56 protein-coding genes are annotated in these 55,107 nt (G+C 68.3%); 26 read left to right on the top strand and 30 right to left on the bottom strand.

Annotated elements, in window-relative coordinates; genetic code table 11:
- Positions 1-33 precede the first annotated feature (33 nt).
- Positions 34-486, top strand: a complete 453-nt coding sequence (locus ACXRVZ_RS17510) for a cupin domain-containing protein (RefSeq protein ID WP_457427010.1) — start codon at positions 34-36, stop codon at positions 484-486.
- Between the two features lie 39 nt (positions 487-525).
- Here the strand turns inward: ACXRVZ_RS17510 and ACXRVZ_RS17505 are convergent, their stop codons facing one another.
- Positions 526-1,182: a glutathione S-transferase family protein gene (locus ACXRVZ_RS17505; RefSeq protein ID WP_457427025.1), complete on the bottom strand. Its 657-nt coding sequence runs from the start codon at positions 1,180-1,182 to the stop codon at positions 526-528.
- Positions 1,183-1,370: 188 nt separating this feature from the next.
- On the opposite strand from ACXRVZ_RS17505, the gene ACXRVZ_RS17500 reads away from it, so the two are divergent.
- On the top strand, positions 1,371-2,588 hold the full coding sequence (locus tag ACXRVZ_RS17500; RefSeq protein WP_457427012.1) for a polyhydroxyalkanoate depolymerase: 1,218 nt from the start codon (positions 1,371-1,373) through the stop codon (positions 2,586-2,588).
- Between the two features lie 44 nt (positions 2,589-2,632).
- Here the strand turns inward: ACXRVZ_RS17500 and ACXRVZ_RS17495 are convergent, their stop codons facing one another.
- Together ACXRVZ_RS17495 and xseA are read right to left on the bottom strand one after the other, a co-directional pair.
- Positions 2,633-3,214 (bottom strand): superoxide dismutase, encoded by a 582-nt coding sequence (locus ACXRVZ_RS17495; RefSeq protein ID WP_458232633.1) that lies wholly within the window; start codon positions 3,212-3,214, stop codon positions 2,633-2,635.
- A gap of 59 nt (positions 3,215-3,273) precedes the next feature.
- Complete coding sequence (gene xseA / locus ACXRVZ_RS17490) at positions 3,274-4,575, bottom strand: exodeoxyribonuclease VII large subunit (RefSeq protein WP_458232632.1); 1,302 nt, start codon at positions 4,573-4,575, stop codon at positions 3,274-3,276.
- Positions 4,576-4,924: 349 nt separating this feature from the next.
- Between xseA and ACXRVZ_RS17485 the strand changes: the two genes are divergently transcribed.
- The 7 genes from ACXRVZ_RS17485 (at position 4,925) to ACXRVZ_RS17455 (ending at position 9,527) form a co-directional block, all read left to right on the top strand.
- Positions 4,925-5,542 carry a MotA/TolQ/ExbB proton channel family protein gene (locus ACXRVZ_RS17485; RefSeq protein WP_457428012.1) on the top strand — a complete coding sequence of 206 codons (618 nt, stop codon included), beginning with the start codon at positions 4,925-4,927 and terminating at the stop codon, positions 5,540-5,542.
- Between the two features lie 4 nt (positions 5,543-5,546).
- Positions 5,547-5,963, top strand: a complete 417-nt coding sequence (locus ACXRVZ_RS17480; protein WP_457428014.1) for an ExbD/TolR family protein — start codon at positions 5,547-5,549, stop codon at positions 5,961-5,963.
- Positions 5,929-6,972: a tetraacyldisaccharide 4'-kinase gene (lpxK, locus tag ACXRVZ_RS17475; protein WP_457428016.1), complete on the top strand. Its 1,044-nt coding sequence runs from the start codon at positions 5,929-5,931 to the stop codon at positions 6,970-6,972. The genes ACXRVZ_RS17480 and lpxK overlap by 35 nt, the downstream gene beginning before the upstream one ends.
- Positions 6,972-7,187 (top strand): Trm112 family protein, encoded by a 216-nt coding sequence (locus tag ACXRVZ_RS17470; RefSeq protein WP_394477193.1) that lies wholly within the window; start codon positions 6,972-6,974, stop codon positions 7,185-7,187. Before lpxK ends, ACXRVZ_RS17470 begins: the two co-directional genes overlap by 1 nt.
- Positions 7,184-7,921, top strand: coding sequence for a 3-deoxy-manno-octulosonate cytidylyltransferase (kdsB, locus tag ACXRVZ_RS17465; protein WP_457428019.1), 738 nt, complete (start codon positions 7,184-7,186; stop codon positions 7,919-7,921). Before ACXRVZ_RS17470 ends, kdsB begins: the two co-directional genes overlap by 4 nt.
- A gap of 99 nt (positions 7,922-8,020) precedes the next feature.
- Positions 8,021-8,674 (top strand): adenylate kinase, encoded by a 654-nt coding sequence (adk, locus tag ACXRVZ_RS17460; RefSeq protein WP_457428021.1) that lies wholly within the window; start codon positions 8,021-8,023, stop codon positions 8,672-8,674.
- A 94-nt stretch (positions 8,675-8,768) separates the two neighbouring features.
- Positions 8,769-9,527 carry a 3-hydroxyacyl-CoA dehydrogenase gene (locus ACXRVZ_RS17455; protein WP_457428023.1) on the top strand — a complete coding sequence of 253 codons (759 nt, stop codon included), beginning with the start codon at positions 8,769-8,771 and terminating at the stop codon, positions 9,525-9,527.
- 69 nt (positions 9,528-9,596) lie between these two features.
- Here the strand turns inward: ACXRVZ_RS17455 and ACXRVZ_RS17450 are convergent, their stop codons facing one another.
- From ACXRVZ_RS17450 to tadA, 13 genes are all read right to left on the bottom strand, one after another.
- The gene (locus ACXRVZ_RS17450) at positions 9,597-10,850 is read right to left on the bottom strand and encodes a hypothetical protein (protein ID WP_457428025.1); all 1,254 of its coding nucleotides are present in this window, start codon (positions 10,848-10,850) and stop codon (positions 9,597-9,599) included.
- An 83-nt stretch (positions 10,851-10,933) separates the two neighbouring features.
- Positions 10,934-11,371, bottom strand: a complete 438-nt coding sequence (locus ACXRVZ_RS17445) for an ExbD/TolR family protein (protein ID WP_458232631.1) — start codon at positions 11,369-11,371, stop codon at positions 10,934-10,936.
- Positions 11,372-11,386: 15 nt separating this feature from the next.
- Positions 11,387-11,812, bottom strand: coding sequence for an ExbD/TolR family protein (locus ACXRVZ_RS17440; RefSeq protein ID WP_457428029.1), 426 nt, complete (start codon positions 11,810-11,812; stop codon positions 11,387-11,389).
- 34 nt (positions 11,813-11,846) lie between these two features.
- Positions 11,847-12,671, bottom strand: coding sequence for a MotA/TolQ/ExbB proton channel family protein (locus ACXRVZ_RS17435; protein WP_458232630.1), 825 nt, complete (start codon positions 12,669-12,671; stop codon positions 11,847-11,849).
- An 87-nt stretch (positions 12,672-12,758) separates the two neighbouring features.
- Entirely contained in the window at positions 12,759-13,403 is a 645-nt protein-coding gene (locus ACXRVZ_RS17430; RefSeq protein WP_457428033.1) for a hypothetical protein, read from the bottom strand.
- A gap of 418 nt (positions 13,404-13,821) precedes the next feature.
- Entirely contained in the window at positions 13,822-14,523 is a 702-nt protein-coding gene (locus ACXRVZ_RS17425; RefSeq protein ID WP_457428035.1) for a 2OG-Fe(II) oxygenase, read from the bottom strand.
- Between the two features lie 67 nt (positions 14,524-14,590).
- The gene (locus ACXRVZ_RS17420) at positions 14,591-17,269 is read right to left on the bottom strand and encodes a TonB-dependent receptor (protein ID WP_458232629.1); all 2,679 of its coding nucleotides are present in this window, start codon (positions 17,267-17,269) and stop codon (positions 14,591-14,593) included.
- Between the two features lie 257 nt (positions 17,270-17,526).
- Complete coding sequence (locus tag ACXRVZ_RS17415; RefSeq protein ID WP_458232628.1) at positions 17,527-19,359, bottom strand: ABC transporter ATP-binding protein; 1,833 nt, start codon at positions 19,357-19,359, stop codon at positions 17,527-17,529.
- Entirely contained in the window at positions 19,352-20,788 is a 1,437-nt protein-coding gene (locus tag ACXRVZ_RS17410) for an ABC transporter permease (RefSeq protein WP_457426200.1), read from the bottom strand. Before ACXRVZ_RS17410 ends, ACXRVZ_RS17415 begins: the two co-directional genes overlap by 8 nt.
- The gene (locus ACXRVZ_RS17405) at positions 20,785-21,768 is read right to left on the bottom strand and encodes an ABC transporter permease (RefSeq protein WP_457426202.1); all 984 of its coding nucleotides are present in this window, start codon (positions 21,766-21,768) and stop codon (positions 20,785-20,787) included. Before ACXRVZ_RS17405 ends, ACXRVZ_RS17410 begins: the two co-directional genes overlap by 4 nt.
- On the bottom strand, positions 21,768-23,942 hold the full coding sequence (locus ACXRVZ_RS17400; protein ID WP_457426270.1) for an ABC transporter substrate-binding protein: 2,175 nt from the start codon (positions 23,940-23,942) through the stop codon (positions 21,768-21,770). The genes ACXRVZ_RS17405 and ACXRVZ_RS17400 overlap by 1 nt, the downstream gene beginning before the upstream one ends.
- Before the next feature lie 175 nt (positions 23,943-24,117).
- Positions 24,118-25,104 (bottom strand): LD-carboxypeptidase, encoded by a 987-nt coding sequence (locus tag ACXRVZ_RS17395; protein WP_457426204.1) that lies wholly within the window; start codon positions 25,102-25,104, stop codon positions 24,118-24,120.
- The gene (tadA, locus tag ACXRVZ_RS17390) at positions 25,104-25,646 is read right to left on the bottom strand and encodes a tRNA adenosine(34) deaminase TadA (RefSeq protein ID WP_457426206.1); all 543 of its coding nucleotides are present in this window, start codon (positions 25,644-25,646) and stop codon (positions 25,104-25,106) included. Before tadA ends, ACXRVZ_RS17395 begins: the two co-directional genes overlap by 1 nt.
- A 42-nt stretch (positions 25,647-25,688) precedes the next feature.
- Here tadA and pxpB point away from each other — a divergent pair, with 42 nt between their 5' ends.
- The 5 genes from pxpB (at position 25,689) to ACXRVZ_RS17365 (ending at position 29,559) form a co-directional block, all read left to right on the top strand.
- Positions 25,689-26,327, top strand: coding sequence for a 5-oxoprolinase subunit PxpB (gene pxpB, locus ACXRVZ_RS17385; RefSeq protein ID WP_457426208.1), 639 nt, complete (start codon positions 25,689-25,691; stop codon positions 26,325-26,327).
- Complete coding sequence (locus ACXRVZ_RS17380) at positions 26,324-27,256, top strand: 5-oxoprolinase subunit C family protein (RefSeq protein WP_457426210.1); 933 nt, start codon at positions 26,324-26,326, stop codon at positions 27,254-27,256. The genes pxpB and ACXRVZ_RS17380 overlap by 4 nt, the downstream gene beginning before the upstream one ends.
- Positions 27,241-27,975, top strand: a complete 735-nt coding sequence (gene pxpA, locus ACXRVZ_RS17375; RefSeq protein ID WP_457426212.1) for a 5-oxoprolinase subunit PxpA — start codon at positions 27,241-27,243, stop codon at positions 27,973-27,975. Before ACXRVZ_RS17380 ends, pxpA begins: the two co-directional genes overlap by 16 nt.
- Before the next feature lie 2 nt (positions 27,976-27,977).
- A complete protein-coding gene (locus ACXRVZ_RS17370; RefSeq protein WP_458232627.1) occupies positions 27,978-28,961 on the top strand; it encodes a DUF72 domain-containing protein in 984 nt (327 codons plus the stop codon).
- A gap of 376 nt (positions 28,962-29,337) precedes the next feature.
- The gene (locus ACXRVZ_RS17365) at positions 29,338-29,559 is read left to right on the top strand and encodes a CsbD family protein (RefSeq protein ID WP_457426216.1); all 222 of its coding nucleotides are present in this window, start codon (positions 29,338-29,340) and stop codon (positions 29,557-29,559) included.
- A 61-nt stretch (positions 29,560-29,620) separates the two neighbouring features.
- Here the strand turns inward: ACXRVZ_RS17365 and ACXRVZ_RS17360 are convergent, their stop codons facing one another.
- From ACXRVZ_RS17360 to ACXRVZ_RS17350, 3 genes are all read right to left on the bottom strand, one after another.
- On the bottom strand, positions 29,621-29,800 hold the full coding sequence (locus ACXRVZ_RS17360; RefSeq protein ID WP_457426218.1) for a hypothetical protein: 180 nt from the start codon (positions 29,798-29,800) through the stop codon (positions 29,621-29,623).
- Positions 29,801-29,885: 85 nt separating this feature from the next.
- On the bottom strand, positions 29,886-30,431 hold the full coding sequence (locus tag ACXRVZ_RS17355; protein ID WP_457426220.1) for a 2'-5' RNA ligase family protein: 546 nt from the start codon (positions 30,429-30,431) through the stop codon (positions 29,886-29,888).
- A gap of 1 nt (position 30,432) precedes the next feature.
- Positions 30,433-30,651 carry a hypothetical protein gene (locus ACXRVZ_RS17350; RefSeq protein ID WP_457426222.1) on the bottom strand — a complete coding sequence of 73 codons (219 nt, stop codon included), beginning with the start codon at positions 30,649-30,651 and terminating at the stop codon, positions 30,433-30,435.
- A gap of 149 nt (positions 30,652-30,800) precedes the next feature.
- On the opposite strand from ACXRVZ_RS17350, the gene nirK reads away from it, so the two are divergent.
- Genes nirK through ACXRVZ_RS17335 form a run of 3 tightly spaced genes read left to right on the top strand, consistent with a single transcriptional unit; the run spans position 30,801 to position 33,528 of the window.
- A complete protein-coding gene (nirK, locus tag ACXRVZ_RS17345) occupies positions 30,801-32,240 on the top strand; it encodes a copper-containing nitrite reductase (RefSeq protein WP_457426224.1) in 1,440 nt (479 codons plus the stop codon).
- The gene (locus ACXRVZ_RS17340) at positions 32,240-32,962 is read left to right on the top strand and encodes a formylglycine-generating enzyme family protein (protein ID WP_457426226.1); all 723 of its coding nucleotides are present in this window, start codon (positions 32,240-32,242) and stop codon (positions 32,960-32,962) included. Before nirK ends, ACXRVZ_RS17340 begins: the two co-directional genes overlap by 1 nt.
- The gene (locus ACXRVZ_RS17335; protein ID WP_457426228.1) at positions 32,959-33,528 is read left to right on the top strand and encodes an SCO family protein; all 570 of its coding nucleotides are present in this window, start codon (positions 32,959-32,961) and stop codon (positions 33,526-33,528) included. Before ACXRVZ_RS17340 ends, ACXRVZ_RS17335 begins: the two co-directional genes overlap by 4 nt.
- Here ACXRVZ_RS17335 and ACXRVZ_RS17330 read toward each other — a convergent pair.
- Positions 33,506-34,252: a LytR/AlgR family response regulator transcription factor gene (locus ACXRVZ_RS17330; protein WP_457426230.1), complete on the bottom strand. Its 747-nt coding sequence runs from the start codon at positions 34,250-34,252 to the stop codon at positions 33,506-33,508. The two genes, ACXRVZ_RS17335 and ACXRVZ_RS17330, sit on opposite strands and share 23 nt — an antisense overlap.
- Positions 34,249-35,292, bottom strand: coding sequence for a sensor histidine kinase (locus ACXRVZ_RS17325; protein ID WP_457426232.1), 1,044 nt, complete (start codon positions 35,290-35,292; stop codon positions 34,249-34,251). The genes ACXRVZ_RS17330 and ACXRVZ_RS17325 overlap by 4 nt, the downstream gene beginning before the upstream one ends.
- Positions 35,293-35,376: 84 nt before the next feature.
- Here ACXRVZ_RS17325 and ACXRVZ_RS17320 point away from each other — a divergent pair, with 84 nt between their 5' ends.
- The 5 genes from ACXRVZ_RS17320 to ACXRVZ_RS17300 all read left to right on the top strand — a co-directional run bounded on the left by ACXRVZ_RS17320 (position 35,377) and on the right by ACXRVZ_RS17300 (position 42,692).
- Positions 35,377-35,781 carry a DUF1761 domain-containing protein gene (locus ACXRVZ_RS17320; protein ID WP_457426234.1) on the top strand — a complete coding sequence of 135 codons (405 nt, stop codon included), beginning with the start codon at positions 35,377-35,379 and terminating at the stop codon, positions 35,779-35,781.
- A gap of 54 nt (positions 35,782-35,835) precedes the next feature.
- The gene (locus ACXRVZ_RS17315; RefSeq protein WP_457426236.1) at positions 35,836-36,048 is read left to right on the top strand and encodes a hypothetical protein; all 213 of its coding nucleotides are present in this window, start codon (positions 35,836-35,838) and stop codon (positions 36,046-36,048) included.
- Between the two features lie 17 nt (positions 36,049-36,065).
- Complete coding sequence (locus tag ACXRVZ_RS17310; protein WP_458232626.1) at positions 36,066-39,488, top strand: ATP-binding protein; 3,423 nt, start codon at positions 36,066-36,068, stop codon at positions 39,486-39,488.
- A gap of 71 nt (positions 39,489-39,559) precedes the next feature.
- A complete protein-coding gene (locus tag ACXRVZ_RS17305; protein ID WP_457426240.1) occupies positions 39,560-40,558 on the top strand; it encodes a hypothetical protein in 999 nt (332 codons plus the stop codon).
- A gap of 145 nt (positions 40,559-40,703) precedes the next feature.
- Entirely contained in the window at positions 40,704-42,692 is a 1,989-nt protein-coding gene (locus tag ACXRVZ_RS17300; RefSeq protein ID WP_458232625.1) for a trypsin-like peptidase domain-containing protein, read from the top strand.
- Between the two features lie 15 nt (positions 42,693-42,707).
- On the opposite strand, the gene guaA is transcribed toward ACXRVZ_RS17300, so the two are convergent.
- Genes guaA through guaB form a run of 3 tightly spaced genes read right to left on the bottom strand, consistent with a single transcriptional unit; the run spans position 42,708 to position 47,076 of the window.
- Positions 42,708-44,294 carry a glutamine-hydrolyzing GMP synthase gene (gene guaA, locus ACXRVZ_RS17295; protein ID WP_457426244.1) on the bottom strand — a complete coding sequence of 529 codons (1,587 nt, stop codon included), beginning with the start codon at positions 44,292-44,294 and terminating at the stop codon, positions 42,708-42,710.
- A 10-nt stretch (positions 44,295-44,304) separates the two neighbouring features.
- On the bottom strand, positions 44,305-45,543 hold the full coding sequence (locus tag ACXRVZ_RS17290) for a TCR/Tet family MFS transporter (RefSeq protein WP_458232624.1): 1,239 nt from the start codon (positions 45,541-45,543) through the stop codon (positions 44,305-44,307).
- A 60-nt stretch (positions 45,544-45,603) separates the two neighbouring features.
- Positions 45,604-47,076, bottom strand: coding sequence for an IMP dehydrogenase (gene guaB, locus ACXRVZ_RS17285; protein WP_457426248.1), 1,473 nt, complete (start codon positions 47,074-47,076; stop codon positions 45,604-45,606).
- A gap of 60 nt (positions 47,077-47,136) precedes the next feature.
- Here guaB and ACXRVZ_RS17280 point away from each other — a divergent pair, with 60 nt between their 5' ends.
- On the top strand, positions 47,137-47,646 hold the full coding sequence (locus ACXRVZ_RS17280; protein ID WP_457426250.1) for a DUF4124 domain-containing protein: 510 nt from the start codon (positions 47,137-47,139) through the stop codon (positions 47,644-47,646).
- A gap of 21 nt (positions 47,647-47,667) precedes the next feature.
- Here the strand turns inward: ACXRVZ_RS17280 and ACXRVZ_RS17275 are convergent, their stop codons facing one another.
- Positions 47,668-47,973 carry an RnfH family protein gene (locus tag ACXRVZ_RS17275; protein ID WP_457426252.1) on the bottom strand — a complete coding sequence of 102 codons (306 nt, stop codon included), beginning with the start codon at positions 47,971-47,973 and terminating at the stop codon, positions 47,668-47,670.
- On the bottom strand, positions 47,963-48,436 hold the full coding sequence (locus ACXRVZ_RS17270) for a type II toxin-antitoxin system RatA family toxin (RefSeq protein WP_458232623.1): 474 nt from the start codon (positions 48,434-48,436) through the stop codon (positions 47,963-47,965). Before ACXRVZ_RS17270 ends, ACXRVZ_RS17275 begins: the two co-directional genes overlap by 11 nt.
- A 47-nt stretch (positions 48,437-48,483) precedes the next feature.
- Here ACXRVZ_RS17270 and smpB point away from each other — a divergent pair, with 47 nt between their 5' ends.
- Positions 48,484-48,942, top strand: a complete 459-nt coding sequence (gene smpB, locus ACXRVZ_RS17265; RefSeq protein WP_458232622.1) for an SsrA-binding protein SmpB — start codon at positions 48,484-48,486, stop codon at positions 48,940-48,942.
- Between the two features lie 14 nt (positions 48,943-48,956).
- Here the strand turns inward: smpB and ACXRVZ_RS17260 are convergent, their stop codons facing one another.
- The 4 genes from ACXRVZ_RS17260 to phaR all read right to left on the bottom strand — a co-directional run bounded on the left by ACXRVZ_RS17260 (position 48,957) and on the right by phaR (position 52,913).
- A complete protein-coding gene (locus tag ACXRVZ_RS17260; protein WP_458232621.1) occupies positions 48,957-49,676 on the bottom strand; it encodes a substrate-binding periplasmic protein in 720 nt (239 codons plus the stop codon).
- A gap of 73 nt (positions 49,677-49,749) precedes the next feature.
- Positions 49,750-50,943, bottom strand: coding sequence for a PLP-dependent transferase (locus ACXRVZ_RS17255; RefSeq protein WP_457426260.1), 1,194 nt, complete (start codon positions 50,941-50,943; stop codon positions 49,750-49,752).
- Entirely contained in the window at positions 50,940-52,337 is a 1,398-nt protein-coding gene (rimO, locus tag ACXRVZ_RS17250) for a 30S ribosomal protein S12 methylthiotransferase RimO (protein ID WP_457426262.1), read from the bottom strand. The genes ACXRVZ_RS17255 and rimO overlap by 4 nt, the downstream gene beginning before the upstream one ends.
- 27 nt (positions 52,338-52,364) lie before the next feature.
- Positions 52,365-52,913 carry a polyhydroxyalkanoate synthesis repressor PhaR gene (gene phaR, locus ACXRVZ_RS17245; protein WP_457426264.1) on the bottom strand — a complete coding sequence of 183 codons (549 nt, stop codon included), beginning with the start codon at positions 52,911-52,913 and terminating at the stop codon, positions 52,365-52,367.
- A gap of 255 nt (positions 52,914-53,168) precedes the next feature.
- Here phaR and ACXRVZ_RS17240 point away from each other — a divergent pair, with 255 nt between their 5' ends.
- The gene (locus ACXRVZ_RS17240) at positions 53,169-54,617 is read left to right on the top strand and encodes an HlyD family efflux transporter periplasmic adaptor subunit (RefSeq protein ID WP_458232620.1); all 1,449 of its coding nucleotides are present in this window, start codon (positions 53,169-53,171) and stop codon (positions 54,615-54,617) included.
- A gap of 3 nt (positions 54,618-54,620) precedes the next feature.
- Positions 54,621-55,107 (top strand): PqqD family protein (locus ACXRVZ_RS17235; RefSeq protein WP_458232619.1); only part of this gene is annotated, 487 nt, incomplete at its 3' end.

The following is a 55,107-nucleotide window of genomic DNA, read 5'->3' as shown; positions in this document are numbered from 1 at the left end:
GCAGGGCCTCCCCAGCATTTCAGGAGGCCAGGCATGTCAGATCTCTCGGAACCCCTTAGCGCTTCGAGCACGAGCTCGGGCACGACGTTCTCTCACGTGAAGCCGGGCGACACGCCCTGGCGCAGTGACGGCCTGAGGGACTTTTTCCTCTACCGGGACCTCGGCATCTCCGCAGCCACCGGCGGCCGCGTTATCGCGCACCTTGTGAAGGCGAACATGGCCCCGGAAAAGGGCACGGGATGGCACCGTCATGAGGCGGATTTCCAGATCGTGCTGATGACCAAGGGCTGGGCCAAGTTCATGTACGGCGACCAGGAGACCCTCGTCGAGGCCGGCGACTGCGTGCACCAGCGCCCGGGCATCGTGCACTACCTGTTCGATTACTCGCCGGACATGGAGTACCTGGAGATCGTGTCACCGGCCGACTTCAAGTCCATCGACGCCCCGGCGCCTTGCGACGTCCCTATCCCTACGCCCTGGGCTTGATGCGTTGAACAGCGCCCACGCGCTGTTCAACGCCCCCGTTCAGAAGTCCATGTCGAGGAGGTCGATCTCCTCCGGCTCCAGCTTGGCCTCGGCAATCCAGGTCTTCATCTCCGTCATGTCCAGGATGGCGTCGCGGTAGGCCGCGCAGGCAGCCGGCAGCGCCACGCCATAGGTCTGGAAGCGCGTGGCCACGGGCGCGAAGATGGCGTCGGCGGCGCTGCGTTTTTTGCCGAACAGGAAAGGGCCGCCGTACTTGTCCAGGCAGTCGCTCCAGATCTCGACGATGCGCTCGATGTCCGGCTTGGCGCCGGCCCAGATCTTGTGCTTGGGAAAGCGCCCTTTGAGGTTCATCGGCAGCGCCGAGCGCAGGTTGGCGAAGCCCGAGTTCATCTCGCCGCAGACCGCCCGCGCGTGGGCCCGCGCCACGCGGTCCGCCGGCCACAGCCCGGCCTTGGGAAAGGTCTCGTTGAGGTACTCGGCAATAGCCAGCGTGTTCCAGACCGTTGCACCCTCATGGCGCAGGCAGGGCACCCGGATGGACGGCGCCAACAGCAGCAGTTCCTTCCTGGCGTCCGCGTCGTCGGACGGCAGCATGACCTCCTCGAAGGTCAGCCCCGCAAAGCGGGTCAGCAGCCAGCCGCGCAGCGACCAAGACGAGTAGTTCTTGCTGCTCAAGGTCAGCGTGGCAACCGGCAGGGCGGGCGGCGGAGGCGCGATGGCCTTGCTGGACTTGCCTGCCGTGGATCTGGCTGGTTTGGTCGGCGTGGCAACGGGCATGGGCATCTCCTTGATGTCGGGGGCTTCACCTGCCTCGACGCAAGCCCCATGCCACGCTGGCGCGCTCCTTGCGATACCTGAGGCACCACCAAAGCGCAGGAGACACCATGTACCCAGCCTATCAGGCCCATGTCGACCTGCTGTGGCCGCTGCGCGCAGCGACCCGCTGGTCCCTGCCCTTCCTGCAGGACCCGAACATTGCCGACAACAACTGGTTGCCCGCGCGCCAGATGGCGGCCGCCGGCCAGGTCTTCGAGCTGGCCCAGGTCACGCACAAGCGCCCGCCCTGGCGCATCGCCGACGTCGTCGGCAGCGGCGGCGAGCACTGGCCGGTGGCCGAGGAGGCCGTGCTGACCACGCCGTTCGCCACGCTGATGCGCTTTCGCCGCGAGGGCGCGGCGGCGGCGCCCAAGGTGCTGGTCGTGGCGCCCATGTCGGGCCACTTCGCCACGCTGCTGCGCGACACCGTGCGCACGCTGCTGCAGGACCACGACGTCTACATCACCGATTGGCACAACGTGCGCGACGTGCCGATGTCGGCCGGTCGCTTCGGCCTGGACGAATACACCCAGCACCTGATCGACTTCCTGGCGGCCATGGGCCCCGGCGCCAACGTCGTGGCGGTCTGCCAGCCCTGCGTCAGCGCGCTGGCCGCCGTTGCCGTGATGGCCGAGGACGACCACCCCGCCACGCCGGCCAGCCTGACGCTGATGGCCGGCCCCATCGACTGCCGCGTGAACCCGACGGCGGTGAACGAGCTGGCGACGAGCAAGCCCATAGATTGGTTCAAGAAGAACCTCATCAGCCATGTGCCTTGGCAGCACGGCGGCGCGGGGCGGCGGGTCTACCCGGGCTTCGTGCAGCTGTCGGCCTTCATGAGCATGAACAAGGACCGCCACGCCAACGCCTTCAAGGACTACTACAAGCACCTCGTCAACGACGAGTTCGACAAGGCCGAGATCACCCGCACCTTCTACGAGGAATACATGGCCGTGGCCGACCTCGCGGCGGACTTCTATCTGGAGACCGTGGAGCGCGTCTTCCAGACCTACGACCTGCCGCGCGGCGAGTTGATGTTCAAGGGCCGCCGCGTCAACCCGGCCGCCATCCGCCGCACCGCGCTGCTGACCGTGGAAGGCGAGCGCGACGACATCTGCTCGGTCGGCCAGACCCTGGCCGCGCAGGACCTGGCCAGCAGCCTGAAGCAATACCTGCGCACCCACTACATCCAGCCCAACGTGGGCCACTACGGCGTGTTCAGCGGCCGGCGCTGGCAACACCAGGTCTACCCGCTGGTGCGGCGCGTCATTCAGGTCTCGCAATGAAAAAGGCCGGCTGATGCCGGCCTTTGTTCAGGAGCGATTCGCGATCAGGCGAAATTCGCTTCGGCGAACGACCAGTTCACCAGGTTCGACAGGAAGGTCTCGACGAACTTCGGGCGCAGGTTGCGGTAGTCGATGTAGTAGGCGTGTTCCCACACGTCGACGGTCAGCAGCGCGGTGTCGGCGGTGGTCAGCGGCGTGCCGGCGGCGCCGGTGTTGACGATGTCGACCGTGCCGTCCGGCTTCTTGACCAGCCAAGTCCAGCCCGAGCCGAAGTTGCCGACGGCGCTCTTCACGAAGGCTTCCTTGAAGGCCGCATAGCTGCCCCACTTGGCGTTGATGGCCTCGGCCAGCGCGCCGCTGGGCTCGCCGCCGCCTTGCGGCTTCAGGCAGTTCCAGAAGAAGGTGTGGTTCCAGATCTGGGCCGAGTTGTTGTAGATGCCGCCGCTGGAGGTCTTGATGATCTCTTCCAGCGTCTTGCTCTCGAACTCGGTGCCCTTTTGCAGGTTGTTGAGGTTCACGACGTAAGCGTTGTGGTGCTTGCCGTGGTGGAACTCCAGCGTTTCCTTGCTGTAGTGCGGGGCCAGCGAATCAATCGGGAAAGGCAGCGGGGGCAGCGTGTGTTCCATCGTGGAATCCTCAAGGGTTTGGGGGGAAGGGAGACGCGGACGATTGTAGGGAGCGTGCATCACCCTTGCGGCGAAGGCTGTACCCCAAGAACGCGCAAGTCGACGCTGCCGTCGGCCAGCACGGCGCGCACCTCGTGGCCGGGCAGCAGCGCATGCACCGACGTGATCGCGCCACCCTGCCCGTCGTCCAGCCAGGCATAGCCGCGGGCCAGCACATGCTGCGGGTCCAGCGCCTGCAGCCGGGCCTGCAGCGCGTCCAGGCGCGCGCCCTGGCGGCGCAGCGTTTCGGCCAGCGCACGCGCCGGGCGCGGGGCCAGGTGAGCCAGGCGCTGGCGCTGCAGCTCGACGCGCCGGCCCGGTGCCGCAGCGGCGCGCTGAGCGAGCAGGTCCAGCAGGCGGCGCTGGCGGGCCAGCACGTCGCTGGGGCGGGACAGGCGCAGGGCGATGCGGTCCAGGCGCTGGGCCAAGCTCTGCAGGCGCTGCTCGGTGCGCAGGCTAATCGACCGCTCCAGGCTGGCCAACATCTGCAGCAGCGCGTCCCGCGACGGCGCGGCGAGCTCGGCGGCGGCCGTGGGCGTGGGCGCGCGCAGGTCGGCGGCCAGGTCGCACAGCGTCACGTCGGTCTCGTGGCCCACGCCGCAGACGACCGGCAGCGCCGACGCCGCCACCGCGCGCACGACGCGCTCGTCGTTGAAGGCCCACAGGTCTTCCAGCGAGCCGCCGCCACGCACCAGCAGCAGCAGGTCCACCTCGGCCCGGTCGTTGGCGATGCGCAGTGCGTTGACGAGGGCCGGCGGCGCCTCGACGCCCTGCACAGGGCTGGGGTAGACGACAACCTCGACCTGCGGCGCCCGCCGCGCAAGCGCCGTCAGCACGTCATGCAGCGCGGCACCGGCCGTGGACGTGACCACGCCGATGCGACGCGGCAGCATCGGCAGCGGACGCTTGGCGTCTTCGTCAAACAGGCCCTCGGCCGCCAGCCGTGCGCGCAGCTTCAGGAACTGCTCGTACAGCGTGCCGGCACCGGCCCGGCGCATGGCCTCGACGACGAATTGCAGCTCGCCGCGCGGCTCGTAGACGGCCACGCGCCCACGCAGCTCCACCAGCGAACCATCACCGGGCGTGAAGTCCAGCATCGCCGCCGCGCGGCGGAACATCGCGCAGCGCAGGCTGGCCGCCAGACCGTCGGCGTCCTTCAGCCCGAAGTAGCAGTGGCCACTGGCCGCCCGCGTGAAGCCCGAGATCTCGCCGCCGACCACGACCACCGAGAAGCGCTCGGCCAGGCTCTGGCTGACGGCCTCCAGCAGGCCGGCCACGCCCCAGACACGACGATTTGATGCGGCTTCGCGGCCGTCAATCACGCGCAAACCCAATGCCGGCGCGGGCCGGGAAGTCCACAGCCGCGCCAATACTGGGCTGGCGGGCGATTTCGGCTCATCGCGCCTGTCACGGCGCTGTCATGAGCACATAAGGCCTTGTTTTTCAATTCGAATTCCGCTGCTCAATCTTGAGGCAAGTTGTCCAAGGCCTTGATTTGACGGCCTCTGCCGGCTCGCGCACCGGTGTTGCCCACAAAGTTATCCACAGCAACGGTGGATTGTGGGAACGCTTTCTTGGTGCTGAAGCTCCGGCCGGAGGGGCCAAGCCTGGGTCCATAATCCCGCGCACTTCCTGGCCGTTTCGCGGCCGTTTTTTTGGACGGGGACGCCCTTGTTTTCGATCATACAAGCCGCCGGTTGGCCCATCTGGCCCTTGCTCCTGTGCTCCGTGGTGGCGCTGGCCCTGATCATCGAACGCTTCACCAGCCTGCGCAGCAGCCGCGTCCTGCCGCCGCGCCTGCTGGAAGACGTGCTCAACGTCAGCGCCCAGCAACTGCCCGCGCCCGACATGGTGGACCGCCTGGCCGAGAACTCGGTGCTGGGCGAGGTACTGGCCTCCGGCCTGCGGGCCGTCACCGCCGAGCCGCAGATGCCCGAAGGCAAGCTGCGCATGGTGTTCGAGTTCGCCGGCCGCCGCGCCGTGCATCAGCTCGAGCGCTACATGAACACGCTGGGCACCATCGCCACCGCCGCGCCGCTGCTGGGCCTGATGGGCACGGTGGTCGGCATGATCGAGATCTTCGGCAGCCAGACGCCCGGCGGCGGCAACCCCGCCCAGCTGGCGCACGGCATCTCCATCGCCCTCTACAACACCGCCTTCGGCCTGATGATCGCTATTCCCGCGCTGATGTTCTACCGCTACTTCCGCGGCCGCATCGAGGAGTACGTGCTCGAGCTCGAAGCCGCAGCCGACCGCATGCTCGGCCAGTTGCGCCGCTACACGGTCTGACGTCATGAGGTTCCGTTCACCCCACCGCGAGCCGCCGGAGATCAACCTGATCCCCTTCATCGACGTGCTGTTGGTGATCCTGATCTTCCTGATGCTGTCGACGACGTATTCCAAGTTCACCGAGCTGCAGATCACGCTGCCCTCGGCCGACGCGGACAAGCTCAAGGACCGGCCGCAGGAAGTCATCGTCGGCATCGCCGCCGATGGCCGCTTCGTCATCAACCGCCAGGCCGTCGAAGGCCGCTCGGTCGACATCCTCATCGCGGCGCTGCGCCAGGCCTCGGGCGGCAACACCGAGGCCTCGATCATCATCTCGGCTGACGCCGCCACGCCCCACCAGGCCGTCATCAACGTGATGGACGCGGCCCGCCGCGTCGGCCTGACCCGTGTCACCTTCGCCGCGCAGACCGACGCTCGCTGATCGCTTGCAGCAGGAGTGGCTGACGGGCGGTGCGCTGTCCGCCGCGCTGCTGCCGCTGAGCTGGGTCTACCGTGCGCTGCTGGCCTTGCGTTCGCTGGCCTACCGGCTCGGGCTGAAGCGCACCGAGACGCTGCCGGTGCCGGTCATCGTCGTCGGCAACTGGATCGTCGGCGGCGCCGGCAAGACGCCCATGACGCTGGCCCTGTTGGAGCTGCTGCGCGCACGCGGCCTGCGAGCCGGCGTCATCTCGCGCGGTTATGGGCGTGAAGGCGATGACGTCTCCCTCGTCACCCGCGATTCAACGGCGCGCGAGGCCGGCGACGAACCCCTGCTCATCCATCTGCGTGGCCGTGTGCCGGTCGCCGTCGGCCGCGACCGCGTGGCCGCCGCGCGGGCCTTGCTGGCGGCGCACCCCAACCTGGACCTGCTCGTCAGCGACGACGGCCTGCAGCATTGGCGGCTGCCGCGGCGCTTAAGCCTGCTGGTCTTCGACGAGCGTGGCCTGGGCAACGGCCGCCTGCTGCCCGCCGGCCCGCTGCGCCAGCCGCCCGAAGTGCCGGCGGCCGACCAGCTCGTCGTCTATAACGCCCCGCAGCCCAGCACCGCCCTGCCCGGCTTCGTGGCCGAGCGCCGGCTGACGGGTGCGGTCTCGCTGGCTGGCTGGTGGGCCGGCGAGCCGGCCTCGCTGGACGCACTGCTCGCGCTGCGCGACCGCCCGGGCCTGCTGGCCGTCGCCGGCATCGCGCGGCCCCAGCGCTTCTTCGACATGCTGGCCGCGCAGGGGCTGCGGGCCGACACGCTGGCCCTGCCCGACCACGCCGACTTCGCCACGCTGCCCTGGCCCCCCGGTGTGGCCGGCGTCGTGCTGACCGAGAAGGACGCCGTCAAGCTGCCGCCCGGGCGCGTCGGCACCCTGCCCGTCTGGGTCGTGGCGCTAGACTTCTCGCCCGGCGCCGGCTTCGAGGCCGCGCTGGACGCCCAACTGCAAAAACTCTTCGCTCCTGCCTAATGGATCAACGCCTCATCGAAATGCTGGTCTGCCCGCTGTGCAAGAGCCCGCTCACGCTGCTGCGCGAAGGCGCCGGCCTGGAGTTGCCAGCCCTGGCCTGCCGCGCCGACCGCCTGGCCTTCCCCATCCGCGACGGCATCCCGCTGATGCTGGAGAGCGAAGCCAAGGCCTGGGACCCGGACGCGCCGGCGCCGCCGGTCGTCCTCGCCCCGTGAGCTTTACCGTCATCATCCCGGCACGTCTGGCGTCGACCCGGCTGCCAAACAAGCCGCTGGCCGACATCGCCGGCCTGCCAATGATCGTGCGCGTGGCGCATCGCGCGGCTGAATCGGGTGCAAGCCAGGTCGTCGTCGCCACCGACGCACCCGAAGTCGCCACCGCCTGCGCCGCCCACGGCGTGCGCGCACTGATGACGCGCGCCGACCACCCCTCCGGCAGCGACCGCCTCGCCGAGGCCGTCGAGCAGCTCGGCCTGGCCGACGACGCCGTCGTCGTCAACGTGCAGGGCGACGAGCCGTTGATCGCGCCCGCCATGATCGACGCCTGCGCCGCGACGCTCGCCGCCCAGCCCGACTGCGTGATGGCCACCGTCGCCCACGCGCTGACCGACCCTTCCGAGTTTGCGAATCCTAACGTCGTCAAGCTCGTCACTGACAAGGTCGGGCGCGCCCTCTACTTCTCGCGCGCGCCCATCGCCTGGTGGCGCGATGGCGCCGGCCAGCCCAACCAGGCGCTGCGCCATGTTGGCCTCTACGCCTACCGTGCTGGCTTCCTGCGCCGCTTCCCAACGCTGGCGGTCAGTCCGCTGGAGCAGATCGAGTCGCTGGAGCAATTGCGCGTGCTTTGGCATGGCGAGCGCATCGCCGTACATGTCAGCGCCGAACGGCCCGGCCCGGGTGTCGACACGCCCGAGGATCTGGAGCGCGTCAGGCGTCTGCTGGCGGCTTGAACGGCCCGCCGGCGTCAGGCCGGCGAAAGGCCACATGCGATACTTGGTCGCTGACGAGGCGGGACGTTTCTTGACGATCCCGACACAACGAGGAGACCCATGCGATTGATTCTTCTGGGCGCCCCGGGCGCCGGCAAAGGCACCCAAGCGGCCTTCATCTGCAAGCAATTCGGCATTCCGCAGATCTCCACCGGCGACATGCTGCGTGCCGCCGTCAAGGCCGGCACGCCACTGGGCCTGAAGGCCGATGCCGTCATGAAGTCCGGCGCCCTGGTCAGCGACGACCTGATCATCGACCTGGTGAAGGAGCGCATCGCCCAGCCCGACTGCGCTGCCGGTTTCCTGTTCGACGGTTTCCCCCGCACCATTCCCCAGGCCGACGCGATGAAAGCCGCCGGCGTGAAGCTGGATTACGTGCTCGAGATCGACGTGCCCTTTGACGCCATCATCGAGCGCATGAGCGGCCGCCGCTCCCACCCGGCCTCGGGCCGCACCTATCACGTCAAGTTCAACCCGCCCAAGGTTGAAGGCAAGGACGACGCGACCGGTGAAGAGTTGGTGCAGCGCCCCGACGACGAGGAGGCCACCGTCAAGAAGCGCCTGGACGTCTACTCCGCGCAGACCCGCCCGCTGGTCGACTACTACTCGCAATGGGCCGCCACCGGCGACGCCAGCGCGCCCAAGTACCGCCGCATCGAGGGCCTGGGTTCGGTCGACGACATCACGCGCCGCGCGCTGGCCGCATTGGCCTGATCCCTGCTTCATCGAAGACAAGCCGCAGCGCGCGAGCCCTGCGGCTTTTTTGTTGGCGACAATTGACGTTTACGTCAACCAGGAGATCCTCACCATGGAAATTGCAGGCAAGGTGTTCATCGTCACCGGCGGCGCCTCGGGCCTCGGCGAAGGTACGGCCCGCATGCTGGCCAGTCACGGCGCCAAGGTCGTCATTGCGGACTTGCAGGCCGAACGGGGCCAAGCCGTGGCCGCTGAAATCGGCGGCGTCTACGTCAAGTGCGACGTCAGCCAGGAGGCCGACGGTCAGGCGGCCGTCGCCGCCGCCACGGGCCTCGGCAAGCTGGTCGGCCTGGTGAACTGCGCCGGCATCGCCCCGGCCATCAAGACGGTCGGCAAGGACGGAGCCCATCCGCTCGCCAGCTTCACGAAGACGATCACCGTCAACCTGATCGGCACGTTCAACATGATCCGCCTCGCCGCCGAAGCGATGGCCAGGAACGAACCCGAACCGACCGGCGAGCGCGGCGTGCTGATCTCGACGGCTTCCGTCGCCGCCTACGACGGCCAGATCGGCCAGGCGGCCTATTCCGCGTCCAAGGGCGGCGTCGTCGGCATGACGCTGCCCATCGCCCGCGACCTGGCCCGCAACGGCATCCGCAACATGACCATCGCGCCCGGCATCTTCGGCACGCCCATGCTGTTCGGCATGCCGCAGGAGGTGCAGGATGCGCTGGCCGCCAGCGTGCCCTTCCCGAGCCGCCTGGGTACGCCGCAGGACTACGCCAAGCTCGTGCACCAGATCGTCACCAACGAGATGCTGAACGGCGAGGTCATCCGCCTCGACGGCGCGATTCGCCTGGCGCCAAGGTAATCAGACCTCGGCCGGAATGAAAAACGGGCCTGGTTCGCACCAGGCCCGTTTCGTTTCCGTTGCCGAAGATCAGCGCTTGCGCGACTGAATGATCCACAAGCGAGCCAGGTCCGCAGCGCCTTCCGTGCCCTTGACCGACTTCCAGGCGGCCTGCGCCTTGGCATGATCGCCAGCGAGCTGGTACGCCAGACCGAGGTAGAGCTTGGCATCTTCAGGGCGCTTCAGGTTGCCCTTGGTGATGCCTTGTTCGATCTGGTCGATGCCCTTCTTGGCTTGACCGCCAAAGGCATTGGCCAGACCCAGGGTGATGAACGCATTGCCGTCCTTGGCGTCCTCGGCAGCCTTCTCGTTGGCCGCCGCACCGGCCTTGGCCTCGCCGATCTTCTTGACCATCAGATCAGCCAGACGCTTATGGCGGGCACCTTCGGCGCCTTGACCGAGCACGCCGGCAGCCAGACCCTTGTCGACGACCTGCTTGCCCTCTTCCGGGTAGCCGGCCTGAGCGGCCAGTTGGGCCATCTCCATGTAGTCCTCGGCGCCACGCGACATGTTGCCGGTGGCCAGGCGCAGGCGGTAGAGGTCCAGCGCATAGCGGCTGCTGTCGAACTTCGACTTCTGCGGCAGACCGCCCAGGATCTGTGCCCAGAGCTTGGGGTCCGGGTAGTAGTTCAACAGCTTCTCGGTCGCGATGCCTTCGGCGCTGTTGTCGCCCTTTTTCTGGGCCGCGTAGAGCAGCAGATTGAGCTTGTCCTTGGCCGGGGCGCGGCCGGCACGCTCGTCGGCGGCAATCTCTTCCAGCGTGTCCTTGATCGCGCCGGTCATGTCGCCCGTCGCGAACTGCGCGTTCTGCAGCACCTGCTTCATCGTCGGGCTGTTGCCGCCCTCCTTGAAGTAGCGCTGCGCCCAGTTCAGTGCCTTGCCACCGTCGCGGTTGCGCAGATAAGTGCCGGCGATGGCTTCCATGTACTGCAGCTGCTGAGCGCCGGACAGTTTGCCCGCGCCCTTCAACGCGTCGAAGGAGCGCACCATCGTGTCGGGCTCGTTGGCCACCATGGCGGCCGAGAAACGGATGCCTTCAATGGCGTTGTTCTCGGCAGCCGTGCGACCACCCACAGCTTCGGCGTCGCGCAGCTTGTTCAGCGCATCCTTGGCCTTGCCGGCCTTGAGCAGCTTGCTCGCTTCGGTCAGCGGCGTGCCGACTTCCTTGCGCACGCTTTCCTGGGCAGCCGCCTGGCTGAAGCCGAACTCGGCGCCGGGCGCACCGTTCAGGGACAGGGCCAAGGCGCCAACGGCGACAGCCACCACGGTTTTCAAAGTCTTCAACTTGCTCTCCTGCAAAGCAAAAACGCGCCGCCCTTTCGGGCAGCGCGCATCAAAGTATCGGCGTCAACTGGCCCGAGACCACGTCACTTGACGTATTGCTCGTTACCAACCATGCCCATCTTCTTGACGTTGTTGCGCTGGGCCGAAGCCATCACCGCCGCCACCACGCCATAGTCGACCAGCTTGTTCGGCTTGATGTGGATTTCCGGCTGGTCAGACAGCGGCAACGCACCCGTCTCCTGCATCTTGGCGTTCACAGCGTCCAGACCGGGCAGCGCAGCCTCGTCCCAGTACACGGTACCGTCGAAGTCGATCATGACGGTGTGGATGACTGGATCAGACACCGGCGGCGTCGAGCTCGGCGGCGGCATGTCGAGGTTGACCGTGTGCAGCTGGATAGGGATGGTGATGATCAACATCACCAGCAGCACCAGCATCACGTCMAYCAGCGGCGTCGTATTGACGTCCATCATGACTTCGGGTTCAGCGTCCGGCGAAGCACTTCCGACATTCATTCCCATGCTTGACTCCTGGGATCAGTTGCGAGCCGGCGGCTCGGTGACGAAGTTGATCTTCATGATGCCGGCACGCTGGCTGGCGAAGATCACACGACCGACCGACTCGTAGCGGGACTTGTCGTCGCCGCGGATGTGCACCTCGGGCTGCGGGTTCTTGACTGCTTCCTTGCCGAGGCGCTGCACCAGCGCCTCCATGTCGGGAACCAGCTTCGTGCCCCAATAGACGTCGCCGTCCTTGCTGACCGAGATTTCAATGTTTTCCGGCTTGGTGACGCGAATCTGGTTGGTCTCCTTGGGGAGATTCACCGCGATCGATTGCGTCACCACCGGAACGGTGATGAGGAAGATGATCAACAGCACCAACATCACGTCCACGAGGGGCGTGGTGTTGATGGACGAGACCACATCGTCATCACCAGAGGAGGTTCCGACGTTCATGCCCATGGCATTGGCTCCTTTACGGGCTTCAGCTCAGGGATTAGCGCTTGGAGACCGAGCGGTTGCCCATCAGCACGCCGTGCAGATCACCTGCAAACGAACGGACCTGGCTCATGACGCTCTTGTTGCGGTTGACCAGCCAGTTGTAGCCCAGCACGGCCGGCACGGCGACGAACAGACCGATGGCGGTCATGATCAGCGCGGCGCCCACGGGGCCGGCCACCTTGTCGATCGAAGCCTGGCCAGCCAGACCGATGGCGGTCAGCGCGTTCAGGATGCCCCACACCGTACCGAACAGGCCGATGAAGGGAGCGGTCGAACCGACGGTTGCCAGGAAGCCCAGACCGGCAGAGATCTTGGTGTTGACGTCGGCGACGGCGCGGTCGACGTTCATCGTCACCCAGCTGCTGTGGTCGATGTTCTCGGTCAGGGCGCCTTCATGGTGCTCCGACGCATCGATGGCGGCAGTGGCGATGTAGCGGAAGGCGCTTTCTTCCTTCAGGCTCTTGACGCCATCGGCCAGGCTGGCCTTCTTGAAGAAAGTGGCACGGACGTCCTTGGCTTCAGACGACAGCTTGCTGGTGTCCCACAGGCGGACGACCAGGATGTACCAGGAACCCATGGACATGATGCCCAGCAGAACCAGCACGGCCTGGTCGACGACGTTGCCGTGGGCCAGGATGTTGGTCAGGCTGTAGGGATTCTCTGCAGGCTTGGAAGCAGCGGCGGCCGGAGCGGCGGCTGCATCGACCACAGCGGCCGAGGCAGCGTCGGCCGGCTTCTGATCTTGCGCGTGGGCAGGCGAGGCGGCCAGGGTTGCGGCCATGGCGATAGCGGCAAGGAAGCCGGTGATGCGAGAAATCATGGAGTCAACTCCTAGGGAAAGATTCTGGTTTGATACGTTCTGGATGCGCCGACGATGCGCGGCGCCAGCGTTCGAGGCGGGTGTTTCTTATTCGATCTTGAACTGGAACTCCTGCTCGAACACATGATCGCCCGGGCATTCGTAGGTTTCCTGGAGCGTCCGCGTGATCTCTTGAGTCATGGCGCGCTGAGCCTTGCGGTCCACACCACCACGCAGCGCGGTGATTTCCACCGACGTGACGCGACCGGCCTTGACGGTGGCGACTGCCTTGAAGAGGGCTTCGCCGCTCCAGTTCATGGAGGGCGTCTCCGGCTTGGACATCTTGGTGCAAACCATGCCGGCCGTGACCTTGCCCACGGGCTTAGGAGTCGGTGCAGCGGCAGGCACGGGAGCCGGCTGCGGGCGAAATTCAGTCGCTGCGGGCGGTGCGACCTGCGTCGTGGAAATAGGCGGGGCCGGCGGTGCGGGCGCGGTCACCTGGAATTCAGGCGGCGGCACGAACGGCGGCGGCGGGGCCTTGAGGTCCGGCGGCGGCGGAACAACCTTTTCAGGCGGCGGCGGCGGCTTGACCTTCTCTTCGATCACCTTGACATCGATGGGGCCGGTGACTTTCTTGACCACGTCCTTCACCAAGCCGGTGGCCAGCGCGTAGATGGCCACAACGTGAATCAGGACAACGACGCCAAAGCCCGTGAACCGGGATGCGCCTTGCTTCTCCTGCGCAAAGTTCATGCGCGCTCCTTCTTGCAACTACAAATCACAGTCAATGACTCTCTGGAAAGTGGCCACTGTGCAATGGCGGAAGTTGCGCTCCTGCCGTCGACTAGCCCCCGAAGGGCACGCATTCTAGATCGCGGAGACAACGACTCCGCCCTCGTCGAAAACATGCAGCCTGCCCGGATGGTCAAATTCCATTCAAACCCGTTCTGGCCAAAAAAAACGCCCGGTGGCGACAAGCCGTCGGGCACGCGTTTTATCGCCACGAACAGGGTGTAGCGGAACCACACCACCGGCCAAACCTGGCCATGGAAGCATCTTAGCCCTGCGTTTCCGGCCGCTTTCTTGGGGCTAACCCGGGCAAGTGCAACAGCGTGATTACACCGGGTTGAGCGTCGAAATCATGCTTGGTCACGCATGGTGACCCGCACCATCAAGCCGCGATCAGCCAACCGGTGATCGCATTGCGCTCGCCCTGCGCAAAGGGCGGAACGTAGGAGACGAAGTGCGTTTGTGGTACCGCAAACAACGACAGGGAGTTGAAGTGCGGAAAGAAGCTGTCGGTAACGCTGCCGTCACGCTCGCTGAAATTCAGCAGGCCGCCCCAGTCGGGACGCCATTGCCGCGTCAGGTTGATGACGTAGGCGATGCGCCGGTCCTCGACATCCACATGGTCGTCGTGCGCAAGCAGGAAGCTGCCGGGCGCGTACATCGTGGCCTGGGCGTAGACGCGATTGACCTCCTGGACACCGGTGATGGTTCGCATCACCGACAGGAAAGCATCGTCTGCCATATACCGGATGAAGCGGGCGAGCAGCCCCGTTTCGCCACGAAGCATGGCGTCGGCCAGGGATTCGGTGAAGAAGGAGAACTGGAATTCGTGCCGGGCGACCTCGAGGATGCCCTCGCTGAGATGGCCCCGCTGGCTCTCGTCCAGGCTGCGCAACTGATCTCCCGTGAGGCGCCGGTCACCGCCCCGGTCCCGGTAGCCCAGGCTCCAGTCGATAGCCTCGACGGCGCGAGCGAGCGCATCGGCGACGTCGGGTGCGAAGAAGTCGCGGATGAGCAGACGGCGGTCGCGACCGAATTGGGCGCTCAACGCACCCAGGTCGAGGTTGGGATTGATGTAGTCCATGGTCCGAGCGTCAAACAAAAAAGCAGGCCCGAAGGCCTGCCGAATCATGCATCCCGATCAGTGAAGATCAGAACTTGTAATTGGCGCGCAAGTAGAAGCTGCGGCCCTTGACGTCGGCATAGGTCGGGTCGAAACCGACCTGGAAGTAGTCTTCCTGGACGGTCACCGGCGGCTTCTTGTTCAGCAGATTCAGGACACCGGCGGTCAGGATCAGGTTCTTGATGCCTTTGTACTGGCCTTGCAGGCTCCACAGGTCGTACTTGGGCACATGACGCACGTCGTCATAGTCCAGGTAGCCGCTCTGACGGAAGTAGCGCACACCGGCCGCCCAGGCATTGGTGTCCCAGTCGACGCTGAAGTTCTGCTTGACGCGAACGACCGGGCCACCGGTCTGGTACTTGCCCAGCGTGTCTTCGACCTCACCCGTCACGACATTGGTTTCGCTGCTGCTCGTGACGATCGTGGCTTCCCAGCTCGGCGTGAAGCTGCCGAAATCCGTGCGGACACGGTAGCGGGCCGACAGGTCGAAGCCCGCGACCTTGGCCTGGCCGACGTTCTCAAGCGACGCCTCGACGTGATCCAGATAGCCGAGGGAGTTCTTGATGAGGCGGTTCGAGTAGACCGAGCTGCTGGCCGTCGGACCGGTCTGATGTGAGAACCAGTCCTTCAAGATGTCGTCACCGGTGAGCGCCTTGATGCCGTCCGTGATCTTGATATTGAAATAGCCCAGTTCGAGCGACACGTCCTTGATCGGCTCGAAGACAAAGCCCAGGGTGGCCGTCTTGGACTTCTCAGGCTTGAGGTTGCGGTTGCTGTTGTTGACGGCCGTCAGCTGCGTGTCGCAGTAGTTGGGGTCAGGGAAGGTCGCGCAGCCCTTGAGCGTGTTGTAGTACGGGTCGGTGAAGTTGCCACCCGTGTTGGTGCCCGCAGCCGGCGCGTACAGGTTGTCCAGCGCGGGGGCACGGAAGCCTCGGCCCACCGAGGCGCGCACCAGCAGTTCTTTGCTCGGCGTCCAGCGGATGCTGAACTTGGGGCTGGTGGAGGACAGGTTGGGCGAAGAGAACGCGCCATCGCGAGACTCGCCCTTGGTGCCGGTGTAGCGGTCAGCACGCACGGCAGCATTCAGTTCAACGTTCTTGATGACGGGCAGGTTCAGCTCGGCATAGAAGCCCATCGTCTTGCGCTCGCCGCGCACCTTGCCGGCGTTGCCCGAGCCGCCGACGATGTCGCCAGAGCCGGCGATTTCGGAATAGCCATCCAGGTACTCTTCCTTGCGGATGTCGAGACCGGCGGCGACGGCGGCGTTGCCGCCAGCCAGCGCGAACAGCTCACGCGTCAGCGACAGGTCGAATGCATTCAGCGTCGTCTTCGAGGCGCGGTTGTTGCCGGACAGCTCGGCTTCCTTCAGCAGAGCCAGGCCCGCTGCGTCGTTCGGCCCGAAGGGGTTCACGTTGCCGGTCTTCAGCACGCGCACCAATTCGGTGTCGGAGAAGTTGCCGCTCAAAAAGTCTTCGCTGGCCTTGGATGTCGCCTTCATCAGGCCGACCTTGTAGTCCCAGCCGGCCATCGTGCCCTCTGCGCCGACGAGGGCCCGGGTCATGTCGTTGGTGACCTTGGTCAGGCGCTGGCCACCGTCGACCATGCGCCACGCGATCACCAAGTCGCCGCGGTAGCCGGCGCTGCTGGAAGCATCCACGGCAGCCGTGGGGTAGTACTTGCCGCCAGCGGGGTAGAGGTAGTCGTCACGTCCCGTGGTGGAGGACGGCGTCTGCGACGAGCCCAGGATGATCTCGTTCTTCGAGTACGACAGCTCGGCGAACAGCAGGTGATCGGAACTCAGCTCGGTCGTTGCACGAAGCAGGCCGCCGTAACGCTTGGACGCCGGCACGATGTCGATCTTGCTGGTGTAGTCGTAGCGGCAGTTCGCTGCGCCGGGGAAGCTGTCCGGCGGCACGCAGGTCGGGAACTTGGCCACACCGGGGATGTAGGCACCGGTCGTGGCGTTGTAGGCGTTGGCCGGGAATGTGTTGCCCGAAGACTTGACGACGCCGATGTCCGGGCGATTGCCGGTCTTGGCGAACTCGCGATCAGCGGCGCGGATGACGTCGTACTTCTGGTAGCTGAAGGTGCCCAGCAGGTTGAACTTGTCCTTGGCCAGGTCACCAAAGCCAACACCGCCTTGCACCGAAGTGACCTTGCCGCCCGTGTCCTGGGGCTGCTCGTAGCCGATGGTGAAGTCGCCGCCGCGGAAGTCCTTGCGGGTGATGAAGTTGATGACGCCGCCGATGGCGTCGGAGCCGTAGGTGGACGAGGCACCGTCGCGCAGGATTTCGATGCGCTCGATGGCGGCCAGGGGAATGGCATTCAGGTCGACGCCCGCGCCGGCGAAGGGGTAGATCGCCAGGCGACGGCCGTTCAGCAGCACCAGCGTGCGTTCGCGGCCCAGGCCGCGCAGCGAGGCGCCGGTCTGGCCGGTAGCGGCGGAGTCGCCAATTGACTCACCGAGAGAACGGCCACCACCGTTGTTGGAGCTGAGGCGGTCGACAAGTTCCTGGACGTTGGAGGCGCCCGACTTGTCGATGGATTCACGCGTGACGATGGTCAGCGGGACTGCGGTTTCAGCGTCGATGCGCTTGATGCTGGAGCCCGTGATCTCGATACGCTCGAGCCGCTGTGCGTCCTGAGCCAGCGCGCTTGTGGCGGCCAGCGCAAGGACAGCACTCGTGATGGTGGTCTTCTTGAACATTGAAACTCCTAATGAGAGAGTTGGATGGGTCCGCCGTGATACGTGGCGGTGCCGGCCGGGATAAGGCCGATCCTCGACCCGAGGGATGCCTCGGGCTGAAAGGGTGTGCGAAGTTTGTGCGGTCGCAACATGGCGCCCGCCCGGTAGATGCCCCTACGCCGCTGGGCGCCCAACGTAAACCATTGATTTAAAACGGTTTCCGTCCTTTTCCATCCCTAGAGTCAAAACCCTAGGCGTTGTCGGCGCACGACGCGCGATCAGGACTCTGTGACGACGAGACGCGGCACCGCCGCGAGCAAGTCCCTTGTATAGGCTTCACACGGTTGGCTGAGCACGTCTGCACAGCCGCCCTGCTCGACGATGCGCCCGCTGCGCATGACGGCAATCTCATCGGCGATGTACTCGACGACGCCTATGTTGTGGGTGATGAAGAGGTAGGCCAAGCCCTGCTCGCGTTGCAGGTCGCGCAGCAGGTTGAGGATCTGGGCCTGCACCGACACGTCCAGCGCGGACGTCGGCTCGTCGCAGACGATGAGACGGGGTTCGACGGCCAGCGCGCGGGCGATGGCGATGCGCTGGCGCTGGCCGCCGGAGAACTCGTGCGGCCAGCGCTGCAGCGCGTCGCGGCGCAAGCCGACCTGGTCGAGCAAGGTGTGCTGGCGCTCGCGGCGAGCGGCGGAATCCAGATCGGGGCGCAGTGCGATCAGGCCCTCCTCCAGCACGTCCGCCACGCGCATGCGCGGGTTCAGCGACGCGAACGGGTCCTGGAAGATGATCTGAATGCTGCGCCGCGCATTCACGAGGGCTGCACCGCTGAGCTGAAACAGGTCCTGGCCGTCGAACAGCGCCTGGCCGCTGATCTGCGCCTGGCGGCGCAACAGCTGGACGATGGCCTTGCCGGAGGTCGTCTTGCCGCAGCCGGATTCGCCCACCAGCGCCAGCGTGCGGCCGGCGTGCAGTTGGTAGCTGACTCCGTCGACGGCGTCGAAGTGGCGCGGGCCGCGATGGAAGAGCGGCACCTTCAGCGCGAAGCGCACGCGCAGGTCACGCACGTCGAGCAGCGGCGCGCCCTGCCCTGGCGGCACGGATGGCAGTGATTTGGGCACCGCGACCTCGCGCGGCAACGCCTCGCCGGGCTGGCTGTAGAGCAGGCAGCGCACGCGGTGCTGCGGGCCTTCCTCGGTCAGCTCGGGCGGCGTGGTGGCGCAATGGCTCATGGCCCGGTCGCAGCGGGGCGCGAAGCGGCAGCCGGCGAACTCCAGCCACAGCGGCGGCACGGTGCCGGCGATGGCCGCCAGCGGCTCGCCGCGCCGGGCGGCGTCGGGCAGGGCTTGCAGCAGCAGCCGCGCGTAGGGGTGCTTAGGGTGAGCGAAGAACTCAGCCGCCGGCGCGTCTTCGATGATCTGGCCGGCATACATCAGCGCCACGCGGTGCGCCATGCCGCTGACCACCGCCAGGTCGTGCGTGATCAGCAGCACACCGAGCTGGCGCTCGCGCTGCAGGTCGCGGATGAGGTCGAGGATCTGCGCCTGGATGGTTACGTCCAGCGCCGTCGTCGGCTCGTCGGCGATCAGGTAATCGGGCTCGGCGGCCAGCGCGATGGCGATCATGACGCGCTGCTTCTGGCCACCGGACAGGCGGAAGGGGTAGTCGTCGACGCGGCGCTGCGGCTCGGGGATGCCAACGCGGGCCAGCCAGTCGATGGCCTTGGCGCGTGCCGCCGCACCGCGCAGCGGCGTGTGGGCTTCGATGGCCTCGACGATCTGCTCGCCCACGCGCATGACCGGGTTCAGGCTGGTCGACGGCTCCTGGAAGATCATGGCCATCCGCCCGCCGCGAACGTCGCGCATGCGGCTCTCGGGCAGGGCCAGCAGGTCCTGCCCGTCGAGAAGCACGGCACCGCTGGCGACGYGGCCGTTCTCGGGCAGCAGGCGCATCAAGGCCAGCGCCGTCATGCTCTTGCCGCAGCCGCTCTCACCGACCAGCGCGAACGTCTCGCCGCGCGCCAGGCTCAGGCGCATGCCGGCGATGGCGCGCACCACGCCGGCGTCGGCGTCGAGCTGGACGTGGAGGTCAGCGATCTCAAGCATCGGCCGCTCCCCGGCGCACGAAGACGCGCGGCCGCGCCGAGCGGGCCTTGGGGTCGAAGGCGTCGCGCACGCCGTCGGCAAACAGGTTGGCGGCCAGCACCAGGCCCACCATGAAGCCGAAGGCGGCCGCAAAGCTCCACCAGACGATGGGGTCGCGCGACATCTCGGCGCGGGCCAGGTTGATCATGCTGCCGAAGCTGCTGGTGGTGGGGTCCACGCCGACGCCCACATAGGTCAGCACGGCTTCGTAGAGGATGAGCTCCGAGAAGCTCAGCACCACGGTGATGAGCACCAGGTGCATCACATTGGGCAGGATGTGGCGGGCCATGATCGCCAGGTCGCCCACACCGAAGGCCGTGGCGGCCTGCACATAGTCCAGCTCGCGCAGCTTCAAGGTCTCGGCGCGCACCAGGCGGCACAGGCCGGCCCAGCCGGTCAGGCCGAGGATGAAGCAGAGCATCAGCATCTTCAGGTCCGACCGCTCGGCGGCCGTCTCGAAGAGCTCGGGGTTCTTGTCGAAGAAGACCTGCACCATCAGCACGCAGGCAGCAATCAGCAGCACATTGGGTACGGCGCTCAGCGTCGTGTAGAGATACTGGATGACCTCGTCCACCCAGCCCTTGTAGTAGCCCGCCAGCACGCCCAGCAACAGCGCCAGCGGCAGCGTGGCCAGCGTGGACAGCGCACCGATGACGAAGGCCGTGCGCACGCTCTTCAGGGCCTGCACGAGGATGTCGTTGCCGGTGCGGTCCGTGCCGAAGACGTGGTACTGCGGCATCAGCGCGATGACGGGGCCGGCCAGCAGCAGGATGACCGTCAGCATGATGAGGACGGCGCGCAGCGGGTAGACGGTGCGGTCGGCAGCCAGGTCGGCCAGCGCGTGGCGCCAGCCATGGTGGTAGCGGGCCAGCGCGGCGGCGGTCAGCGCGACGAGCAGCGCGGCAATCGCGGCGCCAGCGGCCAGGCCGACGGCGCTGCGGCGAGCCACGTCGCCGACCCATTGCGTGGCCGGGTCGCTCAGGTGACTGCCGCCGAACTTCAGGCGCGGATAGTCACGCCCGGCCTGGCCCTGGGCGTCGACGAAGCTCTCCTTGTTGAAGCCATGCGTGCCCAGCGGCACCGAGTAGCTGACCTCGCGCATCGCGATCTGGCGCGCCAGCAGCAGGTCCAGCGTGGACAGCGTGCGGGTGTCGTAGACGGTATTGCCATCGGCCGTTGCGAGCGCAGGCCGCAGGTGGACGCTGTCGACCAGCGTGACCCCGAGGAACAGCGCCATGACGACACCGGCGCTCGCAGCGATCGGGTCGCGCAGCACACGGCGCCAGGTCGTGCGCAGGTTGGCCTGGGCCCTGACACGCAGCGCGTAGACGGCGACGGCGGCCACCATCAGCCACAGCGCCAGGTCGGTCCAGAGCAGCACGAACTTCATTGCAATCTGACGCGGGGATCGACCCACGTGTAGGCGATATCGATGAGCGCATTGCTGGCGATGTAAAGCAGCGCGCCGAGGAAGACCATGGTCCGCACGATGGCGAAGTCCTGGCCCGTGATGGCCTCGATGACGAAGGCGCCCAGGCCCGGGATGCCGAAGAAGCTCTCGAACACCAGGCTGCCGAGGAAAACATAAGGCAGGTAGCTGCCGGCGCTGGTGATGATGGGAATCAGCGCATTGCGCAGCACATGGCGGCTCAGCACGCGGCCTTCACTCAGGCCCTTGGCGCGTGCGGTGCGGACGTAGTCCTTGCCCATTTCCTCCAGGAACATCGCTCGGTACAGGCGCGCCTCGCCGCCCAGCCGTGACAGCAGCGACAACAGTATCGGCAGGGCCAGGAAGCGCACCGCATCCAGCCCTGGCGCGAAGCCATTCATGGGCACCAGCTTGAGCACACGGGCGAACAGGAACTGGCCGACGATGATGTAGAACAGGCTGCTGATGGACAGCATCAGCACGCACAGCACGACGCCCCAGAAGTCGATGCGCGTGTGCCTGAAGAACACCAGCAGCAGCGAGAAGGCGATGCTGACGATGACCTGCAGGATGAACAGCGGCAGCGCCAGCGCGAGGCTCACGCCCATGCGCACCTTGACCTCGTGGCCGATGTTGATGGCCTGGCGCGCATCGCTCTTGCCGAAGTCCAGCGCGAACAGGCTGACCGAACGCTCCCACAGGATGGTGTGCGTGAACTGCTCGCCGCCCTGCCGGCTGGCGTCGAAGTACAGCGGCTTGTCATAGCCGCGCTCGGTCTTCCAGGTCTCGATCTGCACCTGCGTGACGCGCTTGCCGCCGATGTTCAGCCGCGCCATGTCGTCGGGCGTGTTCACCGAGAAGAACAGGAAGAAGGTGAACAGGTTGACGCCCACCAGGATGGCCAGGCCATAGCCCAGGCGGCGCAGCATGAAGCGCAGCATCAGGCGGCCTCCACCTTGACGACGGCGGTGGCCATCTCACGCCTGCGCCAGGCGCGGCGCGTGGCGATGTAGATGGCCAGGCCACCCGCTGCCAGCACCAGCAGCGGCCACCAGACCGGCTGGTTCCAAGCGGCCACCTTGGCGGCGCGCTCGTTCACGTCCACGCGCAGATAACGCGCCCGGTCGCGCACGACGATGCCCGGCTTGCCGTTGTAGACCCAGTGCTGGAAGGCCAGGCCCGAATAGCTCCAGTAGCCCCAGGCCCAGGGCGCATCCCGGCGTGCCACGTCGTTCATCTGCGCCATCACCTGGGCCTTCTCGGGCCCATCCTCCAGCGCCTGCAGCTTGCGGAACAGGCGGTCGAACTCGGGGTTGGCGTAGTTGGCCGTGTTCTCGCCCTCGTGCAGGCTCTTGGCGTTCGGCCCATAAAGCAGGAACAGGAAATTCTCGGCATCGGGGTAATCGGCAAACCAGCCCCACCAGAAGATCTGGTGCTTGCCCTTGCGAATCTTTTCCTGGAACTGGTTGAAGTCGGTCGCGCGGATGTCGAGCTGGATTCCGAGCTTGGCGAACTGGCGCACCATCCAGTCGTTCTGCGCCTTCAGCTCGGGCGTGATGACGCGCTGGAAGTCGTAGTTCAGCACCAGCGGCCGGCCCGTCTTCACGTCGCGCCCGCCAGGGTAGCCGGCCTGCTCCATCAGCAGATGAGCCTCGGCCAGCGGCCGGCGCTCGATCTTGCCGTTCACCAGATGGTGGGTGACAGGGTTGAACTCGCCCGGCTGCGCCTCCTTCGACCCGAACACGCCCGGCGGGATGGGCCCGTGGGCCGCGTCGCCGCCCTGGTCGCGGAAGATGCGGCCATAGCCCTCCTCCCAGTCGATGGCGATGGAGATGGCCTGGCGCAGCGCGCGGTTGCGCTTCTGCTGCTCCGGCGTGTCGCCCTGGCCGACGACCGGGTCCAGCCAGTTGAAGCCCAGGTACCAGTTGGTGATGTCGACATTCATCGGCAGCCGGAAACCGCGATGCTCGAAGAAGGCCTTGACCTCATCGGAGTCGTCGCGGTCCACTGCGAGGTTCACGCCCCAGTCGGCACGATCCATCTCGGGCAGGTCCAGGTAGCCCTGCTTGAACAGCTCCTTGATGGGCACCTTCTCCTTCACGTTGATGGCCACCACCTTGTCGACAAAGGGGATGCGCTTGCCGCAGTCCGCCAGCAGGCCGGCCTCGGCATCGCCCTCGCTGCCTTCGCAGGGGAAGGTGTCGGGCCGGTAGTTGGGGTTGCGGCTCATGACGTGCCGGCGGTCCTGCACGTACTCCGTCATCATGAACGGGCCGCTGCCGACCGGCCATTGGTTCCAGCTCAGCGAGTTGGCCGCCATGCCGGGCTGGGCGTAGAAGGCGTCCACCTCCCAGGGAATGGCCGCCGTGAAGTTGGTGGCCATCCAGTACTGCCACTGCGGGTAGCGGCCCTTGAGGCGGATGCGCAGCAGGTGGTCGTTCACCGCCACGGCACCGGCCAGCGGCCAGCGGCGCAGGTCCAGGAAGGGCTTGTCGGCCACGTTCTGGGGCATGCCGGCGAGCTGACTGGCGTTCTCGCGCTTGAGCGTGGCCATGTAGTCCTTCAGCCCCAGGACGTGCTCCGAGAACACCGCAGCCACCGGCGCGTCCAGGCGCGGGCTGGCGTGGCGTTTGAGCGCGTAGACGAAGTCCTCGGCCACCACCTCGCGGGCGGCCAGCTGCTTGAAGTCGAAGGGACTGCGCTTGCCAGCCAGCTCGCCGGGCTTGAGGTGGTGATAGAGGTAGTTCCCTTGCGCGTCCCTGGCGAAGGCCGGGTGGGGCGACCACTTCAGCCCCGGGTGGATGGGCACGTCGTAGACGGCCTCGGCGATCTGCTCGTCGGGCGCGTCGTCGGGCAGGCGCCTGCCTTGCGCATCGAGGTAGTAGGGCTTGGCCAGCGCGTCGGCAGCGCGCGGGATCAGCGTGTAGGGCCGTTTGAGCGGGTGGTAACCGTAGGGCGGCTCGCTGATCTCGTAGACATAGGTACTCTCGGGCGCCGTATAGGACGAGGTCGGATCCAGGTAGCGCGGCGAGCGTTCGGCGAAGGCCATGTAGAGCGTGTTCTCGCGCTCGGCACCGAGCGGGTGCGGGCTGTTGTTGCAGCCGGCCAGCAACATGAACGCGAATGCGCCCACACCCCTTTTGACCCAGCTGCCCAATCCCACCACGACGACGCCCTCAAAAAACGACGCCCCGGCACGAGCCGAGGCGTTGGGCGGAATCATAGAGGGGCAACTCGTCTATACAAGCCCGACTCCCGTGAGAGCGCGGCGTGGAAAACCCGAGGTGCCTTCAGTGATGGTCGTGACCGCAGTCGTCACCACAATCGTCATCGTGGTGATGCGCGCCATGCGCCAGCCGCGGGTCGGACTGCCAGCCCAGGATGGCCTCGCGGCCCTGCACGTAGAGCTCGACCGTGCCGCCCACCGGCAGGCAGACCTTGGTACGCACATGGCCGAAGGGCAGACCGGTCAGCACCGGCGTCTTGGTACGGCTGCGCAGCGCGGCGACGGCGTCCTTGAGGCCATAGCCCCGGTCGTTCGGTGTCTTGGGCGCGCCGCTGAAGTCGCCCAGCAGCACGGCCGCCTGCGCGTCGATGACACCCGCCTGTTGCAGTTGCAGCAGCTGGCGCTCGACGCGGTAGGGATGCTCGTTGACGTCTTCCAGGAACAGGATGCCGCCCTTGATCCTGGGCCAGTGCGGCGTGCCGAGCAGCGAGCACAGCACCGTCAGGTTGCCGCCCCAGAGCCGGCCGCGCGCTTCCAGGCCGTCGAAGCCACCGGTCGGTTCACGGAAGCCCACGGCCTCCAGCGCGCCGCTCATGGCTTCGAGGAAGCAGTCGCGCGTGACCTCGTCGACACCGCCCTCCGCCTCACTGCGGCCGAAGTCATCGCAGGCAAGGGGCCCCGACCACATCGACAGCCCTTTGTGCCGGGCGATGAAACCGTTCTGCAGCGCCGTCAGGTCGCTGTAGCCCACCCAGCGCGTGCCCTGCTCGACGCTCTTCGCGATGCGGCTCCAGTCGATCTGGTCCAGCAGCCGCGTCAGGCCGTAGCCGCCGCGCGTGGCCAGCGCCACCGAGGGCGCTGCGTCGGCGATGCGATGCAGCGCCGCAAGGCGCGTGGCGTCGTCACCGGCAAAGCGCTGCTGGCGGGCCAGCGCGTCGGCGTCGATGGCGACCTCGAAGCCCAGCTGCGTCAGCCGTTTGGCGGCGCGCTTCAGCGCCTCGGCCTTGGAGACAGCGCCGGCCGGGGTGAACATCGTCAGTGAGGTCGTCATCAGGATTCGTCCAGGTGCGTGGCTTCGCCGGTAGGGATGAGGCATTGGCGCTCGGCGCGCCGTGCGCGGGCGGCCTCGCGGCGTTCGGCGAAGAACTCACGCAGCAGCTTGGCGGAGGCGTCGGCCATCAGCCCGCTCTCGATGCGCGTGTGGTGATTGAGCTGGGGCTGGGCGAACAGGTCGATGACCGAGCCCGCCACGCCCGTCTTGGGGTCGGGCGCCGCGAACACGACGCGCTTGAAGCGGGCATGCATCAGCGCCATGGCACACATCGCGCAGGGCTCCAGCGTCACGAAGAGCTCGCACTCCGGCAGGCGGTAGTTCTCGAGCAGCGATGCCGCGTGGCGCAAGGCCACGATCTCGGCGTGGGCGGTCGGGTCGTGCGTCGTGATGGGGCGGTTGTAGCCGGTCGCAACCACCTGGCCGCCGCGGGTGATGACGGCGCCGACCGGCACCTCGCCCACCAGCCAGGCGTTCTGCGCCTGGTCGAGTGCGAGCCGCATCGCGTACTCGTCGGCGGGCGTGAAGATCGGCTCTGTCATCTGGGGCGGCAGTTTAGGCGACGCCCATGGCATGCTGACAGCATGAGTGAGCTATCGGTCCACCCCCTCGGCGAAACGGCGCTGTGCTGCACGCTGCCGGCGCCGCTATCGCTGGAGCAGCAGCAGCGCGTCTGGCAGTTGGCAGCCGGCCTGGCCAACGTGGACGGCGTGCAGGAGCTGATGCCGGGCATGAACAACCTGACGCTGGTGTTCGACCCGCTGCGCACCGAACCCGCCGCGCTGGAAGCTGCGGCCCTGGCGCTGTGGGCGAAACCGCCGCGCCGCCAGCAGCTCGGCCGGCTGGTCGAGATCCCGGTGATCTACGACGGCCCCGACCTTGGCGACGTCGCCTCGCACTGCGGGCTCAGCATCGACGAGGTCGTGCACCGCCACACAGCGGGCGACTACGTCGTCTATTTCATCGGCTTCCAGCCCGGCTTCGCCTACCTCGGCGGGCTGGACGAGGCGCTGCACACGCCCCGCCGCGCCGAGCCGCGCGTAGCCGTGCCGGTGGGCAGCGTGGGCATAGGCGGCGCGCAGACGGGCATCTACCCGCTGGCCACGCCGGGTGGTTGGCAGCTCATCGGCCGCACGTCGCTGGCCTTGTTCGACCCGCAGGCCGAACCGCCAACGCTGCTGGCACCCGGCGACCGTGTGCGCTTCGTGGCAATCGCCGAATGATCGAGATCCTGCGCGTCGGGCCGCTCGCCACCGTGCAGGACCTCGGTCGCCCCGGCTGGCGCGACCGCGGCCTGAGCCTGTGCGGCGCGCTGGACGAGTTCGCGCTGCAGGCGGGCAACCTGCTCGTCGGCAACCCGCCCGGCGCGGCCGGCCTGGAATTCACGCTCGCTGCGGCCACGCTGCGCTTTCATGCGGACGCCTGCATCGCCATCACCGGCACCGATGCCGACGCCAGCCTGGACGGCCGCCCGCTGCGCGCCTGGTGGCGCCAGCGCGTGCGCGCCGGCCAGACGCTCAAGCTCGCCGCGCCGCGCGAGCGCATGCGCAGCTATATCGCCATTGCCGGCGGCCTGGCGTTGTCGCCCGCCCTGGGCTCGCTCAGCACCGACCTCAAGGGCGGCTTTGGCGGGCTGGACGGCCGGGCGCTGCGTGATGGCGACCACCTGCCGCTGAACCCTTCCCCCGCCCTGCCCGCGCGCACCGTCGGCATGCGCCCGCCCGAGTGGACGCCCGCCGTGCGCGTGCTGCCCGGCCCGGAGCACGAGGACTTCACGATGGCAGCGCGCGAGGCCTTCTGGGCCAGCGACTGGACCGTCACGCCGCAAAGCAACCGCATGGGCTACCGCCTCGCCGGCCCCCAGCTTGAGCGCGAACGCGGCGAGGAGCTGGCCTCGCACGGCATGCTGCCCGGCGTCATCCAGGTGCCGCCGTCGGGCCAGCCCATCGTGTTGCTGGCCGACGCGCAGACGACCGGCGGCTACCCCAAGATCGGCATCGTCATCCGTGCCGACCTGTGGAAACTTGGCCAGCTGCGCCTGGGCGCGCGGCTGCGCTTTGTGCCCTGCACGCCGGCCGAGGCCTTGGCGGCGCTGCGCGAACAACGATTGCTGCTGGACCAGATGAGGATTGCCTTATGCATGTCGACCTGAATGCCGACCTGGGCGAAGGCGCGCCCGACGACGCGGAGCTGCTGGCCCTGGTCAGCTCCGCCAACATCGCCTGTGGCTGGCATGCCGGCGACGCCCGGTTGATGCAGGCCACCGTCACGGCGGCGCTGGCGCGCGGCGTGGCCATAGGCGCCCACCCGAGCTACCCCGACCGCGAGAACTTCGGCCGCAGCGAGATGCAGTTGAAGCCCGCCGATGTGCAGGCCGACCTGATCTACCAGCTCGGCGCGCTCGACGCCCTCGTCAAGGCCCAGGGCGGCCGGCTGCACCACGTCAAGCCGCACGGCGCCCTCTACAACCAGGCCGCGCGCGACCCGGTGCTGGCCGACGCCATCGCCAGCGCGGTGCTGGACGTGGACCCAGGCCTGGCCCTCTACGGCCTGGCCGGCAGCGAGCTGCTGCGCGCCGCCGAGCGCGCCGGCCTGCGTGCCGTGGCCGAGGTGTTTGCCGACCGCGGCTACCGCGCCGACGGCAGCCTGGTGCCGCGCAGTCAACCGGGCGCCTTTGTCGAAGACAGCGACGAGGCCGTGGCGCGCACGCTGCGCATGGTGCGCGAGGGCGTCGTCGTCGCAGTGACCGGCGAGACCGTGCCGCTGCAGGCGCAGACGATCTGCCTGCATGGCGATGGGCCGCATGCGCTGGCCTTCGCGCGCGCCATCCATGCGGCGCTCACGGCTGCCGGCGTGCAGCTGCGCCCCTGACGATGCAGGACGCGCTCTTCGGAGGCCCGCCCGAAAAACGCCAGCGCGGCGTACAGCCCGCGCCACCGCTGGCCGAAGACGTCGCGCTTGCCGCAGCGCTGTCGCCCCACATCCACCTCGGCACGTCGACCTGGAGCTACCCCGGCTGGCATGGCCTGGTCTGGGCCGGCAAGCACAGCCCGGCGACGCTCTCCAAGACCGGCCTGCCGGCCTACGCGGCCCAGCCGCTGCTGCGCGCCGTGGGCATAGACCGCGGCTTCTACCGGCCCCTCGCCGCCAGCGAATTCCAGCGCCATGCCGAGCAAGTGCCGCCGGGCTTTCGCTTCACGGTCAAGGCGCCCAGCCTCGTCACCGACGCGCTGCTGCGCAGCGAGGACGGCCGCGGCCGGCAGCCCAACCCGCTGTTCCTGGACGCGGCTGCGGCACTGCAGGACTTCATAGAGCCCGCCTACGAAGGCCTGGGGCAGCGCATAGGTGCGCTGGTCTTCCAGATCAGCCCCYTGCCCGGCCCGCTGCTGGCGCGCATGAACGAGCAGTTCGACCTGCTGCATGCGCTGCTGCTGGCCCTGCCCAAACCGCCGGCCGGGGTGATCGCCGTCGAAGTGCGCGACGCCGCCTGGCTGACGCCAGATCTCGTTGCCCTGCTGCGCGACACCGGCGCGCGCTACTGCCTGGGCCTGCACCCCAAGTTGCCGCCACTCRCCGAACAACTGCCGTTGCTGCGCGCGCTGTGGCCCGGCCCGCTGGTGGCGCGCTGGAACCTGAACCGCCTGCACGGCGCGTATGGCTATGAAGAGGCCGAGAAGAAGTACGGCGAGTTCAACGAGATGCTGGACCCCGACCCCGAGACACGCGCCGAGTTGGCCCGCGTCATCCGCGGCACGGCCAGCGCGGGGCAGGACGTGTTCGTCACCGTCTCCAACAAAGCGGAGGGCTGCGCGCCGCTGAGCGTGCGGGCGCTGGCGCAAGCCGTCGTACAGGGCTAGGGCCTGTTAACACTGCGGCAACGGGTCGCGTTGTCGCCAAAAAGGCTGCGAGCAAGGCGCAAAGCGGAGCCGGGTTGGGCACCCGGCGAGCATTTGCAACGCCGCGCGCGGCCTTTTTGGCGGCAACCCTTCGGGAAGGCCCGTCACAAGGAGCCACTCGGCGTTGCACCGCTGGCCCGCACGCGWGTGCGGGCGGCGCGCTGCGCCTTGATTGGCCCCTTGTGACGGGCCTTCGCGACCCATTGCCGCAGTGCTAACAGGCCCTAAAAGGTTCAGTCCTACAACCGCGAGCCTCCTGAGCCGACCCCGGCGCACCGCTTGCCCCAGCACAGTGGACCCACCGCGGCGCAAGCCGCTTGCGCAAGAGGAGTCCAACATGAATTGGGATCGCATCGAAGGCCAGTGGAAACAGCTGGCCGGCAAAGTCCGGGAGCATTGGGGCAAGCTGACCGATGACGACATCGACGTCGTGGCCGGCCGCCGCGACCAGCTCGCCGGCAGGATCCAGGATCGCTACGGCCTGGCCAAGGACGAGGCCGAGCTGCAGATCGCCAGCTGGGAACGCCGCGTGACGGACGACTGGTTCACCAAGCCCTGAGGCCGTCGCCTCATGACCAAAGCCGCCCTCGCCGGGCGGCTTTTTCTTGGGCTTTGCGGATTCAGCGCTGCGGCTTGACCGGCAGGTTGCCGCCTTCGCCTTCCCAGCGGGTCACGTCGTCATGATGACGCTGGTGATCCGCGCGCACGCGACGCTGCTCGTTCTTGCGGCTGAGGTGCTGGACGAGCTTGGTGGCCAGCGCCGAGGTTGCCAGCAGGGCAATGAGGGACTTGATGATCATGGCGGTGTCTCCTTGCAAGGACGCCACATGCTGGCGCTTGACATCGGCGGCGCGCGTCGGCCGGCGGCTGCGCAGGCTGTAGGACTCAAGCCTGAAGCGGCCAGCGGCCGATCACGTCATGCCGCGTCTGCCCCTGCGGGCTCTTGACGAGCACGAACTCGCTGGCGACCCAGCCGGGCAAAGCGATGGGCCAGGCGGGCGCCGGCCGCTTGTCATAGCGCAACGTCAGGTGGGGCTCGTAGCCCTGCTCCGGCGCGGCCAGGCCGTGGGCCACGAGGCGTTCGACGAGGGCGTCGCGCAGCTCGCGCACCGCTTCCAGGTCCTGGCCACCGGTCAGCACGAAGGGATGCTTGCTGGCATGCTCGCCGCCCCAGCTCGTGAAGCTGTCGAAGCCCAGGTCGAAGGCCGGCCGGACCACCTCCGCCGCCGCCCGCTCTGCGCTCGCGACGACATGCGCGTCGGGTTCACCCTCGAAGTAGCCGAAGTAATGCAGCGTGATGTGGAAGACGCGGCTGGGCCGCAGCCGCGCAGCAAGGCCGCGCGCCTCGTGCGCCACCGTCACGGCTCGGGCGATGCGCTCGGCCGTCTCTTCATCGGGCCGCAGCGCGAAGAAGAGCTTGTGGCCGGTCATGTCAATTCGTCGCTGCGGACGCCTCGTCGGCAGCGCGTTTGGCCGCGTCGTTGAGACTGTCCTGCACCTGCTGTCCCACGGCCTGCGGCCGGGGCAAGGGCGCGCTTGCGGCGGACGCGCCGGCGGCCGGCGGCTTGAGCGCAGCGGCCTGCTTCTTGACCAGCGACAGCACGATGGCCGCAACGATGACAAGGGCGAGAAGGCTGAGGGCGGCTCGCATGGCAGGCGTCAAGTGGTTTGGTTACAGAAGAGCATAGCCGCCAGCGAGCAGCTTGATCCAGCGCAAACCGGTGCCCGTCCCCGCTGCCTAGCATGGCCTGACCTCGTGTCGAACGGCTCGCGGCACCCACCTATAAGAGAGACAAACTCATGATCCAGCGCCTGCTTCTGCTCGCCGCACTCACTGCGTCCACGCTGGCCTTCGGCGCGGCCGACACGGCGCTACCGGTCATCCAGGCCAAGCTGACCAGCCCGCCCTTCGTGCCACCGCCCACCGGCCGCAAGTCACCCGCCAAGGTCATCGTCGAGCTGGAAGTCATCGAGAAGGACATGCCCATCTCCGAAGGCGTCAGCTACACCTTCTGGACCTTTGGCGGCACGGTGCCGGGCAGCTTCATCCGCGTACGCCAGGGCGACACGGTGGAGTTCCACCTGAAGAACCACCCGAGCAGCAAGATGCCGCACAACATCGACCTGCACGGCGTCACCGGCCCGGGCGGCGGCGCGGCGTCCAGCTTCACCGCGCCGGGCCATGAATCGCAGTTCAGCTTCAAGGCGCTGAACGAAGGCATCTACGTCTACCACTGCGCCACCGCTCCGGTGGGCATGCATGTGGCCAATGGCATGTACGGGCTCATCCTCGTCGAGCCGCCTGAAGGCCTGCCCAGGGTCGACCATGAGTTCTACGTCATGCAGGGCGACTTCTACACGACCGGCAAATACCGCGAGAAGGGCCTGCAGCCCTTCGACATGGAGAAGGCCATCGATGAGCGGCCCACCTATGTGCTGTTCAACGGCGCGGAAGGCGCACTCACGGGCGAGCGCGCGCTGACGGCCAAGGTGGGCGAGACCGTGCGCATGTTCGTCGGCAACGGCGGGCCCAACCTGGTGTCGAGCTTCCACGTCATCGGCGCCATCTTCGACAGCGTTCGCTTCGAGGGCGGCACGCTGGCGCAGAAGAACGTGCAGACGACGCTGATCCCCGCCGGCGGCGCAGCCATCGTCGACTTCAAGGCGCGCGTGCCAGGCAGCTAYGTGCTGGTGGACCACTCCATCTTCCGCGCCTTCAACAAGGGCGCGCTGGCCATCCTGAAGGTCGACGGACCGGAGGACAAGACCATCTACTCGGGCAAGGAGGTCGACTCCGTCTACCTCGGCGACCGCGCGGCGCCCAACCTGAAGGCCGTGGCCACGGCGACGACGGCCGCCGCCGCCGGCACCTTGACGCCCAAGGACCAGATCGCCGCTGGCCACGCGCTGTTCACCGGCACCTGCTCCGTCTGCCACCAGGCCAATGGCGCCGGGCTGGCCGGCGTGTTCCCGCCGCTGGCCAAGTCCGACTGGCTGGGCCAGGACCCGAAACGCGCCATTGGCGCCGTGCTGCACGGCCTGTCCGGCAAGCTCAAGGTCAACGGCAAGGACTACGACTCGGTCATGCCGCCCATGAACCAGCTCAACGACGACGAGGTCGCCAACATCCTGACCTATGTGCTGAACAGCTGGGGCAATGCAGGCGGCAGCATCTCGGCCGACGAGGTGAAGAAGCAGCGCGCCGCCAAGCCCGCCACGACCAACCAGGCGGGGCATTGATGAGCCTCGCCGTCGCCGCATCCGCAGCGCTGCTGGCGGGCTATGTGGCCATGCCGGCCGGCACGCTGAACAGCGTGCTGGCGCGCGACACCGACCGCGAGCCGACCCGCATCGCCGCCTTCGAGCTGCGCGAGACGCCGGTCACGCGCACGGAATTCCGCCGCTTCCTGGCCGCGCATGCCGAGTGGCAGCCGGGCCAGGTGCCGGCCGTGTTTGCCGGCGCGGGCTATCTGCAGCAGGGCGTCGATGACGGTGAGGCCCCTGTCACCGCGGTCAGCTGGTTTGCCGCCCAGGCCTATTGCGAAGCCGAAGGCGGCCGGCTGCCGACCTGGCATGAATGGGAGTACGCGGCCACCGCCGACGCGACCCGCACCGACGCGCGTGGCGACCCGGCCTGGCTGGCGCGCATCCTCGGCTGGTATGCCCGCCCGGCCAACGGGCCGCTGCCGGCGGTGGGCGGCGCGGCCAATGTCTACGGCGTGCGCGACCTGCACGGCCTGGTGTGGGAATGGGTGGACGACTTCAACGCCTTGCTCGTCAACGCCGACAGCCGCAGCGCCGGCGACCCCGACCGGCTGAAGTTCTGCGGCGCCGGTGCCATCGACCTGCAGGACCGGCAGAACTACGCGGTGCTGATGCGCGTGGCGCTGCTGTCCTCGCTCGGCGGCGCGGACAGCACCGGCAGCCTGGGTTTTCGCTGCGCGCGGGAGGTGCGGAAATGAAGCGCCGCCTGCTGCTGAGCCTGCTCGGCCTGGCCGGCGTGGCGCTGGCCCTGCCCGGTGATTCGATCTACCAGCTCGACGCCAGACTGACTGACCAGCTTGGCCAGGCCATCAAGCTCGACGCCGCGCGCGGCCAGCCGGTGCTGGTCAGCATGTTCTACACGAGCTGCCAGTTCGTCTGCCCCATGCTCATAGACGCCGCGCGCGACACACAGGCCACGCTGCCCGATGCCGAGCGCCGCCGCGTGAAGGTGCTGCTGATCAGCTTCGACCCGGCGCGTGACACGACGGCCAAGCTGGAGGCCATGGCCATGGAGCGCGGCCTGGACGCCGTGCAATGGACGCTGGCCCGTACCGACCCGGCCAGCGCCCGCAAGATCGCCGCGCTGCTGAAGTTCCAGTACCGCGCCCTGCCCGACGGCGAGTTCAACCACAGCGCGGAGCTGATCCTGCTGGACGGCGAAGGCCGCATCGCGGCGCGCACGGCCATGCTGGCGGGCGCCGACGCGCGCATGGTGGCGGCCATCCGAAAGCAACTGGCGGTCAGCGCACCAGCCAGGCCTTGAACTCCGCCGCCCTCTCCTGGCTGACGAACAGCTCGCCCGCCAGCGCCGGCCGCAGCTGCAACTTCAGCCGCCCCTTGCCCGCCGCCGCAAAGCCGGCCACGGCACGCGCGGCCAGCAGGGTCTGGCGGTTGGCGCGGAAGAACTGCGCCGGGTCGAGCTGGGTTTCCAGCTCGGCCAGCGGCGTCTCCAGCAGCAGCCGGCTGCCGTCGTGCAGCACGGCGTGGCTGAGCTTGTCCAGCGACACGACATAGGCCAGCTCGCCCACGTCGAAGGCCTGGAAGCCCGCGGCCTTGCGGCCCAGCAGGCGCTGGCGCCAGCGCGGGCGCTGCAGCTCGGCCAGCACGGCCATCACGTCGCTGCCAAAACCGCGCCGCAGCCGCTCGGCCTTGGCAATGGCCTGGGCCAGCGCGGCCTCGTCGACGGGCTTGAGCAGATAGTCCACCGCCAGCGCGCGGAAGGCGGCGATGGCGAACTGGTCGAAGGCGGTCGTGAAGATGACGGGCACGGCCAGTTCGCGGCCCTCGAAGAGCTCCAGCGAAAGGCCGTCGCCGAGCTGGATGTCCAGCAGCAGCAGGTCCGGCGGCGGCTGCGTGGCCAGCCAGTGCGCGGTGGCGCTGACGCTGTCGGCATGACCGACGACGACGACTTGCGGCGCGACGCGGGCCAGCGCCTCGACCAGGCGCTCGCGGGCCGGTGGCTCGTCCTCGGCGATGAACACTTTCATGCGGAAGACTGTAGAGGCACGGTGACCTCGAAGCGGCCGTCGGCCTCGCGGACGACCAGCGCGCGGCCGGTCAGCAGCCGGCAGCGCTCGTCGAGATTGGCCAGGCCCACACCGGCCGAGGGCAGCGCGGTGCGGCGCGGGCGAATGTCGTTGCTGACGGTCACCGTCGCCTCAGCCAATGACAAGCGCACCGGCAGCGGCTCCGACGCACTGGCCTGGTTGTGCTTGACGGCGTTCTCCAGCAGCGTCTGCAGAGCCATGGGCACGATGCGCCAGCCGTCGGCCTCGACATCCAGCTCCAGCGGCATGGCCGCACCGAAGCGCAGCTCCAGCAGGCGGTGATAGCGGCGCAGGAAGGCCAGCTCCTCGGCCAGCGGTACGAGGTCGCGCTGGCGGCTGTCCAGCACATAGCGGTAGACCTCGGCCAGCGCGTCGCAGAACTCGCGGCCGCGCGCCGGCTCGGACTGGATCAGGTGGCCCAGCGTGTTCAGGCTGTTGAACAGGAAGTGCGGATCGACCTGGGCCTTCAGCGCGCCCAGCTCGGCCTGGGCGCGCAGCCGCTGCAGCCGCTCGACGCGGATCAGGTCGGACTCGCGCTCGCGGATCAGGAACAGCGTCTCGTAGCCATGCGTCACGAACAGCACGCAGATGACATTGGTCAGCGTGACGATCTGCAGCGTGCTGCGGTCCACCGGCAGCCCGGCAACGAAGTACCAGGCCAGCAGGCCCAGCACGGTGATGGGCGCCGTGTAGAGCACGTTGGCCACCACCAGCATCAGCAGCTTGCGCAGCGGGCGCTGGAACCAGTCGAAGTGCTCGCGCTGCTTGAACAACAGCCAGCGGTTGCCGCCCCAGATGGCGGCGGCCAGCACGATGAAGCCGGCGAAGCCGACCCAGAACACGCCGTCGCCCGGCCCCCACGGCCCATAGAGCCCCGTCAACCACGGAATGGCCAGGCCGAAGCCCAGGCTGCCGACCGTCATGACCAGCCGGTCGTCCAGCTGCACCGGGTTCAGCGTGTCCAGGTCGGGGTTCGGCAAGCGGATGTCCTGTTTGGGCGCGCAGCCCCTGGCGTCGGCTACTGCGGGCGGCCAGCATCGCGGCCATCAACCAAGGAGCCCTGCATGGAAGACATTCACTTTAACTACCTGGCCATTGCCGCCGCCGCCCTCGTCTACTTCGCCATCGGCGGGCTCTGGTACTCGCCCATCCTGTTCGCMAAGGCCTGGGCGCGCGAGGCCGGCATGACGGAAGCGCAGATCCAGCAGCCGCCGCTGGGCCGCATCTTCGGCCTCTCGGCGCTGGCCTCGTTGGTCATGTCCGCCAATCTCGCCGCCTTCCTCGGCGCCAAGGCCAGCTTCAGCTTCGGCCTGTTCGCCGGCGCCGCGACCGGCATCGGCTGGGTGGCGATGGCGCTGGGCGTCATCTACCTGTTCGAGCAGCGCTCGCTCAAGCTGTGGCTCATCAACAGCGGCTACCAGGTCGTGGCCTTCACGGCGATGGGCGGCATCCTGGGCGCTTGGCGCTGAGGGGCGGTCAGCCACGCAACGCCGCCGCAACGCCCTGCCGGCACAGTGGCCGGCATGCCGATGGACGAGAACACCAGCCGCCTGCGGGCACTTACGGCGCCGCGCCGGGGCCTTCTGACCTGGTGGTCGCCGGGGCCGGGCGAGTTCAGCGCGCGAGTGGTGCTGGACGACGGCAGCTTGCGCGACTTCGACAGCCCCTTCGAACTGGCGCGCTTCCTGAGCACCCCTATGTCGAACGCGCCGGCCGCGTCGAGCGGCCTGCGCTGACCTCGCACAATCCGCGCATGCAAGAACCGTCGAGTGCCGGGCTGGAGCTGCGCGTGCTGGGGCCGGTGCGCCTGTGGCGCGGCGGCCAGCCTGTGGCCCTGACGAACCGCAAGACGCAGGCGCTGCTGCTGGTGCTGGCGCTGGACGGCGGCGCCAGCCGCCCAAGCCTGTGCGCGCTGCTGTGGCCGGACCTGGACGAGCCCAGCGCGCGCCGCAACCTGCGCCGCGAGCTGGCGCGGCTGCGCGAGGCGGGCGTGCCCGAGGCCTTCCGCGTCGACGACGACCACCTGCACCCCGGCGACACGATGAGCTGCGACCTGCTGCGGGCCGAAGCCACGCCCGAGCTGGCTCTGTCAGCCTGGCAGGGCGAGCTGGCGGACGGCCTGCAGCTGGACGACGCACCGCTGTTCGCGCCCTGGCTGAGCGCGGCCCGCGAGCGCGCGCTGCGGCTGCGGCTGCACGCTCTGGAAGCCGCCGCCACGGCGGCCGAGGCGCGCGCCGACCTGCCGGCAGCGCTGGGCCATGTGCAGGCGCTGCTGAGCGAGGACGGCCTGCAGGAACGCCACCACCGCCAGGCCATGCGCCTGCTGGCCGCCACCGGCCAGCGCGAGGCGGCGCTGCGCCAGTTCGAGCGCTGCCAAGCCTTGCTGGCCGCCGAGCTGGGTCTGGCGCCCATGCCCGAGACCGTGGCGCTGGCGCAGTCGCTGCGCGGCAACGCGGCGGCTGCCGCGCCCTTGCCCATCCGCCCGCCGCAGGCCTTGCCGGAGCGCCTGCCCTTCGTCGGCCGCGCCGCCGAGGTGGCCCGGCTGCAGGCGGCCTGGGCGCGCCGCACGGCGGTCGTCATCGTCGGCGAGGCCGGCGTCGGCAAGACCCGCCTGGCTACCGACTTCGCGGCCTCGCAAGGCGCCTATGCGCTGGTGCGCYGCCGCAGCGGCGACGGCGAGATCGCCTTTGGTGCCTGCGCCCGCGTGCTGCGCGTGCTGGCCGGCGAGCCGCCCGACCTGCGCGGGCTGGACGACTGGGTCGTGACCGAAGTCGCCCGGCTGCTGCCCGAACTGGGCCCGGCGCCCGCGCCGCTGCGCACGCAGGCCGAGCAGCTGCGCTTTGACGAGGCCTGCATCCAGGCCTGGCTGGCGCTGTCGCGCGGCGCCTTCGACGCCCTCGTGCTGGACGACTGGCAACTGGCCGACCCCGCCAGCCGCACGCTGCTGGCCCGCGCCGCCGCGCGCCGCCGGGAGGCGGGCGCCGAAGGCGCCATCGAGCTGGTCTGCTGGCGCGGCGCCAGCGACGACCCCGAGCTGCTGGGCCTGAGCGCGGCCCTCGCCGCCGAGACCGTCGCGCTGGGACCCTTGTCGGCCGAGGCGGTCTATGAGCTGGTGCGCCAGTTGTCCGGCGCCGCCGACCCGGTGCGCTTTGCCGAGCGCCTGTGCAGCGCCACCGGCGGCCACCCCTACTTCATCTCGGAGACGTTGCGCGACCTGGCCGAGACCGCCGTGCTCGGCGTCGACGAGCAAGGCCGCTGGCGCACGCCCTTCGACGCCGTGACACAGGACTACCGTGAGCTGCCCATGCCGGCCAGCGTGCGCGAGGCCGTGCTGGCGCGCGTGCGCCGCTTGGACGCGCCAACGGCACGCCTGCTGGAAGCGGCCGCGCTGGCCGGCGAGCCCTTTAGCGCCGCCTGGCTGGCGTCGGCCAGTGCGCTGTCTGAACTGGAGGCCGTGCAGGCGCTGGAGCAGGCCGCGCGAGCCGAGCTTGTGCGCGCCCACGCGGCCGGCGGCTATGCCTGGGCGCATGACCTGGCACGCCAGGCGCTGGACTCGGCCCTGGAGCCCGTGCGCCGCCGCCTGGTGCATCACCGACTGGCCCTGGGTGCCGAAGCGCTGGGCAGCAGCGCCGAGGCCGCGCGCCACTTCGAGGCCTGCGGCGAACCGCGCCGCGCCGTCGCCCACCGGCTGGCCGCAGGCGATGCTGCCCGCGCGCTGGCGGCACTGGGCGAAGCGGCGCGGCACTGGCAGCAGGGCCTGGCGGACGACCCGCCAGCGCCCCAGGCCGCCACGCTGCTGGCGCGCCTGCTGGAGGCCGAACACGGCCTGGGCCGCCACGCCGAAGCCGAGTCCTGCCGGCAGCGCCTGGAGGACCTGCGCGCCGGCACGGCGCTGCCGCCCGCCATCGAAGTCGACGCGGGCCACGCGCTGGCGCGCTACCTCGTGCGCGGCAAAAGTGCCCAGGCCGCACTGGCGTTGCTGGACACGCTGCCGCCGCCGGTCGACGACAGCCAACGGCTGCGCGGGTTGTCGCTGCGCATGGACGCGCTGCAGCAGCACGGCCGCATCGACGAAGCCCGCGCGCTGGGCGAGGAAGCGCTGGCCCTCATTCATCCGGCCCACCCCGAGCGTGCGGAGCTGCTGGGCTCGCTGGCCATGCTGGAGTTCTCTGCAGCGCGCTTCGATGTGGCGGTCGCGCGTGCCGACCTGTTCGTCACCGCCAGCCGGCAGCGCGGTGACGGCATGCTGCTCGCCCGCAGCCTGCAATTGCGCGGCGCTTTCGAGGCTGAGCGCGGCAACGTGGACATCGCCGAGGCCGACCTGCGCGAGGCCGCCGCGCTGGCCGGGCGCTTCGGCAACCGGCCCACGCAGCTGTTCGCCCTCTACAACCTGGCGGTCACCTTCCTGCAGCAGACGCGCCCGGCCGACGCGCTGCCGGTGGCCCTGGAGGGCTGGGCCTTGTGCGCCGAGCAGAAGGGCAGCGAGGCCAGGACGATGTTCCGCGCCCTCTTCATCGACGCCTACTTCATGGTCGGCGACTGGGGCCGCGCCTGGGCCCACATCGAACCGGCCATCGACGAGGTCATCGCCATCGGCCAGCCCATGTCCATTGCCGGCATCGCCATGGCGGTGCTGGAGCCGATGGCCGTGCTGGGCCAGTGGCCGCGCGCGGCGCCCCTGCTGGCAGCGCTGGACCACGATGCGCTGGCCCAGTCGCCCCAGGCCGGGCAACCAGTCTGGCTGGCCTGCGCGGTGGGCGCGCTGCTGCGCGGTGACGCGAGCGAAGCACGCGAATGGCTGCTGCGCCTGGGCCCGCCCGACGCCATCGAGAACCCGCGCGTGCGTCAGCGGCTGGCACTGGTGGACGCGCAACGCCGCTGCTGCGAAGGCGACAGCGCCGGCGCACTGGCGCTGCTGGCCGCCGACGACGCGCCGGGCATGAACGACGAACTGAGGCTGCGCATGCTGGCCGTGCGCTGCCGCGCCGGTGCCGACGCGTCACAGCTGGCCCTGGCGCGGGCGGTGCTCGATGACCCGCAAACCAACACCACCGCCGCGCTGGAGCTGGCGCAGGCCCTGGGCGGCGAGGTGCTCGCCGTATGGCTGGATCGCATTGGCGCCAGCCTGGCCGACTGGACCGAGGTGCAGGCCAGCTTCCGCACGACCTGGCGCTGAGCGCGGACGCGCCGCAACGGCGCGGCAACGGCCTCGTCCTACCGTGGCGGCACCCCATCTCGGAGCACGCCATGAAACTGATTGCATTCCCGACGGACGGCCTTCTGGCCAGCGGCATCGCACCGGCCGGGCCGCAGCGCGGCAACTCCGGCGCACCGCGCGGCTTTGCCAGCTCCTGCACCCGTCTGGCCGCAGCCGCGTCATTGCTGACCCTGTCGCTTTCCGCAACGGCGGCGGGCGTCGCCGTGGAGGCCTACCTCATCACGCAAAGCGGAGTCGAGCCCGGTGCGGACAATGTCATCACGACCTCTTCCTGCGCACCCGGCACCACCGTCTTCGACGAGTGCGTGAGATTCACCCGGAACATCGGGCTCGGCTCCCCATTGACAGACACCGGCACGGTGACCAAGGTGCGTTCGGTGTTCGATGCCGGCAACGGCTCTCAGGTGCCGAACTTCGTGATGAACAGCAAGGCACGCGCGTTCGCATCGATCGGCCAGCTGCACGCCTCCACCTTCGTGCAGTTGCAAGGCTCTGGAGGCAACAGAGTGACCATCGGCGGTCGCGCTTTTGCGCAGTTGTCAGATCGCGTGACCATTCGGTCGACCGTGCTGCCCGCCGGCACACCCGTGTCGGTCAAGGTGTTGATGGACGTGAGCGGGCAAGGCGGCGGGCAACTCTCCTTCGGCATCAACCAGTTCAACCAGACGGTGGACGTGGCCAGCGACTTCGGCGGCGCCGCGTTGGCGGACTACGAAACGACGTTCTCCGCCAAAGTCGGGGAAGAGATCTGGGTCACCTATGGGCTCACGGCCTTCACGCGCATGTTCTCCAGCGGCTGGGGGCCAGGCGACGTGCTCAACGGGCGCAACAACAGCGCCGATTACGGCAACTCCGCCTACCTCTACATGGGCGGCCTGGACCCGGCGCTAGGCATCACGCTGCACAGCGACAGCGGCTTTACCTACCCGGTGCCTTCGGCGGTGCCCGAACCGGCTGCGGCATGGCTGCTGCTGATCGGGCTGCCAGCGCTGGCGTGGCGGGCTCGCAAGCCGAGTCGTCGCGCTTGAAGGGCGTGGCGCGGGGTGCCGGGCCGACAGGCCCCAGTCAGGCACTTCATCCTTCTTCACCCCCTCGATACCAGCCGGCAGCCTGCCCATCGCAGCATCCCTCGACGGCCCAGCTTTCTTCGGGCCACCACCGCAAGGGAAGCGTATGCAAAAGTCATTGGCAGCGGCGGCTCGCGTTGGCGGGCTCGTGTTTCTCGCTTTGCAGCTCTGCGTCGGCGCGCGTGCGGCGCCGTTGGAGGCGGGCATCCAGCGCAAGGTGCGCGAGGCGACCTTCGAAGTCGTCCTGCCCAAGCCGGCCCAGGAGTCCGTCACCTACGACAAGCCCTGGCAGGAGCTGATTCCCTACCAGGCACGCTCCGACAAGTACGTGTCGATAGGGACTGCTTTCGCCATCGGCCCGAACCAGTACGCCACGGCCATGCACGTGCTGATCGCAGCGTTCGGCGATTCGCGCGGCGAGCCGATGCTGCGCGACGCGGACGGCAAGCTCTATCCGATCGCGCAGATCACCAAGGGCTCCACTGACCAGGACTTCGCGGTGTTCACGCTGGCGAAGCAGCCGGATCGTGTCGCCTTCCTGGAACTGAACGACAAGCCTGAACTCAACGAGACGGTCTACGCCGTCGGCAACGCACTCGGCGAGGGCGTCGTCATGCGGGAAGGCAACTACACGTCGGACACGCCGGAGGACGAGAGCGGGCGCTGGAAGTGGATGCGCTTCTCCGCGCCGATATCGGGCGGCAACAGCGGTGGACCGCTGATTGACGCCAAGGGCAGCGTGATCGGCCTCGTGCGCGCCATGCGCACCTCCGAGAACACGCTGAACATTGCCGTTCCTGCCGCGCTCGTGAAGAGCGCGCCAGACCATCTGGTGAGCACGGATTCGCGCGCTGTCACCGGCTTTGCCGTTTTCGACAAGACGCGGACGGGACGATTCAAGACGGACATCCCCGCGCCCAAGAGCTTCGCCGAACTGTCGGCGGCCTACCTGAAGGCGGTGGAGGAGTTCAATGCGACGCAGCTGCAAGGGCTGCTTGCCGACAACGCGACCGAGACCTTCCCCCGCGGCAGCGGCAGCGAACGGCTGCTTCACGGCCTCTACGAGCGCAGCGCGCCGGCCATCGTCGTACAGAACGGCAACGGCAACTGGACGTTCACGCAGCCGACCTACACGCGGCTCGATCTGGGCCGCGAGGGCTGGCAGGACTCGGCCAACTTCAAGGGCTACCTCGTGTTCCACCGGCACCAGCCGGACGACGTCAATCAGGCGAAGTGGTATTCGGACGCCCAGATGGTCAGGGAGGTGGTGCTCAAGGCGTCGCAGGCGACCATCCACATCAATGCCGAGAATGCCAAGGTCGTTTCAATGGGCGCCCCGACCGAGGACGCCCTCTTCACCGACACCTGGGGCCGGGTCTGGCAGGTGCGTGCCTGGCACGTCACCACCTGGTTCGGCAGCGACTGGCTGGTCGAATTCGACCTGCCCGTGCCCGACGGTTCGGTTGGTTTCGAGAGCAGGGTCTCGACGCTGGGGCGTAACTTCCAGATCGAGCGGATGAAGCTGCTGACCGGCTTCTTCGCAGCGTCCTATGAAGGCAAGCTCTCACAGTGGGACCGCTTCCTGTCGCAGCGGCCCCTGCTGCCCAAGCCGCTGGCGGCATCGGTGCTGCACATCGACTATGGCCGCAGCTTCGCGTTCGACGACAGCCGCGTGGCTTTCACCTACGGCCCCGAGTTGCAGAAGATCGATCAGGGCAGCCGTCTGCGGCTGGACTTCGCCTTCAGCCGTGAACCCGCAGGCGCCACGCTCGGCGTCGCAGGCGTCGTGGCCTACAACCCCGACGAGAAGACCGAGGTCGACGTCTTCCGCCATGGGACGCCCGCAGAAGTCGGCAGCGAGTCCGCGAAGACGGAATGGCGAAAACGACTCCATCACGCCCATCCTTACGACGCCGTTGCTCTGACTGCGAACAACAGGCAAATGATCAGCACGATCTATGGCGTTGCGGATGCCGAGCCGACTCCGGACGTGCTCTATACCTTCCAGTACCGAGCCGAGACCGGCACGCCCCAGGACCAGATGAAGGCCAAGCTCGATCTGCTGATGCAACAGACGAAGGTCAACGAGCGCTGATCGCGCGGCGGCAATTTATTCCCACTCGATGGTCGCGGGCGGCTTGCTGCTCACGTCGTAGGTCACGCGGTTGATGCCCCGCACCTCGTTGATGATGCGGCCCGACGTGCGCTTGAGCAGCGAGTAAGGCAGCTCGGCCCAGTCGGCGGTCATGAAGTCGCTGGTCTGCACGGCGCGCAGGGCCACGACGTAGTCGTAGGTGCGGCCGTCGCCCATGACGCCGACGCTCTTCACCGGCAGGAACACGGCAAAGGCCTGCGAGGTCAGCGCGTACCAGCTCTTGCCCGTGGCCGGGTCGATGGTGTTGCGAAGCTCCTCGATGAAGATCGCGTCGGCGCGGCGCAGCAGGTCGGCGAAGTCCTTTTTCACCTCGCCGAGGATGCGCACACCCAGACCCGGGCCGGGGAAGGGGTGGCGGTAGACCATGTCGGCCGGCAGGCCCAGCGCCACGCCCAGCGCGCGCACTTCGTCCTTGAACAGCTCGCGCAGCGGCTCCAGCAGCTTCAGCCCAAGCGTCTCGGGCAGGCCGCCGACGTTGTGGTGGCTCTTGATCGTCGTGGCCTTCTTGGTCTTGGTGCCACCGCTCTCGACGACGTCGGGATAGATGGTGCCCTGGGCCAGCCACTTGGCATTCTTGAGCTTGCTCGCCTCGGCCTGGAAGACCTCGACGAACTCGGCGCCGATGATCTTGCGCTTGCGCTCGGGGTCGGTCACGCCGGCCAGCTTGCCGAGGAAGACTTCGCTGGCGTCAACGCGGATCACCTTGGCATGCAGGCGGCCGACGAACATGTCCATCACCATGTCGCCCTCGTTCAGGCGCAGCAGGCCATGGTCGACGAAGACGCAGGTGAGCTGGTCGCCAATGGCGCGGTGGATGAGGGCTGCGGCCACGCTGGAGTCGACGCCGCCGGACAAGCCGAGGATGACCTCCTCGTCACCGACCTGCTCGCGGATCTTCGCGACGGCTTCGTCGATGTAGCTGCCCATCTGCCAGTCGCCCTGGCAACCGGCGATCTCGCGCACGAAGCGCGTGATGATGGCCGCTCCCTGAAGCGTGTGCGTGACCTCGGGGTGGAACTGGAAGGCATAGAGGCGGCGCTCTTCGTCGGCCATGCCGGCGATGGGGCAGCTGGGCGTGGACGCCATCAGCTTGAAGCCCGGCGGCAGCACGGTGACCTTGTCGCCGTGGCTCATCCAGGCCTTCAGCATGCCGTGGCCCTCGGGCGTCTCGAAGTCCTGGATGCCGCTGAGCAGCTGGGTGTGGCCATGCGCGCGCACCTCGGCGTAGCCGAACTCGCGGTGGTCGCTCCACTCAACGGTGCCGCCCAGCTGCACGGCCATGGTCTGCATGCCGTAGCAGATGCCCAGCACGGGCACTCCCAGGTCCCAGACGGCCTGCGGTGCGCGCAGCTCGTGGTCTTCGTAGGTGGAGGCGTGGCTGCCCGACAGGATGATGGCCTTGGGTGCGAACGACTTGATGAAGTCGTCGGACACGTCGTTCGGATGGATCTCGCAGAACACGGCCGCCTCGCGCACGCGGCGGGCGATGAGCTGGGTGACCTGGGAGCCGAAGTCGAGGATGAGGACCTTGTCGTGTTGCATAAGGCGTCTTTCAGGCCGGCTGGACGGGCTGCACCGGCGGGTGGCTGCGGAAGAAGAAGAGGGTGATCAGCATGGCCGCAGCTTGCAGCGCGGCGCAGGCGAAGAAGGGCAGGCCGATGAGGATGTCGCCCGCCGGGCGGTGCGACACCTGGGCGAGCAGCGTCAGGCCCACGAGGGGGGCGAAGACGGCCATCAGGCTGTTGAGTGAGGACACGGCGCCCATGGCCTTGCCCTGCTGGGTTGCCGGGGCGGCGTTGGAGATGATGCTTTGCAAGGCTGCCGTCGCCACGCCGCCCAGCAGGTTGAAGCCGATGATGACGTACATCATCCAGGCCTCGGTGGCCAGGCCGAAGCCCAGGTAGGCGAGCGAGGCCGACGTCATGCTGATGAGGGCCAGCCGCTGCGCATTGAAACGGGCCAGCAGCGGCTTGAGCAGCACGCCCTGGCTCAGCACCGACACGATGCCCACGGCCAGCAGCGACCAGCCCACCTCCCGCGGCCCCCAGCCAAAGCGGAACTTGGTGTACAGCACCCAGGTCATGTGCAGCATGAACTGCGCGAGCGACGACAGCGCGATGACGGTCACCAGCGAGCCCACGCCCTTCAGCGCGGCCAGGCCGCGCAACGCGGTGACGGGGTTGGCCTTTTTCCAGTCGAAGGGGCTGCGCCTGTCCTTTGGCAGGGACTCGGGCAGCACGAAGAAGCCATAGCACCAGTTCACCAGCGCCATGCAGCCGGCGGCAATGAAGGGCCAGTGCACGTCGTAATGGCCCAGCCAGCCGCCCACGACCGGGCCGAGGATGAAACCGATGCCGAACATCGCGCCAAGCTGGCCGAAGCGGCGTGCACGGTCTTCCGGTGCCGTGATGTCGGCCACGTACGCATTGGCGATGGCGATGTTGGCCTGCATGGCACCCGAGAACAGGCGCACCACCACCAGCATCCACAGCGCCGTGGCCATGGCCGTCACGAAAAAGCTGAGCGCCAGGCCGGCAAAGCCGATCAGCAGCACCGGGCGGCGGCCGAAGCGGTCCGACAGCGAGCCCAGCACCGGCGAGCCGAAGAAGTTGGCCACGCCGAAGGCCATGGTCACCAGCAGGTAGGCCGAGGTCTGCTCGTCGTTGCTGTTCGTGAACGTGCCGACGATGTGGGGCAGCACCGGCACCATCAGGCCGATCGAGATCATGTCGATCAGCACGGCGGCCATGATGAAGCCCATGGCCGGGGTGCGTTGCGGGGAGGGGCTCATCGGGTTCCTGAAAAGCGAAACGGGGCGATCTGGCGTCGCCCCGTTTGCAGTGGTTGGGCCTCAGCCCGCGCTGCGGTAGTTCGGTGCTTCCTTCGTGATCTGCACGTCGTGGACATGGCTCTCGCGCATGCCCGCCGTCGTGATCTCGACGAACTCGGCCTTGTTCTGCATGTCTTCAATTGACCCGCAGCCGCAGTAGTGCATCGACGCCTTCAGGCCGCCGGCCATCTGGAAGATGACCTGCACGACCGAGCCCTTGTAGGGCACCTGGCCCTCGATGCCTTCCGGCACGAGCTTGGACGTGTTCGGGTTGTTGGCCGACGTGTCCTGGAAATAGCGGTCCGCGCTGCCCTTGGCCATGGCGCCCATGGAACCCATGCCGCGGTAGCTCTTGAAGGTGCGGCCTTGGTAGAGGACGACCTCACCCGGCGCTTCCTCGGTGCCGGCAAAGGCGCCGCCCATCATGACGCTGTCGGCACCCGCGGCGATGGCCTTGGCCAGGTCGCCCGAGTAGCGCACGCCGCCGTCGGCGATGACCGGCACGCCGGTGCCCTTGAGGGCCGTGACGACGTTGTCGATGGCCGTGATCTGCGGCACGCCCACGCCCGCGACGATGCGCGTCGTGCAGATGGAGCCGGGGCCGATACCGACCTTGACGCCGTCCGCGCCGGCTTCCACCAGCGCCAGCGCTGCGGCACCGGTGGCGATATTGCCGCCGATGATGTCGACGTTGGGGTAGGCGCGCTTGATCCAGCGCACGCGCTCCAGCACGCCGGCGCTGTGGCCGTGCGCGGTGTCCACGATGATGGCGTCGACACCGGCGCGCACCAGCAGCTCGACGCGCTGCTCGGTGTCCTCGCCGAAGCCCACCGCCGCGCCGACGCGCAGCTTGCCCTGGGCATCACGGGCGGCGTTGGGGAAGCTGGTCTGCTTGGTGATGTCCTTGGTGGTCATCAGGCCGCGCAGCTCGAAGGCGTCGTTGACGACGACGACGCGCTCCAGCTTGTGCTTGTGCATCAGCGCCTTGGCCTCGTCGGTGGACGCGCCATCCTTGACGGTGATGAGCTTTTCGGCCGGCGTCATGATCTCGCTGACCTTGGCATCCATGCGCGTCTCGAAGCGCAGGTCGCGGCCGGTGACGATGCCGATGACGCGCTTGCCTTCGACGACCGGGAAGCCCGAGAAGCCGTGCAGCTGGGTCAGCTCCATCGCCTCGCGCACGGTGGTGTTCGGGCCGACGGTCAGCGGCTCGCGGACGACGCCGCTCTCGTAGCGCTTGACCCGGGCGACTTCGCGCGCCTGTGCTTCGGCGCTGAGGTTCTTGTGCACGATGCCGATGCCGCCCTCCTGCGCGATCGCAATCGCGAGGCGGGCCTCGGTCACGGTGTCCATCGCGGCGGACACCAGCGGCAGGTTCAGGGGGATATTGCGCGACAGGCGGGTCGCAAGGCTGGTGTCGCGGGGCAACACCTGGGAGAACGCTGGCACCAACAGAACATCGTCGAAGGTGAGCGCTTTGCCGAGAAGGCGCATGAGAAAGGCTCCAGACGCAAAGCGGCATTATACGGAGGGCCTCCCGCTACACTTCGGCCCATGCGTCACAAGCCCCTTTTCATCGCCCTCCTCGGCCTGGTTTTTGCCCTGTCCGCGCAGGCGCAATGGAAGTGGAAGGACGCCAAGGGCAACGTTCAGTACAGCGATCGCCCGCCGCCGGCCGGCACGCCGGACAAGGACATTCTTTTGCGCCCCGCCACGGCCGCCGCGCGCAGCATCACGGTCTCGCCGGCCGGCGTTCCCGCCAGCGCCCCCGCCTCTGCCCCGAAGCCAGCCGCCAGCGCGCCGACCAAGGCCGAGCAGGATGCGGCCTCGCGCCAGAAGCAGGACCAGGACCGCGAGAACGCCAAGCAGAAGGAAGAAGAGCGCCGCATTGCCGAGCAGAAGCGCGAGAACTGCAGCCGCGCCCAGGCGCAGTTGCGTGACCTGCAGAGCGGCATTCGCATCACCCGCACCAATGAGGCGGGTGAGCGCGTCTTCATGGACGATGTGCAGCGCCAGGCCGAGGCTGAACGCGCGCGCGGGCTGGTCGCCAGCGAGTGCAAGTAAGACCTGGCAAGTAGGCCCGGCTCAGCCGCCGCCCGCCTTGGGCCGGTGGCGCGAGACGATGCGCTCGCCGCGCTTGGCATAGCGCAGCCGGCGCGCCTCCATCGGGTCGACGATCAGCGGGCGATAGACCTCGATGCGGTCACGCTCGCGTAGCGGGGTTTCCAGCGGCCGCACACGGCCCCAGATGCCGATGCGGAACTGGTCCAGTGGCAAGTTGAAGTCAGCACAGCCACGCAGCGCCGAAGCGATCGTCGCGCCCTCCTCCACCTCCAGCCAGCGCTGCTGCACGTCGCCGGCTGCCACGCTCCAGACCAGCTCAACGCGCACCGTAGAGGCCTTCCGCGCGCTGCACGAAGCTGTCGACGAAGGTGTTGGCGATGCGGTCGAAGACCGGGCTGACCACCGCCTCCAGCGCGCCGCTGCTGAAGGCGTAGCTCAGCTCGAAGACGATCTTGCAGGCGGTGGGCTCGCCCTCGGTGCCGGGCTTGTTCAGCGGCAGGAACTGCCAGACGCCGTCGAGATGCGAGAAGGGGCCGTCCACCAGCCCCATGTCGACGCTGGGGCCCGCCTCGTCGTTGCCGTCATGGTTGCGATTGCGCGTCGTGAACGCGTAGCGTACGCCGGCATAGGCCAGGTGCAGGCGGGCCGTGACGGCATCGCCCTCGCGCGCCAGCACCTCCACCTTGTTGCACCAGGGCAGGAACTCGGGATAGCGCTCCACGGCGGTGACCAGCTCGTACATCTCGCGGGGCGTGTACCAGAGCAGAACGGACTTTTTGACCTGCTTCATAGAATGCCAGGATTGTAAGAAGGGCCTAGCGCCCCACATCCCACTTCATGTCCATCGCCGAGAACCGCCGCGCCCGTTACGACTACCACATCGAAGAAAAGTTCGAGGCCGGTGTGGTGCTGTCCGGCTGGGAGATCAAGGCCATCCGCGCTGGCCAGGTGCAACTGACTGACGGCTACGTGCTGATCAAGAACGGCGAGCTGTTCCTGATCGGCTGCCGCATCAACCCGCTGCGCAGCGCCTCAACCCATGTCTCGCCCGAGGCGGACCGCACCAAGAAGCTCTTGATGCACAAGGCCGAGATCAAGCGGCTGGTGGGCAAGGTGGAACAGCGCGGCTTCACGCTGGTGCCGCTGAACCTGCACTACAAGGACGGCCGCGTGAAGGCCGACATCGCGCTGGCCAAGGGCAAGGCAGAGCACGACAAGCGCAATACCGAGAAGGAGCGGGACTGGGAACGGGAGAAGGGCCAACTGATGCGCCACAAGGTCTCGAACAAGAGCTGAGAGGCTGAGCCCGCTCAGCGCCGCGCCGCGGCCAGCTGCACAACCTTGGCCATCGCCGTATCGAAACGCGCAATCGCATCGGCCTTGTTCATGCCTTTGGGGAAGGCCAGGAGCAGCGGGTCGTGCACCAGCGGGGTGGGCAGCAGCACGAAGCGTGACTCCTGGCCCCGCAGCGACGGGTGGCTGGCCAGAGCCAGCTCGAAGCCGCGCTGCCCGTTGCCGATGAGCGCGCCGTCCAGCCGCCCCGCCAGCAGCTTGCGCAGCCGGCTGGCCTGGCTGATGTCGCGGTCCACCTGGAAGAGGCCGTCGCGGATCGCCTGGTCCATCGCCTCACCGTAGCTGGCGCCCAGCACCCCGCCGATCAGCTTGCCGCGCAGGTCGTCCAGACCATGCAGCGGGAACTCGTGGCCCTTCAGAACCGCCACATGAATGTCGTCGCTGTAGATAGGCCGCGAGAAATCGCACTGCTCCCGCCGCTCGGCCGTGGTCGACACGCCGATCAGCCCGCCCTGCTGGCGCCGGGCCATCTCGTAGGCGCGCTTCCAGGGCATCAATTGCAGCTCGTAGCTGTCGCCGCTGTAGTGCTCGGCCTGGCGCAGCAGCTCGGCAAGAACACCCGCCGGCTGGCCCTRCACGAGGTGGATCACCGGGGCATAGCTGTCATCGCCAAAGACGACCAGGCGCTCGGCCTGCACCCGCGATGCGGCAAGCAGCAGGGCCAGACCAAGCAGCATCCATCGACGCATCGCAAGCATGAAGTCCGCCCAGCAGAAACAGGGCAGCAGAGGATAGCGCGGGAGAAGTCCGTCAGACGGCCGTGCGCAGGCCGGCAAGCGCCTGCTCGATGTCGGCCTCGAGGTCGGCGCCGTCTTCCAGACCGATGGCAAACCGCACCAGCGTGCCGCCGTCGAAGGGCAGCGGCAGGTTGCGGCTGCGGCTCATGTCGTAGGGCACGGCCAGGCTCATGGGGCCGGCCCAGGAGTAGCCGATGCCGAAGAGCTGCAAGGCGTCGACAAAGGCGTCGACTTGAGCGGCGGAGTAGCCCGGTTTGAAGACAGCCGAGAACAGGCAGGCCGCGCCAGAACCGCCAACGGCCAGCCAGTGCTCATGGCCCGGCGAACCCGGCAGCGCGGGATGGAAGACGCGCGCGACCTCCGGCCGGCCGGCCACCCAGCTGGCCAGCTCGCGCGTCACGCGGTCCTGCGCCGCGTAGCGCAGCGGCATCGTCGGCAGGCCACGCAGCACCAGCTCGACGTCGTTCTGGCCCAGGCCGTAGCCGAGGTGCTCGTGGGCAAGGTTGAGGCGGTCATGTAAGCGCCTGTCGCGTGTGCAGACCGAGCCCATCAGCACGTCGGCGCCGCCGCTGGGGTATTTGGTCAGTGCCTGCATGACGATGTCGGCGCCCAGGCCCGGGTGGGTCGCGGGCGCCGGCTCGAAGCCGTTGAAGGCCAGGCCCGCGCCCCAGGTGTTGTCCAGCGCCGTGGTGATGCCGCGCGCGCGGCAGGCGGCGAGCGTGCCCAACAGATCGGGGAACTCCAAGGTGATCGAGCCCGCCGCTTCCAGCCAAACGAGTTTCGTGTTGTCGCGCAGCTCGGGCACCGTCAGCGGGTCGTAGAAACGGTGCGTGACGCCCCACTGCGGCAACCAGGACTCGGTCAGGTAGCGGTTCTGGCCGTAGACGTTGTCCGGCACCAGCACCTCGTCACCGGGGCGCAGCACGGCCAGCGACGGCAGCGTCACGGCCGCCAGGCCGCTGGGCACCAGCAGGCAGTGCTCGGCATGCTCCAGCGTGGCGATGCGCGCGGCCAGCGTGTAGCTGGTGGGCGTGCCGTGCAGGCCGTAGCGGTAGCTCAGGCCGTCGCGCGGCCGGGGCTTGTGCAGGTCGGCCGTGTCCTTGAACAGCACCGTCGATGCCTTGGCCACCGGCACGGGCACCGCGTCCCAGCCTTCGGGGGCGCGGTAGGGGTGGTGGATCAGCTCGGTCGACGGTCCGCGCGTCATACGAGCGAAGCGACGAGGTCGTGGCCGTCCGCCGCGACGACGCGGGCGCGCACGAAGTCGCCAACCTTCATCGTCTTGCTGGCCTTCTCGGGCGGCAGGATCTTCACGGTGCCGTCGATCTCGGGCGCGTCGGCGTAGGAGCGGCCCACGCCGCCCTTGCGGCCCAGGCCCGGCGCGGAGTCGACCAGCACCTGCAGTGTCTGGCCGACACGGGCCTGCAGCTTGGCGGTGGACACTTGCTCCGCCACCGCCATGAAGCGCGCACGGCGCTCTTCGCGGACCTCCTTGGGCAGCGCGCCTTCGATGTCGTTGGCGCTCGCGCCCTCGACGGGCGAGTAGGCGAAACAACCCGCGCGGTCGATCTGCGCTTCCTGCATGAAGTCCAGCAGATGCTGGAACTCGGCCTCGGTCTCGCCGGGGAAGCCAGCGATGAAGGTGGAGCGGATGACCAGCTCCGGGCAGGCCTCGCGCCAGCGCAGGATGCGCTCCATGTTCTTCTCGCCGTTGGCCGGGCGCTTCATGCGCTTGAGCACATCGGGGTGGGAATGCTGGAAGGGCACGTCCAGGTAGGGCAGCACCAGGCCCTCGGCCATCATGGGCAGCACGGCGTCCACGTGCGGATACGGGTAGACGTAGTGCAGGCGAACCCAGGCGCCGAAGGGCTTGGCGATCTCGCCGAGCTGGGCGACCAGGTCCAGCATGCGGGTCTTGACCGGCTTGCCGTCCCAGAAGCCCATGCGGTACTTCACGTCCACGCCGTAGGCGGAGGTGTCCTGGCTGATGACCAGCAACTCCTTGACGCCGCTCTCGAACAGCGCGCGGGCCTCGTTCAGCACGTCGCCGATGGGGCGGGACACCAGGTCGCCGCGCATGCTGGGGATGATGCAGAACGAGCAGCGGTGGTTGCAGCCCTCGCTGATCTTCAGATAGGCGTAGTGCTTGGGCGTCAGCTTCACGCCGAAGCTGGGCACCAGGTCGACGAAGGGATCGTGGGGCTTGGGCACATGCGTGTGCACCGCGTCCATGACCTCCTGCGTCGCATGCGGGCCGGTCACGGCCAGCACGCTGGGGTGGATCTGGCGCACCAGGCTGCCGGCATCGCTGCTGCCGGCGCCGGCCTTGGCGCCCAGGCAACCGGTGACGATGACCTTGCCGTTCTTGGCCAGGGCCTCGCCGATGGTGTCCAGGCTCTCCTTGACGGCGTCGTCAATGAAGCCGCAGGTGTTGACGATCACCAGGTCGGCCCCGGCAAAGGTCTTCGAGGTGTCGTAGCCCTCGGCGCGCAGCTGCGTGAGGATCAATTCGCTGTCGGTCAGGGCCTTGGGACAGCCAAGGCTGACGAAGCCGATCTTGGGCGCGGCGGCCGGAGCGGCGAGGGTGGCAGATTCATTCATCGCCGTATTTTCGGCGATGTCGGCCGGTCAGGGCTTTTTGCTGCCTGGCGGCACGGTGAACGGGAACAAAGAGCCGGCATTTTTCAGCTGTTCCTGCCACTGATTCATCAGCGTCTTGGACTGCTCGGCATAGCCGCCCATCAGCCCGGTCCACGCGTCGGGCGTGAAGGGGATGCCGCCTGGCGTCTGCTCTGTGAAGCGCGACTGCAGGTCGGTGAAGGCCTGCATCTGGCGCTCCAGCAGGCCGCCCATGACGCCCTGCATCGCGCCGCCGTAGAACCGGATGATCTGGGCCAGCGAGCTGGTCGAGAACATCGGCACGCCGCCGGTTTCCTCCTCCAGGATGATCTGAAGCAGGATGGCGCGGGTCAGGTCGTCCTGCGTCTTGGCGTCGTGCACCTCGAAGGCGATGCCCTCGAGCACCATGCGCTTCACGTCGGCCAGCGTGATGTAGCTGCTGGTCTGTGTGTCGTAGAGGCGGCGGTTGGGATACTTCTTGAGAATGCGCAGGCCKGGCTTGGCCTCGCCAGCGGAAGTCTCTTCAGTGGATGCCGGCTTCTTGCGGGCAGTCGCCATTCGGGAATCTCCTGTGCAGTGCAACAAATTCTAGGCAGACCCCGAATGTCGCTCCGAACGGGTTTCCCTGAGTCTCTGTAAAGCCACATTGCCATAGACAGGTGACGCAATTGGCGACGCCGGCTTGTCAGGTGGCGTGCCGCGCCGTCAATAGTTCCCGCTGGCGCTGGTTTTCGCCGCTGTTCGCACGACTGCGCCTGCAACCCGCCGACCACAATTCCAAGCCCAGTTCTGTCCGTCCCCCCGCCGTCGCCCATGCGCTTCGCCCCTTCCGACGCGACAACCGAGGCGCTGCCGGGCGCCCTGCCCGCTTCGCCCGCTCCAGCCGCGCCCCGTGATGCACAGGCGGCGCTGGATTTCTACGCCCAGGTGCTGAACGCCAGCTCGCTGGAAGCGGCTGCGCATCGGCTCGTGGCGCTGCTGAGCCAGCGGTTTACGCCGTCCCGCGTCTCGCTGGGCATGGTGCAGGACGGGCGCACGGCCCTGCTCGCCAGCTCCCACCTCGACGCCGCCAAGCCGCAGGCCGACGCCGTCCAGCGACTCGTCGGCGCGCTGGACGAGGCCATCGATCAGGCGCTCAGCACCCGCTTCCCGACGCCCGATGAAGAGGCTCCGCAAGGCCTGCCGCCCATCACCGTGGAATTGCGGGCGCTGCAGCGCCTGGCCGGCGGCGCGGTTGCCGTCGTGCCGCTGGGCCAGGCCGGCGAGGTCTTCGGCGCGGTGTGCATCGAACGCGACGGCGCGCCATTCACTGTGGAGGAACTGCGCTCGGTGGAGGACCTGATGGCACTCGCCGTGCCCGCGCTGCAGTGGATGCGCCAGGGCCAGTCCTCGGCCTGGCAGCGCCTGCACCGCGATATGGGCCTCGCCTGGCAGCGCCTGCGCCAGCCGGACCGCGCCACGGCGCGCCGGCTCTGGCTGGGCGGCGCGCTGCTACTGGCTTTCCTGGCCGCCGCGCCTCTGGAGCGCGAGGTGAGCGGCCGCGCGCGCATCGAAGGCGCCGAGCAGCGCGTGCTCGTTGCGCCGGCGGATGGCTTCATCAAGACGGCGCACGTGCGGCCGGGTGACCGCGTGAAGGCCGACGCACCGCTCGTTGACCTGCTGGAAGGCGACCTGCGGCTGGAACAGGAGCGCGGCGCCAGCCAGTTGGCGCAGCACGAGAACGCCTACGCCGCCGCTATGGCCAAGGCCGACCGCACCGCCGCCGCCACCAGCCTGGCACGCATCACCGAGGCCCAGGCCCAGCTGGCACTGGTGACCGAACAGCTCGCCCGCGGCCGCGTGGTGGCGCCCTTCGACGCGCTGGTCATCCAGGGCGACCTCAGCCAGTCCATCGGCATGCCGGTGCGCCAGGGCGACACGTTGCTGACGCTGGCCACCACCGGCCGCCAGCGCGTCATCGTGCAGGTGGACGAAGTCGACATCGCCCGTGTGCGGCCGGGCCAGCCGGGGCAGCTGGCGCTGTCGTCGCTGCCCTGGGACCGGCAGGACATCGTCGTCGAGCGCATCACGCCGCTGGCCAAGGCGGTCGACGGCCGCAATGTCTTCGAGGTGGAAGCCCGCCTGCTGGCGCCGCGGGATGACGTGCGGCCAGGGCTGCTCGGCCGCGCCAGCCTGGTCGTCRGCCGCATGCCGCCGCTGTGGGCCTGGGCCGGGCATGCGCTGGACCGCGCCCGCGTGGCCTGGTGGGCCTGGCTGGGCTGAGCCATGAGCAGCCTGCACAGCCCGCGCTGGCACCGCGTCAGCCATCTGCGGCCTCGCCTGGTGCAGAGCCTGCGCGTGCGGCGCCAGCAGCTGCGCGGTGAACGCTGGCTGCTGCTGACGGCCACGGCGGGTGGCCGCAGCGTGCGGCTCAACGCCGGTGCCTACGCGCTGGCAGGCCGCTTCGACGGCCGCCAGACCGTGCAGGCGCTGTGGGATGCCCAGCTCGCCCAGGCCGGCGAGCCGCCGACGCAGGACGAGGTCATCGATCTGCTGGCGCAACTGCGCGAGGCCGGCCTCGTGCAACTCGACCAGACCGCCGACTTCGACCGCCTGCTGCCCCATCTGAAAGAGGTGTCCGGGCCGACCCGCGGCGGCAGCCTGCTGGCCTGGCGGCTGCCGCTGCTGGACCCGAGCCGCCTGCTCGACCGCCTGCTGCCGCTGGCCCGGGCCGCGTTCTCGCCCGCCGGCGCCGTGGCCTGCGCGCTGGCGC

It is taken from the genome of Roseateles sp. P5_E8 (genome assembly GCF_054177665.1).
The sequence above is the reverse complement of the archived record's forward strand: the minus strand, read 5'-3'. Positions and strand labels throughout refer to the sequence as shown.

Bases quoted from the DNA above. Each gene is read 5' to 3' on its own strand.
- smpB (WP_458232622.1), top strand. From the start codon at position 48,484: ATGTCCATCGCCGAGAACCGCCGCGCCCGTTACGACTACCACATCGAA.
- ACXRVZ_RS17395 (WP_457426204.1), bottom strand. From the start codon at position 25,104: ATGACGACCTCACTGACGATGTTCACCCCGGCCGGCGCTGTCTCCAAG.
- ACXRVZ_RS17495 (WP_458232633.1), bottom strand. From the start codon at position 3,214: ATGGAACACACGCTGCCCCCGCTGCCTTTCCCGATTGATTCGCTGGCC.
- ACXRVZ_RS17440 (WP_457428029.1), bottom strand. From the start codon at position 11,812: ATGGGCATGAACGTCGGAACCTCCTCTGGTGATGACGATGTGGTCTCG.
- ACXRVZ_RS17365 (WP_457426216.1), top strand. From the start codon at position 29,338: ATGAATTGGGATCGCATCGAAGGCCAGTGGAAACAGCTGGCCGGCAAA.
- pxpB (WP_457426208.1), top strand. From the start codon at position 25,689: ATGAGTGAGCTATCGGTCCACCCCCTCGGCGAAACGGCGCTGTGCTGC.
- ACXRVZ_RS17350 (WP_457426222.1), bottom strand. From the start codon at position 30,651: ATGCGAGCCGCCCTCAGCCTTCTCGCCCTTGTCATCGTTGCGGCCATC.
- ACXRVZ_RS17355 (WP_457426220.1), bottom strand. From the start codon at position 30,431: ATGACCGGCCACAAGCTCTTCTTCGCGCTGCGGCCCGATGAAGAGACG.
- ACXRVZ_RS17480 (WP_457428014.1), top strand. From the start codon at position 5,547: ATGAGGTTCCGTTCACCCCACCGCGAGCCGCCGGAGATCAACCTGATC.
- ACXRVZ_RS17455 (WP_457428023.1), top strand. From the start codon at position 8,769: ATGGAAATTGCAGGCAAGGTGTTCATCGTCACCGGCGGCGCCTCGGGC.
- ACXRVZ_RS17410 (WP_457426200.1), bottom strand. From the start codon at position 20,788: ATGAAGTTCGTGCTGCTCTGGACCGACCTGGCGCTGTGGCTGATGGTG.
- pxpA (WP_457426212.1), top strand. From the start codon at position 27,241: ATGCATGTCGACCTGAATGCCGACCTGGGCGAAGGCGCGCCCGACGAC.
- ACXRVZ_RS17270 (WP_458232623.1), bottom strand. From the start codon at position 48,436: ATGAAGCAGGTCAAAAAGTCCGTTCTGCTCTGGTACACGCCCCGCGAG.
- ACXRVZ_RS17430 (WP_457428033.1), bottom strand. From the start codon at position 13,403: ATGAACTTTGCGCAGGAGAAGCAAGGCGCATCCCGGTTCACGGGCTTT.
- ACXRVZ_RS17300 (WP_458232625.1), top strand. From the start codon at position 40,704: ATGCAAAAGTCATTGGCAGCGGCGGCTCGCGTTGGCGGGCTCGTGTTT.
- ACXRVZ_RS17435 (WP_458232630.1), bottom strand. From the start codon at position 12,671: ATGATTTCTCGCATCACCGGCTTCCTTGCCGCTATCGCCATGGCCGCA.
- ACXRVZ_RS17305 (WP_457426240.1), top strand. From the start codon at position 39,560: ATGAAACTGATTGCATTCCCGACGGACGGCCTTCTGGCCAGCGGCATC.
- guaA (WP_457426244.1), bottom strand. From the start codon at position 44,294: ATGCAACACGACAAGGTCCTCATCCTCGACTTCGGCTCCCAGGTCACC.
- ACXRVZ_RS17425 (WP_457428035.1), bottom strand. From the start codon at position 14,523: ATGGACTACATCAATCCCAACCTCGACCTGGGTGCGTTGAGCGCCCAA.
- ACXRVZ_RS17330 (WP_457426230.1), bottom strand. From the start codon at position 34,252: ATGAAAGTGTTCATCGCCGAGGACGAGCCACCGGCCCGCGAGCGCCTG.
- ACXRVZ_RS17420 (WP_458232629.1), bottom strand. From the start codon at position 17,269: ATGTTCAAGAAGACCACCATCACGAGTGCTGTCCTTGCGCTGGCCGCC.
- ACXRVZ_RS17340 (WP_457426226.1), top strand. From the start codon at position 32,240: ATGAGCCTCGCCGTCGCCGCATCCGCAGCGCTGCTGGCGGGCTATGTG.
- ACXRVZ_RS17290 (WP_458232624.1), bottom strand. From the start codon at position 45,543: ATGAGCCCCTCCCCGCAACGCACCCCGGCCATGGGCTTCATCATGGCC.
- ACXRVZ_RS17255 (WP_457426260.1), bottom strand. From the start codon at position 50,943: ATGACGCGCGGACCGTCGACCGAGCTGATCCACCACCCCTACCGCGCC.
- rimO (WP_457426262.1), bottom strand. From the start codon at position 52,337: ATGAATGAATCTGCCACCCTCGCCGCTCCGGCCGCCGCGCCCAAGATC.
- adk (WP_457428021.1), top strand. From the start codon at position 8,021: ATGCGATTGATTCTTCTGGGCGCCCCGGGCGCCGGCAAAGGCACCCAA.
- ACXRVZ_RS17470 (WP_394477193.1), top strand. From the start codon at position 6,972: ATGGATCAACGCCTCATCGAAATGCTGGTCTGCCCGCTGTGCAAGAGC.
- ACXRVZ_RS17315 (WP_457426236.1), top strand. From the start codon at position 35,836: ATGCCGATGGACGAGAACACCAGCCGCCTGCGGGCACTTACGGCGCCG.
- ACXRVZ_RS17400 (WP_457426270.1), bottom strand. From the start codon at position 23,942: ATGTTGCTGGCCGGCTGCAACAACAGCCCGCACCCGCTCGGTGCCGAG.
- ACXRVZ_RS17405 (WP_457426202.1), bottom strand. From the start codon at position 21,768: ATGCTGCGCTTCATGCTGCGCCGCCTGGGCTATGGCCTGGCCATCCTG.
- ACXRVZ_RS17500 (WP_457427012.1), top strand. From the start codon at position 1,371: ATGTACCCAGCCTATCAGGCCCATGTCGACCTGCTGTGGCCGCTGCGC.
- guaB (WP_457426248.1), bottom strand. From the start codon at position 47,076: ATGCGCCTTCTCGGCAAAGCGCTCACCTTCGACGATGTTCTGTTGGTG.
- ACXRVZ_RS17510 (WP_457427010.1), top strand. From the start codon at position 34: ATGTCAGATCTCTCGGAACCCCTTAGCGCTTCGAGCACGAGCTCGGGC.
- ACXRVZ_RS17380 (WP_457426210.1), top strand. From the start codon at position 26,324: ATGATCGAGATCCTGCGCGTCGGGCCGCTCGCCACCGTGCAGGACCTC.
- ACXRVZ_RS17280 (WP_457426250.1), top strand. From the start codon at position 47,137: ATGCGTCACAAGCCCCTTTTCATCGCCCTCCTCGGCCTGGTTTTTGCC.
- ACXRVZ_RS17360 (WP_457426218.1), bottom strand. From the start codon at position 29,800: ATGATCATCAAGTCCCTCATTGCCCTGCTGGCAACCTCGGCGCTGGCC.
- ACXRVZ_RS17335 (WP_457426228.1), top strand. From the start codon at position 32,959: ATGAAGCGCCGCCTGCTGCTGAGCCTGCTCGGCCTGGCCGGCGTGGCG.
- tadA (WP_457426206.1), bottom strand. From the start codon at position 25,646: ATGACAGAGCCGATCTTCACGCCCGCCGACGAGTACGCGATGCGGCTC.